Genomic DNA, 54,220 nt, shown 5'->3' on the forward strand with positions numbered 1-54,220 from the left:
CGGACCACGCGGCTTGCGTTAAGGTTCGTGCCATTCGCCGACTCCGGAGCTCCCCATGACCCCTCCCCCCGCTGCACCGGTCCGCAGGCATTTCTCGATGATCCGCGGCTTCCACCTGGCCGATGTCTTCACGCTCGGCAACGCAGCCTGCGGCGTGGGTGCAGTCTTCCTCGCGATGGCCTTCATGGCGAGCCAGTCGCTCACGCAGTTCTACTGGGCCGCCGCGCTGGCCCCGGCGGCCTTTGTTTTCGACGTGTTCGACGGCCGCATCGCGCGCTGGCGGCAGACCCATTCGGCGCTCGGTCGCGAACTCGACTCGCTGGCCGACGTGATCTCCTTCGGCGTGGCCCCCGCTGCGCTCGCTTTTGCCGCGGGCCTGGACGGCGTCTGGGACTGCCTGCTGCTGATCTACTTCGTCGGCTGCGGCGTGAGTCGCCTCGCGCGCTACAACGTCACGGCCGAGGCGCTCTCCGAAGGCGCGGACAAGGTCAAGTACTTCGAGGGCACGCCCATTCCCACCAGCGTGGTGCTGGTCGGCGTGCTCGCGCTGGCGGCCTGGCAGGGCCGCATCGGCGATGCAGTCTGGGGCGGCGCCTGGGTGCTGGGGCCGTGGCAACTGCATCCGCTCACGCTGCTGTTCGCGCTCTCGGGCACCTTGATGATCAGCAAGACCCTGAGGATTCCCAAGTTCTGACTTCCATCGGAGACGCCTTGTGACCATGAAGCTGTATTTCGATCCGCAAAGCCGCGCACAGATCGCCAAATGGATGCTCGACGAGGCCGGCGCCGCTTACGAGATCGTGCCCACGCTCATCCGTGACGGCGCGCACAAGAAACCCGACTACCTGAAGATCAACCCGGCGGGCAAGCTGCCGGCGCTCGTCGATGGCCGCACGCGCCTCTTCGAAAACGCGGCGATCTGCATGTACGTGGCCGAGAAGTTTCCGCACGCCCGGCTCGCACCGCCCGTGGGCTCGCCCGAGCGCGGCCGCTACCTGTCGCTGATGGCCTACTCGACCGCACAGCTCGAGCCCGCGATGGGGGATAGCCTGCTCGGCCTGCAACATCACGCTGCGCGCGGCTGGACCGATTTCGAGCAAGCCAAGGACGTGGTGGAGCGCGAGCTGGGCAACGGCCCCTACCTGTTCGGTGCGCAGTTCACCGCCGCCGACGTGATGATCGGCTCGATGTTCATCTGGCAGCGCGCCTTCGGCAGCCGTTCGAACCGGCCGAAGATCGACGCCTACGTCGCACGCCTGCAGGCGCGGCCCAAGGGCCTGTCATTTGGCTGAGCCAGAATCCTTTCATGCAGACCCACGCCTCTTCTTCGCCCCCTTCCACCACCCACGCCACGTCGCCCGGCCTCGAGCAGCTGGCCCGCATCGCGGCCGAACAGCCGCTCGCGCCGGCCTGCGACCATTTCTACTTCCTGCGCCACGGCCAGACCGGCCGCAATGCGCAGCGCATCTTCCAGGCGGTGGACGAGCCGCTCAGCGAACTCGGCCTGCAACAGGCGGCGCGCGCCGCGCAGTTGCTCGCGGGCGAACCGATCCGCACCATCGTCTGCAGCGATGCGCGGCGCGCGCACGACACGGCGCATGCCGTGGCGGCGGTGCTGCGGATCGAGCCCACCCTCCAGGAGGGGCTGCGCGAGCGGAACTTCGGCGCGCTGATCGGCACCTCGTCGGTCGACATCGACTGGGCCTGCGAACCCGCGGGCGGCGAAACCCTGGCGCAGTTCGTGGCGCGCAAGCGGCTCGCGCTCGATGCCGCGCTGGCGCAGCCGGCGCCGGTGCTGGTGGTGGCGCACGGCGGTTCGCTCTATGCGCTCGCGGCGCTGCTCGGGGTGCCGATGGACCTGGGCCTGCTCGGCAACGCGCAGCCATTGCGTTTTTCGAAGAGCGGCCCTACATGGACGATAACGCCGCTGTTGCGGCAGGCCGACGGGGATTCGGCCCTGGCCTGACGCGCCGGGCTGTGCACCGTCGGGCAACCCACCACAACCATGGAATTCAAGGACTACTACAGCGCCCTGGGCATCGAGCGCACCGCTTCCGACGAAGAGGTGCGCAAGGCCTACCGCAAGCTCGCGCGCAAGTACCACCCCGACGTCAGCAAGGAAGCCGACGCCGAGCAGCGCATGCGCGACATCAACGAGGCCAACGACGTGCTGCGCGACAAGGAAAAGCGCGCGGCCTACGACGCACTGGCCGACCGTGTGGCGCGCGGCGGACAGGCCGGGCCTGGCTTCCAGCCGCCGCCGGACTGGGACACCGGCTTCGAGTTCCACCGCGGCCCGAACGCCGGACCGGCCGACCACGCAGAATTCAGCGAGTTCTTCTCGTCGCTGTTCGGCGAGGCCGAACGCCGCGGCGCGGCCCGGCGCAACCACCGGGCACGAGGCGAAGACCACCATGCAGCGATCGAGATCGCGCTCGAGGACGCGATCCAGGGTGCCGAGCGCGAGATCACGCTGCGGTCGCAGAAGCTCGACGCCGCGGGCCGCCCCGTGTTCGACACGCGCACGCTGAGCGTGAAGATCCCGCCCGGCATGCGTCCCGGGCAGTTCATCCGGCTCGCGGGCCAGGGCATGCCAGGGCACGGCGGCGAGCCGGCGGGCGACCTGTACCTCGAAGTGCGCATTGCGCCGCATCCGCTCTACCGCGTCGAGGAGCGCGACATCTACATGACGCTGCCCGTCACGCCCACCGAGGCGGCGCTCGGCGCGCAGGTGAAGGTGCCGGTGCCCGCCGGGGGCGCGGTCGAGGTGACGGTGCCGCCCAACGCGCGCGGCGGCCTGAAGCTGCGGCTCAAGGGCCGCGGGCTCGGCGGCAAGCAGCCCGGCGACCTGTACCTGCTGCTCGACATCGCGCTGCCGCCGGCCGGCGAACCGGCCGTGCGCCGCGCCTACGAGCAGCTCGCGCAGGCCTCGGCAACGTTCAACCCACGCCAGCACCTGGGAGTTTGAGCATGGCGACAGTAACCGTGACCACGGCCGTGGGCACTTCGCATCCGCTCGCCGCGAGCGAGCTCGCGCATGCCTGTGGCGCCGACACCGAATGGGTGGTGCAACTCGTCGAAGTCGGCATCGTCCAGATCGCCGCGGCCGAGCCGCCCGAGCAGTGGCGCTTTTCGAGCAGCGACCTGCAATGCGCGCTCGAGGCGCGCCGGCTCGAGCGCGACTTCGGCGTGGGCCTCGATGCCGCCGCGCTGATCCTCGACCTGCAGCACGAAGTGCGGCGGCTCAAGGCGGTGCTGCGCGCGCACGGGGTGGGCTAGGACTTCGGGCGCTTCCTGGGGGTGGGCTTTGACGGAGGCTGGGCCTCGGCCTTCGCCGCGCTCGCGGCAGGCGGCGCCGCACGGCCCTGCAGTTGCTCGAGCCACAGCAGCCCATCGACATGCGCCATGAAGCGGTTGAGGTAGTCGGGCGAGAGTTCGTGCATGAGCACCAGCGCGCGGTGCACGAGTTGGTGCGAGTTGAGCGGGCCCGCGTTCTCGGGCACCCGCGCGAGCGACTGCGTGATGCGGCGTTCGGCACGCAGGCGCGTCCAGGTGCGGTTGAAGAAGCGCACGCCCTTGAGCTCGGGCGCGGAGCCCGACGCCGCCAGCGCCATGCCACCGGGCGCGGCGACATCGGGTGTCGGCGCATGGCGCGCGATGTGCTCGAGCAGTTCTGCGAGCCCGCTGCGCGCAGGCGGTGCAGCATCCGCCGCCGGTGCCGGCGCCTCGTCGAGCGCACGGCCATAGGCATCGATCAGCACGGCCAGCCGCGCATCGAGCAGCCGCCGCGCCTCGCCCTGGTGCCCGGCCGTGCGCCGCGCCATCGCCTCGATCAGGCGAAAGCGCACGGGGTCGCGCCGATGCGCACCACGCTCGCGCCAGGCCGCGAGCGTGGCCGCGGCGTCGATCGCTCCAGCGCTACTCACGGGGCCGGGCATCGGCATGGGCGGCAGCGCCGGGCTTGTGCCTCGGCGTCGGCGCCATCTCCACGCGCCGGTTCTTCGAGCGCCCTTCGGCATCGGCATTGGAGGCCACCGGCTGCTCCGCGCCGAACGCGGCCGCGAACACCGCATCCGAGGGCACGCCTTCGTCGATCAGCGCGCGCGTCACCGTGAGCGCGCGCTGCGCCGAGAGCTCCCAGTTGTCGGCGAACGGCCGGTTGCCGTCGCGCGGCGCGCGCATCTGCCGGTCGTCCGTGAAGCCGCTGACCATCAGCACTTCATCGCGCGCGCGCAGGTAGGCCGCCATCGGCCCGGCGAGGCTCTCGAGCACCTGCCGCCCCTCGGGCTGCAGCTCGGCGGAATTGAAGGCGAACAGCACGCTGCCGCTGATGCCGATGCGGCCGTCGCGCAGCGTCACGCGGCCGGCAGCCAGCGGCCCCGCGAGCGCCTGCTCGAGCGCCTCGCGGCGCTGGGTCTCGGCCTGGCGCTGCTGCACCTCGGCCTGCAGCTTCGCGGCCAGGTCGAGCTGCATGCCCAGCGCACCGACGAGGATCAGCACGAAGGCGCCGACCAGCCCAGCCATCAGGTCGCCGAACACCGCCCAGACCGGAACGCCCGGCTCCACGCCCGCGTCGATGTCGATCTCGTCGTTCACTGGTGCACCCTTGGCGCTGCGCGCCTTCCCGCCAAGCGGGAGCGAGCTTGCTTGGGGCGGCCCGGCGCGGCGCTCATCACGCTTCGCCTCCCACCGCCACCGCTGCCGCAGGCCGGCCCGCGATCTGCTGCAGGTCGTCGACGATCTGCTTCTGCGACATGATGCTCAAGTCGATGACCTCGCGCGCCTGTGCCACGTAATAGGCCAGTTGCTCGTCGCTGCGTTCGATCGACTTGCCGAGTGCGCCTTCGACGCGCTGCAGGTGCACCACCAGCTTCTCGTTCGATTCGCTGAACAGCTGCACCGCATGGCCGAAGGCCTCGCCGAGGCTCGCCACCTCGACCGCGCTGCCGGTGACCTGCGCGGCCACCTCGGCCAGCCGGCCGGTGTCGGCTTCGACCTGCTCGGTGAAGCGGCTGCCGACACGTTCGAGCACGTCGGCCGAGGCGCCGACCAGCGCATCGACGGCCGAGCGCTGCTCGGTCGAGGCATGGTTCACCGCATCGAGCAAGGTGCCCAGCGTTTCCATCAGGCGGCTGCGCTCCTCGAGCATCGCGTTGTCGCGCGCCATGCTGTCGGAGAGCTTCTGGCGCAGTTCGGCCACCACCTCGGCCGCGACGCGCGGCGCCTCGGATGCGGCCTCGAGCAACCGCGAGATCTCGGCCACGGTGTTCTTGGCATGGCCTTCGGCCTGGGCCGACATGCCGCGTGCGGACTCGGCCAGCGCGTCGAACAGTTGCTGCTGGCGGCGCTCTGACTCGGTGCCGGCTTGCTGCCATTCCTGCTGCAGCGAGGCGGCCACCGCGCCCAGGGCCTCGGTCCATGCCGCAAGACGCTCCGCATCGCGCGAGGCGATCTGCGCCTGCAGGCCGGCATGGGCCTCATCGACGCTGCGCAACAGCGCGGCCGCCTGCTGCCCGGCATCGGCCGCGGCCGCCGCGAGCGACTGCTTCGCCTCGGCGGCGAACTGCGCGCCGACGCGCTCGTGCTCGGCCAGCGCGCGGCCCCAGCTGCCCGCCACTTCGTCGGTCGTTTGGCCGAGGCGGGCCGAGACGCTCTCGACCAGCGTGGCCGAGCGTTGCTCGAAGGTTTCGGCGAAGCGCTCCTGCGTGCTGCGCAGGTCTGCGACCAGCGCCTGCGAGGTGCTGCGGTGCTCGGCCAGCGCGCCCTTCCAGGTGTCTGCGACACCGGCGGTCGCGGTCTCGAAACGGACCGTGAGGCCGTCGAGCTGCTGCTGAACCGTGCGCGCGACGCTGTCGTGCAACGAGGCGGTCTCGCGCGCGATGCCGGCCATGGTGGCCTCGACCACGGGCTGGATCGTCGCACCGGCGATGCGCGCGCTCTCGGTCAGGCTCTGCTTCAGCGAGCTGTCGACCGACGAAGCCAGGCCGGCATACACCGCCTCGGCCTGGCTGTGGAACTGCGCTTGGCCCGCGGCGAGGCGCTCGTTCAGCGCCAGGGCTTGCCGCTCCATGGTTTCCATCATGGCCTGCATGCGGTCGACCAGCTGCGGCATCAGGCGGGCCTGCTGCTCGAGCAACTGGAACGACGCCTCGCGCTGGTGGGCACGCGAGTAGGGGCGCAGGCGCGTGGCGATGAGGCTGTCCAGCCGCTGCCCGGCCTGCAGGCGGTCGCGCCGGCACAGCGCCGAGGCCAGCCCCAGCATCGCCGAGGCGGCCACACCGGCCACCGAGGTGCCGAAGGCCAGGCCCAGGCCCTTCACCGGTGCCGACAGCGAGTTGCGGATCGCCTGCAGGTCGGTCGCGCTGTCGAGCGCCAGGCCGGTGCCCTTGAGCGTGACCACCATGCCCATGAAGGTGCCGAGCATGCCGAGCAGCACCAGCAGGCCCGAGAGGTACGGCGCCAGCGCCGGGCCGGGCAGGCCCACGCGCTCGCCCTCGATGCGCAGCCGTACCGCGTTGCGCAGCGACGGATGCAGCTGTGCCAGCCAGGCGCCGAGATCGGCCGGCGGCTCGGACAGGCCGTCGACGGCGCGCGCGAGCGTGCCGCTCGCCTGCCGGAAGCGGTGCAGCTCCAGCCCGCCGATGACATAGAACACGCCGACGATCAGCGTGACGGCAAAGGCCAGCGCGTGCGAGCCGGCATACCCCGCGCCGACCCAGCACACCACGGCAAGGCCCGCGGCAAAGACGAAATAGGGAAGAAATCTATTCATGGGACTCTGGTTGCCTCATGCGAAGGGCGTCGAGCAGCCCTTCGACGGGTTGGAATCGGAAGTCCAGTTCGGCGAGCAGCACGTTCCGGATGTCCTTGTGGAAGGCATCGAGCCAGGGTCCGGGCGCAGCGGGTGCAGCGGGTGCAGCAGGCTCAGCGGCTCCGTCGGCCGGGTCCGCGGCGGCGGCAGGCCGCAGGCGGTCAAAGTGCTTCTCGAGCAGCGTGGGCACGGCTGCGAGAAAGCTGCGCTCGCGCGGCGCCAGCACCTGCTCCATCACCACGTCGACCGACGCGAGCCGAGCCATGGCGGGCGACCGCGCCGCCAGCATCGCGCGCAGCCGTGCGCGCAACGGGCCGACGGCCGCATCGAGCGCCTGTTGCTGGGCCAGGTAGCGCCGGCGGTACGGTGTGAAGTCGGGTGCGGCATCGTCGGCGTTCTTGCCGCGCCGCCAAGTGGCGTCTTCGGCAATGGCCTTGGTCAGTGCCGTGCGCACGCGGGTGCATTCGCGCTCCTCGGCGCCGGGTGCGGTACGGCCGGCCGACGGCATGCCGGAGGCGCCGCCGTCGAGCGCGGCCGAGAGCGAAATCGCCTCGGTCCAGCCGAACCACTGGCTCAGCTGGTCGGCCGTTGCCTGGCGCGGTTCGCGCACGTCGGATTGGGCGAGCCCGAGGAGCAAGCGAACGAGCGCCGAATCGCTGAAGGCCGTGCGCTGCTGCTGTGAAACTTGCCCCATGAACGCCAGAACGAAAAACCTGGCAGTCTACACCGGGGGGCCGCGCCGGCCTCCCGTGCATGGCGCGCCGAAGGAAACCGCCGGTAACGCTGGCGGGCCCGCTCGGATCAGGCCCCTTGGGAGTCAGAGTCCGTTGCTGTGGTAGCGCGGCCTTTGCTTGTAGAGGGGGACGGCCGAGATGGCGGCTGTCAGCGCGGCGACGTCGGCCTGCGGGATCGCATACATGCCGGCGTACACCTTGGCAGCGATCGGCTTGGCAATCACGCGGATGGGGTGCGAGGGAACGTCGCGCCCCTTCGCCGCCAGCGTATAGAGCGCCTCGGCGATGTAGCCCATGGCTTCGTTCTCGTAGCCCGAATGCTCGCCGAACGCCAGCATATCGAGGTGGGCGTGCGTCGCTTCGTGAAACACCACAGCGCGATGGCGCTCGTCGAGCACGTTGAGGTCTTCCGACACGTCCATCACGGCAAAGGTCATGTCGTACTGAGCGGCATTGCCGGCACTCAGGTTGGACCCGACGCGAATCTTGCCTGCTGTGATCGCGTCGGCCACGTCGTGGTAGGCGCGCGGCCAGATCCGCAGCGCACCAATGGCGAAGTTGTGGCGCGCGATGAATTTGTCATGCCTCAGGATGTTGACCACCTGTGCGGTGAGCGTCTCGGGATCGGACATGGGAGCGACTTTCAGTGATGGAGTGAAGTCGCGAATTCTGTCGGGCGGACGCGCGGCCGACCATATGCTGTTGGTCGTGTCCGCAAGGCTGTCGGCTCTGGCGAACGGCCGGCCCGGTTTTCAAAGCGCCCAAGGACAAAAGCCGGACGGTGCTGTCGCACCGTCCGGCTCTGGCTGTCTTTGCTTGCCGAAGCGCCGGCCGCCCAGGGCCGCCGGCGTTCTGCCTGCCTGTTCGATTACAGGCCGGCTTGGCGGGTGAAGCCGCGTGCCTGCTCGGGGATCACGCTGCCTGCGAAGGCTTCGCGGCGCAGGTTCTGGCCGGGAGCGTGGGCAGCGGCCACAGCTTCGCTGCGAACGATCGCACGGTCGGTGGCGCTGGCGAGCACCGGGGCCACGCCGGCCGAGGCGACTTCGCTGTAGGCATTGCCTTCACGGGCGGCAGCAACGGCTTGCGGCGCGACGTCGGCGCGGCTGTAGCCGGAGGTCAGGGGCTGCACGCCTTCGTAGGTTTCTGCATGGGCGCCAGCGGCGGCGAGCAGGGAGAGAGCGGCGGCGGCGAGGATGTTCGAGGTCTTCATTTCAGGTTCCTTCTTGGTTTCTTGGTTTGGACTTTGGATGCCTTGAAGTTTGCACCACAAACCAAGGGAAAACCCTCGACGAATTGAACCGCAGTGTTCATGAAACTGAAACAATGACGCGGAACTTTCTTGCGTCCGCCTAAAAGTTGCGGTTCGATTAAGAAGTTTGCCTCACTCGGCGGCCATTTGCCCGCGATGTAAGCCAGTTGGCCGATGCGGGCGGCGAGTATCGCGCATCCGGTTCATACCTGTCGCGTCCCGGCCAATTTCCCCGGCGCGGGCGTTCAGGAGCGCGGCGGCCAGCCGCGCAGCAGCGTCCGGATCGCGACCGCGCCGCTCGCCTTCACCTCGGCACGGTAGGTGCCCACGAGCGCTTCGCGCTCGGCCGCGGCTTGCGGATCGCTGCGCCAGGCGAGCAGCGCCGCCGCATCCGCATCGGGCAGCGCCGCGAGCAACGCCTGCGCGAGCTGCCGCTCGAACTCGCGCGCCACGATGAGCAGGTTGCGCGGGCGCGGCGAGGTGACGCCGCGCGACCACAGCGTGTCGAGCGCCATGTCGAGCGTGGCATCGGGCAGCGCGGTGTACTGGCCCGCATTGCCGCGCGCGAGCTGCTTGACGACGGCGCTCAGCAGCAGCTGGCTCGAGAAGTCGACCTCGCGCAGGTCGGCCACGGCCATGCGCTCGAGCAGCTCGGTGCGCACCGCGTCGGCGGGCTTCGCGCGCTCGCGATGGAAGAAGGCCACCCTGGCCGGCTCGTCCATCGCGGCATAGTCGGCGCGCAGCTTCGCGAGGCGGGCCACTGCCGCCTGCACCTGCGGGCCCGGCGCCGCGGCGCCCTGCCCCGCCGCTGCCACCTCCTGCCGCACGGCCGCCACCGATGAGGCCACATCGAAGGCACGGGCCGCGGCCTGGTCGAGCGCTTCGAGCGCCTTGCCGGCAATGGCCTGGTCGGGCGCCTCGAGCAGCTGGCGCGCCTCGCGCGAGACGGCGCCGGGCGCATAGGCCGCCTGGTAGCGCGCCTGCACGCCTTCGAACAGCATCAGCGCCTCGGCCCGGTCCTGCGCGCGCGCCGGGGCCGGCAGCAGCAAGACAATGGCCGCGGCCAAGAGCAACGGCAGCGCGGAAAGAAGAACAACGGATCGCGAACGAACGGCGTGAAAGGGCATGGCGCCATTATTGGCGCCACGCTGGTCAGGCCGGCGCGAGCTCCGCGCGCAGCAGTTTCGCGGCCGCAACCATGTTCGCGAGCGCCGCCTCGGTCTCGGGCCAGCCGCGGGTCTTGAGGCCGCAGTCGGGATTGATCCAGAGGTTCGCGGGCGGCACCACGGCGGCGGCCTTGCGCATCAGGCGCACGATCTCGTCGACCGATGGCACGCGCGGCGAGTGGATGTCGTAGACGCCGGGGCCGATCTCGTTCGGGTAGCGAAAGCCGCCGCCGGCTGCGTCACCGCCGAACCCGCGAAGCAGCGCCATGTCGGAGCGGCTGGTCTCGATGGTGATCACGTCGGCGTCCATCGCCGCGATCTCGGGCAGGATGTCGTTGAATTCCGAATAGCACATGTGCGTGTGGACCTGGGTCTCGTCGCGCACGCCCGCGGCACTGATGCGGAACGCGCGCGTCGCCCACTTCAGGTACGCCGGCCAGCCGGCGCGCCGCAGCGGCAGGCCCTCGCGGATCGCGGGCTCGTCGATCTGGACGATGCCGATGCCGGCGCCTTCGAGGTCGGCCACTTCGTCGCGGATCGCCCAGGCGATCTGCTCGCAGGTGACGCTGCGCGGCTGGTCGTCGCGCACGAAGGACCACTGCAGGATGGTGACCGGCCCCGTCAGCATGCCCTTCATCGGCCGCTCCGTGAGGCTCTGCGCGTAGGCGGTCCATTCGACCGTCATGGCCGCCGGGCGCGACACGTCGCCGAAGATCACCGGCGGCTTCACGCAGCGCGAGCCGTACGACTGCACCCAACCATTGGCGGTGAACGCGAAGCCGTCGAGCTGCTCGCCGAAATATTCGACCATGTCGTTGCGCTCGGCCTCGCCGTGCACCAGCACGTCGAGGTCCAGTTCTTCCTGCTTTTGCACTGCCAGCGCGATCTCGGCGCGCATCTTCTCGCGGTAGCCGGCGGCATCGAGCTCGCCGCGCTTGAAGGCGGCGCGCGCGGCACGGATCTGCGGCGTCTGGGGGAACGAGCCGATGGTGGTGGTCGGCAACGCGGGCAATGCAAAGCGCGCACGCTGCAGCGCCTGGCGCTGTGCGAAGGCGGAGGCACGGCGGTCGTCGCCCGCCACGCTGCGCGCGAGCCGCAGCGCCACGTCGGCGCGGTGCACGCGCGGGCTCGCGCGGCGTGCCGCCACCGCCGAGCGTGCGCTCCGCAGCGCATCGGCCACGCTGTCTTCGCGCCCGTCGAGCACGGCACGCAGCACGCGCAACTCGCCGAGCTTCTCGACGGCAAAGGCCAGCCACGAGCGGAGTTCGCCATCGAGCTTGTGTTCGGCTTCGAGGCTGAACGGCACATGCAGCAGCGAGCACGACGGCGCCAGCCAGAACTCGCTGCGCGGCTTTGCCGTCGCGGGCTGCAGCGCGGCGAGCGCCGCATCGGGATCGGTGCGCCAGATGTTGCGTCCATCGACGATGCCGACCGACAGCACCTTGTGCGCCGGGAGCCAATCGGCCACGCCGATCAGCTCTTGCGGCGCGCGCACCGCGTCCACATGCAGCCCCGCCACCGGAAGCTGGCAGGCCAGGCGCAGGTTTTCCGCGAGCGGCGAGAAATACGTGGCCAACAGCAGCCGCGGCGCGCTGCGCGCGAGCTGCCAGTAGGCGCGCTCGAACGCGTTGCGCCAGGCGTCGGGCAGGTCGAGGCCGAGGATCGGTTCGTCCACCTGCACCCATTCCAGGCCCTGCTGCTTGAGGCGGGCGAGCACCTGTTCGTACACCGGCAGCAGCGCGTCGAGCAGCGAGAAGCGGTCGAACCCGGGCTCTTTTTCCTTGCCGAGGTAGAGAAAGCTCAGCGGCCCGAGCAGCACGGCCTTGACCGGATGCCCGGCCTGCTGCGCCTCGGCCACCTCGTCGAAGAGCCGCGTCGACGAGAGCGCGAACTGCGTGGCCGCGCTGAACTCGGGGACGAGATAGTGGTAGTTGGTGTCGAACCACTTGGTCATCTCGAGCGGGAAGCTGCCGGCGGCGCCGTGGCTGCATCCTTCTTCGTGCGCATGCGCATGCCCATGGCCCGGCTCCTGCGCCACGCCGCGCGCCATCGTGAAGTAGCGCGACAGCGCGGGCTCGGCGCTCTCGAAGCCGAAGCGCGCCGGTTCGCAGCCGAGCAGCTGGATGTGGTTGGCGACATGGTCGTAGAACGCGAAATCGCCGACCGTCACGAAGTCGAGGCCCGCGTCGCGCTGCAGCTGCCAGTGGCGCGCGCGCAGTTGCCGGCCGGTGGCTTCGAGCGCCTCGCTATCGATCTCGCCGCGCCAGTGCTGCTCGAGCGCGAACTTGAGTTCGCGCTGCGCGCCCATGCGTGGAAAGCCGAGGGTGTGGGTACGGGTGGTCATGGCGGGGGTCCGGTCGGAAATCTTGATGGGAGCCGGCAATGCTCGGGCTTTGGGCTCTATGATTCAAACGAAACCTTTTGCCCTTTCGCTTGAATTTCATTCATGTTGCAGTCCATCCTCGAAATCCGCCACCTGCGCACCCTGGCGGCGCTGCGCGACACCGGCAGCCTGGTGCGCGCGGCGCAGCTGCTCAACCTCACGCAGTCGGCGCTGTCGCACCAGATCAAGCTGCTCGAGGACCGCTACGGCGCGCAGCTCTTCGAGCGCAAGTCGGTGCCGCCGCAGTTCAGCACCACGGGGCTGCGGCTGTTGCAGCTGGCCGACGCGGCGCTGCCGCTGGTCGAGGAAGCCGAGCGCGACGTGGCGCGGCTCGCGCTGGGGCGCAGCGGGCAATTGCGCATCGTGGTCGAGTGCCACACCTGCTTCGACTGGCTGATGCCGGCGATGGACGCCTTCCGGCAGCGCTGGCCCGAGGTCGAGCTCGACATCGTCTCGGGCTTCCATCCCGACCCGATCGCGCTCGTGATGCAGAACCGCGCCGAGGTCGCGATCGTGTCCGAGGCCGACCCCGACGAGACGGTCGACTACCACCCGCTGTTCCGCTTCGAGATCATGGCGCTCGTCGCGAACGACCATCCGCTCGCGGCGCGCAGCCATCTGACGGCGCGGCACTTTGCCGACCAGACGCTCATCACCTACCCCGTGCCCGACGACATGCTCGACCTGGTGCGCCAGGTGCTTGCGCCGGCCGGCGTGCAGCCGGCGCACCGCCGCACCACGGAACTCACGGTGGCGATGCTGCAACTGGTGGCGAGCGGGCGCGGCGTGGCGGCCCTGCCGCTGTGGGCGGTGCAGAACTACCTCGACCGCGGCTACGTCACGGCCCGGCGCGTGGGCAAGAAAGGCTTGACGGGGCGGCTCTACATGGCCTCGGCGGCACGCACCTCGGCCCAGCCCTGGCTCGCGGACTTCGTGCGCGTCACGCGCGAGAGCTGCTTCAAGAGCCTGCCGGGGATCGAGCTGCTGTAGCGCGCCTGCCGCGCGGCTTTGGAACGGGGCGATTCGCCTCGCCGACGATCCAGTCGCGAAAAGCCGCGACCTTGGGCCGTGCCTCGCTGCCTTCGGGGCACACGAGGTAATAGGCGAAGTCTTCGAGCCGGTGCGCGCCAGCGAGTTGCACGAGCCGGCCCGCCGCGAGGTCGTCGGCCACCACCGTGGCGGGCAGGAGCGCCGCGCCCTGCCCCGCAAGCACCGCCTGCAGCAATAGCCCCGCGTCGTCGAAGGACGGGCCGCGCGCCCGGCCCGGGTCGTCGACGCCCTGCGCCTCGAACCAGCGCTGCCAGGCCTTGCGCTCGGCGTCGTTCACGCGCGGCCAGCGCCGCAGGTCGGGCGGTGCCGCCGGCAGGCCGTGCCGCGCGACCAGCGAGGGCGCGGCGACCGGAACCACCTCGACCGTGAGCACGCGCCGGCTGCTGAGCCCCGGGTAGCGGCCGAGGCCATGGCGGATCGCGACATCGACGCCGTCGCGCGAGAAGTCGGCGAGCGCGCCGGTGCTGCGCAGCTGCAGGTCGATGTCCGGGTGCGCCTCCTGGAAGCGCTGCAGGCGCGGCACCAGCCATGCCGACGCGAAGAACGGTGTGGCGCTCACGGTGAGCAGTCCGCTGTCGGCCGGCGCGGCCACGCGGCGGGTGGCGTCACTGATCTGGCGGAATGCGTTGCGCACGGGCGGCAGGTAGGCCTGGCCCGCGTCGGTCAAAAAGATGCCCCGGTTCGCGCGCCGAAAGAGCGCAATGCCGAGGTGCAGCTCGAGCGCCTTGACCAGCTGGCTCACGGCGCCCGGCGTCACGCACAGCTCGTCGGCCGCGTTCGTCACCGAGAGGTGGCGCGCGGTGGCCTCGAAGGCCCGCAAGGCGTGGAATGGCGGAAGCTGGTGCTCTTTCATCAGTAAATCTAAATCGAATGGCTCAGAAGATCTGGATTGCAGGATCGCACGGTGCAACCGATATTCGCACGATCAATGCAGAAAGAGAACCGTCTTGCCGACCACGACTGAAGATCATCCAGTTAGGTATTCTGATTCATCCAGTAACGCACTCCATCGCCTGGAGATTGCCGAGCTCGCCGCGTGCATCCGCAGCCGCGAGGTCTCGTCCATCGACGCGACACGCGCCCAACTCGAGCGCATCGCCGCGCTCGACGGCAGGCTGCACAGCTACGCGTTGGTCATGGGGGACGAAGCGATGGCGCAGGCCGGACGCGCCGACGCCGAGATCGCGGCCGACCGGTACCGCGGGCCGCTGCACGGCGTGCCCGTTGCCGTGAAGGACTTGTGCGCTACCGCGGGTTTCGCGACCGCGGCCGGCATGGCGATCCACCGCGACCGCATTCCGCACGAGGACGCGACCGTGGTGCGCCGCCTCAAGGAAGCCGGCGCCGTGCTGCTCGGCAAGCTGCAGCTCACCGAAGGCGCGTACTCCGACCATCATCCCGGCATCACGCCGCCACGCAACCCATGGCATGCAGGCCATTGGCCCGGCATGTCGTCGAGCGGCTCGGGCGTGGCGACGGCGGCGGGCCTTTGCCACGGCGCGCTGGGCTCGGACACCGGCGGATCGATCCGCTTTCCGTGTGCCGCCAACGGGCTCACGGGCATCAAGCCGAGCTGGGGCCGCGTGAGCCGCCACGGCGTGTTCGCGCTGGCGCCCTCGCTCGACCACGTCGGGCCGATGGCACGCAGCGCGGTCGATTGCGGCCTGCTGCTCGGCGCGATTGCGGGCGCCGATGCGAACGACCCGGGCGCCGCGCACGCGCCGGTGCCCGACTACCTCGCGGCAGTTGGCGAAGGCATGCACGGCCTGCGCATCGGCATCGACGCCGATTGGAACGCCGACGGCGTGCACCCCGCGACGCAGGCGATGCTCGCGGACGCCACCGCGACCCTGCGCTCGCTTGGCGCGCGCATCGTCGACGTGCGCGTTCCCGACATGGCGCAGGCGGTGGCCGACTGGTTTCCGCTTTGTGCGGACGAGGCGGCCGTGGTGCATGCAGCGACCTTTCCGTCGCAGCGCGGCGCGTACGGGCCGGTGCTGTCATCGGTGCTCGATGCCGGCCTGGCGGTGCGTGGCCCGGCAGTGCAGGCGATCCACGCGCGGCGCGCGCGCCTGCGCGGCCAGGTCGATGCGCTGCTCGGCGGCGTCGACCTGCTGCTCGCGCCGGTGCATCCGTTCGCATCGCCCACGGTTGCCGAGATGCAGGTGCTCGGCGAGACGCCGGCGCTGGTGTCGGCGCTGCTGCGCTACACCGCGCCCTTCGACATGACCGGCCATCCGACGATCACGCTGCCGGGCGGCTTCACCGCGACGGGCCTGCCGCTGGCGTTCCAGCTGGTCGCCACGCGCATGGACGAGGCGACACTGGTGCGCGCGGGCGCCGCCTTCCAGCGCGCCACCCGCTGGCACCGCGGCCATCCGCTCGACTGACGGGAACGAAGACCATGCAGACAACACCTTCCAGCGTTTCCCCCGCGCCGCCGCGCGCACGGCTCTTCCACGGCTGGCTCGTGGTGGCCGGCGCCTTCGCCGTGATGCTCGTGGGCTTCGGCAGCGCCTACACATTCAGCGCCTTTCTCGAGCCGCTGCAGCGCGACTTCGGCGCCTCGCGCGGCTCGGTGTCGCTGGTGTTCTCGCTCGCAGGCTTCCTGTACTTCGGCCTCGGCGTGCTCAGCGGGCCGCTGGCCGATCGCTGGGGATCGCGCCGGCTCGCGGTTGCGGGCATGGTGCTGGTCGGCGCCGGGCTGGCCGCCGCGGGCCGGGCAGAGACGCTGACCCAGGTCTACCTGGCGTACGGGCTCGGCGTCGGGCTCGGCGTGGGTGCGTCCTACGTGCCGGTGCTGGGCGCGGTGCAGCGCTGGTTCGTGCGGCGCCGCGGCTTCGCTTCGGGCTTGGCGGTGAGCGGCATCGGCGTGGGCACGCTGCTGATGCCGCCGCTGGCGGCGCTGCTGATCGACAGTCTTGGTTGGCGCAACGCGTACCTGGCGCTGGGCGCCCTGGCGGTGGTGGTGGGCGTGGGCATGGCACTGCTGGTCGAGGACGATCCGCGCCACCGCGGCCTCGGCCCCGACGGCGACCCGCCGCCGCCCGAGGCCGCAAGCGCCCATGCCGCAGCGGCCGGTGCCTCGGTGCGCGCTGCGGTGGCATCGCGGCGTTTCGCGGGGCTGTATGCGGCGTGCCTGATCAGCTCGTTCGGGCTCTTCGTGCCCTTCGTCCACCTGGTGCCCTATGCGCTCGACCATGGCGTGGCGCCCGGCTCCGCCGTGCTGCTGCTGGGCGCGATCGGCGTCGGCAGCACGGCGGGCCGGTTCTTCCTCGGCGGGCTGGCCGACCGCATCGGCCGCCGGTTCGCGCTGCCCCTGATGTCGGCGGGCATGGCGTGCTCGCTCGTGCTGTGGGCGGTGTCGGGCAATTTCTGGGGATTGGCCTTGTTCGCGTTCGGCTACGGCGTGTTCTACGGCGGCTTCGTCGCGCTGCTGCCGGCGCTGGTGATGGACCATTTCGGCGGCCGCAACATCGGCGCGATCATCGGCGTGCTCTACACGAGCGTGGCGGTCGGCACGCTGGTCGGGCCGACCGCGGCAGGCTACGCCTTCGACCTGAGCCGCAGCTACCTGCTGCCGATCTTGGCGAGCATCGGCGCGAACCTCGTTGCCGCCGGGCTCCTGCTGGCGATGGCCCGGGGCGATGCGGCCACCGGCCGTGCAGCGGACTGAGCCGCCCGGCCGATCAGGACGCCTTCTTCTGCACCAGCTTCAGCACGCTCGAAAAATCGAGCGCGCCGTGCCCCGCGAGGCTGTGCGCCGCATAGAGGCTGCGCGCCAGGCCGCCGAGCGGCGTGGCGGCGCGAACGGCCGTGGCGTTCTCCTGCGCGAGGCCCAGGTCCTTGAGCATCAGGTCGGTGCCGAAGCCGCCCGCATAGTTCTTCGACGCGGGCGCGGTGTCCATCACGCCCGGCATCGGGTTGTACTTCTCGAGCGCCCAGTTGCCGCCCGAGCTGCGGCGCATGATCTCGGACAGCACCTTCGGGTCGAGCCCGTTCGCCACGCCGAGCGCCAGCGCCTCGGAGGTGCCGATCATCAAGATGCCGAGCAGCATGTTGTTGCAGATCTTCGCGGTCTGCCCCGCACCCGCGGCGCCGGCGTGGAAGATGTTGGCGCCCATCTTCTCGAGCACGGGCCGCGCGCGTTCCAGGTCTTGCGCGTCGCCGCCGACCATGAAGGTCAGCGTGCCGGCGATGGCGCCGCCGGTGCCGCCGGAGACCGGCGCATCGATCATCGCGATGCCCTTCGCAGCCGCCGCGGCGGCCACTTTCTGCGACGTGGCCGCGGCGATGGTGCTGCTGTCGATCACGAGCGTGCCAGGCTCGATCTTTTCGAGCAGGCCGGGCTTGCCCTGGGCGCCGAGGAACAGCCCTTCGACATGCGCGCTGGCCGGCAGCATGCTGACCACGACCTCGGCGCCGGCCACCGCATCGGCGGCCGAGGCGGCAATGGCGAGGCCCTCGGCCGCGAACTTGCTGCAGGCATCGGTCGACAGGTCGAAGGCGCTGAGCACGTGGCCCGCCTTCATCAGGTTGAGGGCCATCGGGCCGCCCATGTTGCCCAGGCCGATGAAAGCGATCTTCATTGTCTGTCTCCGTTCGTTGTTCGCGTTGTTTACTTCAGCGCCGCCAGTTCGGCCGGCATCTCGCCGCGCGGGCGCAGGTGGTCCTCGATGAACTCGGGCGTGATTTCCTCGATGCTGGCCGGCGACCACTTCGGGTTGCGGTCCTTGTCGATCAGCACCGCGCGAATGCCCTCGGCAAAGTCCTTGTGCGCGCAGAAGCCGAGCGAGGCCCAGTATTCGAGCCGGAACACCTCGGCCAGCGACATGCGGTGCACGCGCTGCCAGAGCTCGAAGCTCAGCGCGGCCGAGCTCGGCGCGCCCTTCATGAAGCTCTTGGCGGCCGTCTGCAGCCAGGGGTCGTCGCTTTGCAGTGCGCGCAGGCGCTTCGCGATGTCGAGCAGGTCGTCGCCGGCCATCAGCGCGTTGATCGTGTCGTAGTGCTCGCGCACCTTCGAAGGCGGCAGCGCGGCGCCCTCGCCGGCCCCGGCCAGGATGCGCGAGAGCGTCGCGCGGTCGGCCTTGCCGTTGCCGGCCCATGCGGCGGCGGCGATGGCCTCGACCACGGCGGCCTTGCGCCCATGCGGCACCAGCACGTCGGCCAGGCCGCAGAAGATCGCATCGGCCGCATTGAGGTTGGCGGCCGTGAGCGCGAGGAACAGGCCGGTGCGCCCGGGCGTGCGGCGCAGGAACCAACTGCCGCCCACGTCGGGGTACAGGCCGATGGCGATCTCGGGCATGGCGATGCGGCTTTGCTCGGTGACCACGCGGTGCGAGCAGCCCGCCATCAGGCCCACGCCGCCGCCCATGACGATGCCGTGGCCCCAGCACAGGAACGGCTTCGGAAAGGTGTGGATCAGGTGGTCGAGCTCGTACTCCTCGCGGAAGAAGTCTTCGGCGTAGGTGTTGCGCGCGGGGCCGCATTCGCCGAGCGTCTGGTAGAGCTGGCGCAGATCGCCGCCGGCGCAGAAGGCTTTTTCGCCCGCGGCCTGGAGCACGACGCCCACCACGCCGCCGTCGGCGGCCCATTCGCGCAGCCTGGGCGTGAGCAGGCGCACCATGTCCACCGAAAGCGCATTGAGCGAAGCAGGGGCGTTGAGCGTGGCGGTGGCAAAGCGCTTGCCGCCGGCGGTCTTGATTTCGTCGAAGAGAACTACGGAGTCGGTCATTGTCTTGAGGGTTTCCGGATGCGGGGCGTCAGCGGATGTCGCTGTCCCCTTCCAGCAATTTTCGCGCAACGATCACGCGCATGATCTCGTTGGTGCCTTCGAGGATCTGGTGCACGCGCGCATCGCGCACCAGGCGCTCGAGCGGGAACTCGGCCAGGTAGCCGTAGCCGCCGTGCAGCTGCAGCGCGTCGTTGCACACGTTGAAGCCCGCATCGGTCGCGAAGCGCTTGGCCATGGCGCAATAGGTGCTTGCATCGGCATGGCCCGCATCGAGCTTGCTGGCGGCCAGCCGCACCATCTGCCGTGCGGCCACGAGCTCGGTCGCCATGTCGGCGAGCTTGAACTGCAGCGCCTGGAAGCTCGCGAGCGGCTTGCCGAACTGCTGGCGCTCGTGCAGGTAGCGGCGCGCCGCGTCGAGCGCGCCCTGCGCCGCGCCGACCGAGCAGGTCGCGATGTTGATGCGGCCGCCGTCGAGGCCCTTCATCGCGATGCGGAAGCCCTCGCCCTCGCTGCCCAGCAGGTTCGCGGCCGGGATGCGCACGTTGTCGAAGCTGATGGTGCGCGTGGGCTGGCTGTTCCAGCCCATCTTGTGCTCCTTCTTGCCGTAGCTCACGCCCGGCGCATCGGCCGGCACCGCGAAGGCCGAGATGCCGCCCGCGCCGCCGCCGCCCGTGCGCGCCATGAGCACCAGCACGTCGGTCGCGCCCGCGCCCGAGATGAAGGCCTTGCCGCCGTTGATGACGTAGTCGTTGCCCTGCAGCTCGGCGCGCGTCTTGAGCGAGCCGGCGTCCGAGCCGGCACCGGGTTCGGTCAGGCAGTACGAGGCGAGCTTGCGCCCGCTGGTGAGGTCTTCGCCCCACTCGGCGGCGACCGCGTCGGTGCCCCAGGTGCCGAGCATCCACGTCGCCATGTTGTGGATCGTGATGAAGGCCGTGGTCGAGGGGTCGACCGCGGCCATCTCCTCGAACACCAGCGCCGCATCGAGCCGCGGCAGCCCGAGGCCGCCGATGCGCTCGGGCGCGTAGAGGCCACAGAAACCCAGCTCGCCCGCCTTGGCGATGGCTTCCTTCGGGAAGATCGCCTCGGCGTCCCAGCGGGCCGCATGCGGCGCGAACTCGGCCTGGGCGAATTCGCGCGCCGAATCCGCGAAGGCGCGCTGCTCTTCGGAAAGCTCGAAGTCCATTCGCTCGACTTCTTACTTGAGACTGATCGTTGTGTTGACGCCTTGCGACACCGTGCTGTCGTCGAACCAGCGCGCGGTCACCGTCTTGGTCTGCGTGTAGAACATGATGACCTGCTTGCCGTACGGCCCGAGATCGCCGAGCTTCGAGGCGCGCGAACCGGTGAACGAGAACATCGGCACCGGCACCGGGATCGGCACGTTGATGCCGACCTGGCCCACGTCGATGTCTTCCTGGAACTTGCGCGCGGCGGCACCCGACTGCGTGAAGATCGCGGTGCCGTTGCCGTTCGGGTTGCTGTTGATCAGCGCGATGGCCTCGTCGATGGTCTCGGCATCGGCCACGCACAGCACCGGCCCGAACACCTCCTGGTCATAGATCGTCATGCCGGGCTTCACGCCCGAGAAGACCGTCGGTCCGACGAAGTTGCCCTTCTCGTAGCCCGGCACGGTCGGCTTGCGGCCGTCGAGCGCGAGCGTGGCGCCGTCGGCCACACCGCGTTCGATGAGGCTGTTGACGCGCTCGTAGGCGGCGCACGAGACCAGTGGGCCCACGTCCACGCCCTTCTCGGTGCCGGCGCCGATCTTCAGCGTCTTGGCCTTGGCGATGAGGTCGGGCACCCAGTTGCGCGCCTCGCCCACGAGCACCGCCACCGACACCGCCATGCAGCGCTGGCCCGCAGCGCCGAAGCTCGCGCCGGCCAGTGCGTTGAGCGTCTGCTCCTTGTTGGCGTCGGGCATGACGATGGCGTGGTTCTTCGCCCCCATCATGCATTGCACGCGCTTGCCGGCCAGCGTGGCGCGGTTGTAGACGTGCGTGCCGACCTTGGTCGAGCCGACGAAGCTGATCGCCTTGATGTCCTTGTGGTCGCAGATGCCGTTGACCACCGCCTCGCCGCCATGCACTACGTTGAGCACGCCGGGCGGAATGCCGGCCTGGAGCGCGAGTTCACACAGGCGCATGGTCACCATCGGGTCCTGCTCGGAGGGCTTCAGCACGAAGGTGTTGCCCGTGACGATCGCCATCGGGAACATCCACAGCGGGATCATGGCCGGAAAGTTGAACGGCGTGATGCCCGCGCACACGCCCAGCGGCTGCAGCAGCGTGTAGGTGTCGACGCCATTGGCCACGTTGTTGGCCATCTCGCCGAGCTGCAGGTTGCCGATGGCCGCCGCATGCTCGACCACCTCGAGGCCGCGGAACACGTCGCCTTCGGCATCGGGCAGCGTCTTGCCCTGCTCGGCCGTAAGGATCGCGGCCAGCTCGGCCATGTTCTCGCGGATGAGCTGCTGGTACTTGAGGAAGATGCGCGCGCGGGCGCCGATCGGCGTCTTGCGCCAGGTCTTGAATGCGTCCTTGGCGGAAGCGACGGCGGCATCGAGTTCGGCCTGCGTGGCGAAGGGCACGCGCGCCAGCACTTCCTGCGTGGCCGGGTTGACGATGTCGCGCCATTCGGTGGTCTTCGACTCGACGAACTGGCCGCCGATCAAGAGCTTGACGGTGGCGACCTGGGTCTTGGATGTGGTGGTGGCGTCCATGGGGTTTGTCTCCTGTGAATACGGGGCCTGAATGGCGGGTTCGACACGCATCGTAGCTTTGCAGATTTGCCATGACAATAGACAAAATTGCGCCAGCGCTTTGCAAAAATGCAGATCACCACGGGGAGAACGCGCACATGGACTGGGACAACCTTCGCTACTTTCTCGAACTGGCCCGCTCGGGCACGCTGATGAGCGCCGCGCGCCGGCTCGAGGTCGACCACACCACGGTGGCGCGGCGCATCCAGGCGCTCGAAAAGGAAGTGGGTGCCCCGCTCTTCTCGCGCGAGTCGGGCGGCCACCGGCTCACCGAGGCCGGCCGCAGGCTGCAGCCGCAGGTCGAGGCGATGGAGAGCGCGTTCCAGGCGGTCGAAAGCACCGCGCCCGCGTCGCAGGAGGGCCTCTCGGGGCTGGTACGCATCGGCGCGACCGAGGGCTTCGGCACGGTGGTGCTGGCGCCGCAGCTCGCGCGCTTCGCGCAGCAGCACCCAAAGCTCACCATCGACCTGCTCGCCATGCCGCGGCTGGTACACCTCTCGCGGCGCGAGGCCGACATCGTGATCTCGCTCGAACGGCCCGCGCGCGGGCCGGTGGTGGTGACCAAGCTCACCGACTACACGCTGCGGCTCTATGCCTCGAAGAAGTACCTGGCCGCGCACAAGCCCATCAAGACGCGCGAAGACCTGCGCGGCCACACGTTCATCAGCTACGTGGACGACCTGCTGTTCAGCAAGGAGCTGCAATACCTCGACGAGCTGCACCGTCCCGACGCGTTCGCGCTGCGCAGCACCAGCGTGCTCGCGCAGCACCGCGCGGTGGCGGCGGACGCGGGTATCGCCGTGCTGCCGGCCTTCGTGGCCGACGAGGACCGGTCGCTGCGCCCGGTGCTCGAGGACCAGGCGAACTTCACGCGCACGTTCTGGATGTCGATGCCCGCGGAGACCAAGCACCTTGCGCGGATGCAGGCGGTGTGGGCCTTCCTGCGCGAGACGGCCGAGGCGCAGAAGGCCGTGCTGCTGCCGCGCACCCGAAAGCAGGCCGCTTAGCGCACGCCGGATGCCTCAAGAAAAGAGGCGCTTCCACAGGCTCTTGCCGGCCGCCGGCCCGCCCGCAGCCGCCTCGGAGCTCTCGAGCAGCTCGATCAGCCCCGGCACCCGCGGCTTCGTGAGCCACCGGGCATAGGCAAGGTAGTTCTCGGCCTTTCCCTCGATGCGGAGTTGCTCCGGCATGGCGGGGCACGGCCGGTCGCCCAGCAGCAGGCGCAGGGCTTCGAGCTGGTTCATGCGGATCGCACTGGCGATCGCGGTTTCGCCGAGCGACGGAATGATCTCGTTGGCCCCCGCAAGCCCGGCGCCGAGCAGCGACCCGACCGCTGCCGTATCGCCGCCGATGGCTGCGGCGCCGAGCGCTTCGAGTGCCTCGCGCTTTTCGGGGGAAAGGCTCGCGGCGTAATCGTCGTCGCGCTTGTCGTCCTCGCTGCGCGGATCGCCGCCCTGCATCGTCATGAAGTCGGTCACCAGCGCCACAGGTTCGTCCGACGTATCGAGCGCCCAGTAGCTCGGGTAGCTGCCGTCGCCCCATCCCGAGGTGAAGATCAGCACGTTGTTCGCATTGCCCTCGCCGAGCGGGTAGTGGTCGGCCACGTCCTTGTCGCCCAGTTCGGTGCCGAGCACGTCGTCGTAGTAGCTGATGTAGCCGGGCTCGGCCGATTCGCGCGCGTCGCGCTCGGCGAGGGCCGCTGCGCAGTCGGCGTCCATGAAGCAGCCCACGCCAGCATCGACGGGATAGCCGTAGAACTCGTCGTCGCCCAGGTCTTCGGGCGACTGGCCGTCGATCAATGCCGGCGTCCAGTGCAAGTCGGCGGCCTGCAGGCCTTCGCGCCCGCGCAGCCAGAGCACCGCCAGTGCGTGACGCCCGCCGTGCTGCACTACGTCGACAGGGAAGGTGCCGCGCACGCCGACGCTGCGGGCAAAGGCGGCGCGCTCGGGCTGCACCAGCGGATCGCAGGCCACGATGCGCCCGCTCGTGATGCGAAGCATCCCGCAAGGCTGCCGCTGCAGGCGCCGCCATTGCAGCGCCTCGTCGTCCAGAAGGATGCTCTGCAGGTTGTCCGGGTCGAGATAGGCCATGGGTACCGTGCGGCCTGCCTTACTGGATCAGCTTGGCCCCCGTCTTCGCCTGCAGCGCATCGAAGCTCACGCCGGGCGCGAGCTCGACGACCTTCAGGCCCTCGGGCACCACGTCCATCACGGCCAGGTCGGTGATGACGCGGTCGACCACGCCCACGCCGGTCAGCGGCAGCGTGCACTCCTCGAGGATCTTCAGGTCCTCGGTGCCGTCCTTCTTCCTGGCGACGTGTTCCATCAGCACGATCACGCGCTTCACGCCGGCCACGAGGTCCATGGCGCCGCCCATGCCCTTGACCATCTTGCCGGGAATCATCCAGTTGGCGAGGTCGCCCTTCACGCTGACCTGCATCGCGCCGAGGATCGACAGGTTGATCTTGCCGCCGCGGATCATCGCGAAGCTGTCGTGGCTGCCGAAGATGGCCGAGCCCGGCAGCGTGGTGACGGTCTGCTTGCCGGCATTGATCAGGTCGGCGTCGACCTGGTCCTCGGTCGGGAACGGGCCGATGCCGAGCATGCCGTTCTCGCTCTGCAGCCACACTTCCTTGTCGCCGACGAAGTTGGCCACCAGCGTGGGAATGCCGATGCCCAGGTTCACGTAGAAGCCGTCTTCGAGTTCTTGCGCCGCGCGTGCAGCCATCTGATCTTGGGTCCAGGGCATCTCAGGCTCCTTCTTTGTTGTTGTTGTTGACGACCTTGGCGGGCGCGGGCACCTCGCTGCCGGCGGCGGCCTGGGCGATCGCGGCCTGGGCCTCGACCTTCGCGGCGGCGGCATCGACCGCGGCGCTCAGGGTGCGCTTCTCGATGCGCTTCTCAGGGTTGGCGTTGAGCACGATGCGGTGCACGTAGATGCCCGGCAGATGGATGTCGTCGGGCGCCAGTTCGCCGATCTCGACGATCTTCTCGACTTCGACGATGCAGACCTTGCCGGCCATCGCGGCGGCCGGGTTGAAGTTGCGCGCCGTGAGGCGGAAGCGCAGGTTGCCGGCCTTGTCGGCCACGTCGGCTTTCACCAGGGCCACGTCGGGCACCAGCGAGCGCTCCATCACGTAGGTCTCGCCGTCGAACTCGCGCAGCTCCTTGCCCTCTGCCACCTGCGTGCCGACACCGGTCTTGGTGAAGAAGGCCGGAATGCCCGCGCCGCCTGCCCGCAGCTTCTCGGCCAGTGTGCCCTGCGGCGTGAATTCGAGTTGCAGTTCGCCCGCCAGGTACTGGCGCTCGAACTCCTTGTTCTCGCCCACGTACGACGCGATCATCTTCTGGATCTGGCGCGTCTCGAGCAGCTTGCCGAGGCCGAAGCCGTCGACGCCCGCGTTGTTCGAGATCACGGTGAGGTTCTGCACGCCCGTGTCCTTGAGCGCCTCGATCAGCGCCTCGGGAATGCCGCACAGGCCGAAGCCGCCGACCGCGAGCATCTGCCCGTCGGCCACGACCCCCTTGAGTGCCGCGTCGGCGGAGGGATAAATCTTGTTCACTCGAACTCCTTGGTGGATGAATGGAGAGTGGCTGGAAGGAAGGAAAGAATGCCCTGAACGATACTACGTACCCGCATACGTAGTATTTCGTAATGGTGACTCCCGATGCCCGACCGCGCGCCGCCTGAGATCGACTACCGGCTCGCCTTCGAGCAGGCGCCCGTCGGCATGGTGGTGTCGCGCAACCGCACCATCGTGGCCTGCAACCGGCGGGTGTGCGAGATTTTCGGCGCAACCCCCTCGGCCCTGGTGGGGCATTCGTTCAGCATCCTGTACCCGAGCGTGGCCGAGTTCGAGCGCATCGGCAAGCGCATGGAGCCGTTCCTGAACGCCAGCGGCCACTATGCCGACAACCGCATGATGAAGCGGCTCGGCGCCCTGCACGGCGCCATGGCGGGCGAGACCTTCTGGTGCCACGTCACGGGCCAGGCGCTCAACCGCGAGGCGCCGCACGAAGCCGGCATCTGGACCTTCGAGGACCTGGGCGCGCGCCGCGCCGACAAGGCCGAGCTCACGCCGCGCGAGCGCGAGGTGGCCGCGCAGGTGATGCGCGGGCTCACCTCCAAGGAGATCGGCCGTGCGCTCGGCATCAGTCACCGCACGGTCGAGCTGCACCGGGCCCGGCTGATGCGCAAGTACGCGGCGGCCACCACGGCGGAGCTGGTGCAGAAGCTCATCGCGGGCTGACCCATGCGCCGGCGATCGTTGCAGAAACGGAAACGCGGTGTCGCCGAAAGCCCCGCGCCGGGCTGCGGGCCGAGGCCTATCGTGGAGGCATGCGGGCAACCCGCCCGCAGCCACTCAAAGGAGTCTCGCCATGTCCACCGCTCTTCATTCCGAACAAAGCCAGTTGCGCGCCCAGAAGCTGCCCGCTGCCCGCCTGCATGCGCTGGCCGCGCACCAGCTGCCGGTCGCGCTGACGCTCGGTGCCGTGATCCTGTCGGTGCTCGGGGTCAATCGGCCTTGATCTGCGCCCTCAGGGCAGCGGAAACCCTTCGCCGAGCGTCTCGCGCAGGTGGCCCACGAACAGGTCGACCGCGCGCGGGATGTGCAGCGAATAGGGCCGTATCGCATAGATGCGGTCGGCGAACGCGCCCGTGGGCTGCCAGTCGGGCAGCACCTCGACCAGCTTGCCGGCCTGCAGGCCCGATTGCGCGCTGAAGTCGGGCAAGAGCGCGATGCCCAGGCCCGCCTGCGCAGCATCGCGCAGCGCTTCGCTGTTGTTGGCGGCCAGCGGCCCGGCGATGGGCACCGTCACGCGGCCGGCCTGGCGCGTGCGGGCGTTCCGCCGCTCGAAGGACCACACGTTGGTTTCCTGCCCGCGCGGGTAGTGCAGGCAGTCGTGCTCGGCCAGCATGGCCGGCGCCAGCGGCGTGCCCTTGCGGCGCAGGTAGGCACCGCTGGCCACCAGCACCGAGCGCGTGTCGCACAGGCGCCAGGCCACGTGCGTGTCGGGCGGCGAGGCCGCATGCCGCACCGCGAGGTCGAAGCCCTCGGTGGCGAGCGAACTGAGGCGGTCCGACAGCTCCATCTCGATGCGGATCGCCGGATGTGCGAGCAGGAAATCGGCCAGCCTGGGCAGCAGTTGCTGCCGGCCGAGCGCCACCGGCGCCGTCACGCGCACCGGGCCGCGCGGCTCGCCCCCATGGTCCTGCGCCTTCAGGAAGCTATGCGCGATCTGCTCGAAGGGCTCGCGGGTCTGGTCGACCAGCTGCTGGCCGGCCTCGGTGAGCCGCATGCTGCGCGTGGTGCGGCGCACCAGCGGCACGCCCGCGGCGCGCTCGAGCTCGGCGATGCGCTGGCTCATGGCGGCCTTGCTCACGCCCAGGCGCGCCGCGGCGGCGGTGTAGCTGCCCTGCTGGCCGAGCACGATGAGCCAGTGCAGGTGGGTCCAGAGCGACTCGGCTTTTTGCGATTCCATGGCTCCATTGTTCACCATGGCGAACAAACAGTTCAATCCTGGCACCTAGGCAAGCAGCGCCCGCTTTCCTAGACTGGCAACATCACTCCACCATCGTCGGGACCTCCATGACCACACAGATCGCGCATTTCATCGGCGGCCAGCGCACCGCCGGCGGCAACTCCGACCGCACGCAAGACGTCACCAACCCCGCTTCGGGCAAGGTCACCGGCAAGGTGGTGCTGGCCGGTGCGGCCGATGTCGACGCGGCCGTGGCCGCCGCCCAGGCCGCGTTTCCGAAGTGGTCCGACACGCCGCCGATCCGGCGCGCGCGCGTGATGTTCAAGTTCCTGGAGCTCTTGAACCTGCACAAGGACGAGCTCGCCCACATGATCACGGCCGAGCACGGCAAGGTGTTCACCGACGCGCAGGGCGAGGTCTCGCGCGGCATCGACATCGTCGAGTTCGCCTGCGGCATCCCGCAGCTGCTCAAGGGCGACTTCACCGACCAGGTCTCCACCGGCATCGACAACTGGACGCTGCGCCAGCCGCTGGGCGTGGTGGCGGGCATCACGCCGTTCAACTTCCCGGTGATGGTGCCGATGTGGATGTTCCCGGTGGCCATTGCCGCGGGCAATACCTTCATCCTCAAGCCCAGCCCGACCGATCCGACGCCGTCGCTGCGCATGGCCGAGCTGCTGAAGGAAGCGGGCCTGCCCGACGGCGTGTTCAACGTGGTGCAGGGCGACAAGGTCGCGGTCGATGCGCTGCTCGAGCACCCCGACGTCAAGGCTGTGAGCTTCGTGGGTTCGACGCCCATCGCCAACTACATCTACGAAACCGGCGCGCGCCACGGCAAGCGCGTGCAGGCGCTCGGCGGCGCGAAGAACCACATGGTGGTGATGCCCGACGCCGACATCGACCAGACGGTGGACGCGCTGATCGGCGCGGGCTACGGCTCGGCCGGCGAGCGCTGCATGGCGATCAGCGTTGCGGTGCTCGTGGGCGATGCGGCCGACAAGATCATGCCCAAGCTCATCGAGCGCACGAAGGCGCTCAAGGTGCTCGACGGCGAGAACCTGGCCGCCGAGATGGGCCCGATCGTCACGCGCGCGGCGCACGAACGCATCACCGGCTACATCGCCCAGGGCGAGAAGGAAGGCGCGAAGCTGCTGGTCGACGGCCGTCAGTTCGACGGCAACCAGGCGGGCGCGGGCTGCGGCGACGGCTTCTGGATGGGCGGCACGCTGTTCGACCACGTCACGCCCGAGATGCGCATCTACAAGGAAGAGATCTTCGGCCCCGTGCTCTCGTGCGTGCGCGTGGCGAACTTCCAGGACGCCATCGACCTGGTCAACGCCCACGAGTTCGGCAATGGCGTGAGCTGCTTCACGCGCGACGGCAACGTGGCGCGCGAGTTCGGCCGCCGGATCCAGGTGGGCATGGTCGGCATCAATGTGCCGATTCCGGTGCCGATGGCCTGGCACGGCTTCGGCGGCTGGAAGCGCTCGCTGTTCGGCGACATGCATGCCTACGGCGAGGAAGGCGTGCGCTTCTACACCAAGCAGAAGTCGATCATGCAACGCTGGCCCGAAAGCACGCCCAAGGGCGCCGAGTTCGTGATGCCCACGGCCAAGTAGGCGCCGCACGCCCCCTCAGCCGCAGAGGGGGCACAACCTAAAGTCTGACTTGCCGCTCGCGGCCGCAGCGGCCAGACTGGGGCATGTTCTCGTTCGACCGACCATGACCCACGGCAAGGCCGCGCGCCGCCTTGCGGCGGTGCCCTCCACCTTGCGCATTCCGCTGGCGGCGCGCGCATCCGGCGACACGATGTTTCCGCAGCTCGCCGTGCGCGACGCCTATGCCGCCTCGATCCTCGAAAGGATCCGCGACGACGGCGACGCGCTGCCCGAGGACCGGACCACGATCTACGGCATCCTGAAGCGCACGCGCCACCTGCGCAGCCTGGCGCAGCAGTTCCTTCAGCGGCATCCGGGGGCCAGGGTGGTGAACATGGGCTGCGGGCTGAGCCACTACTTCCAGTGGCTCGACGACGGGGCGTGCCGGCTCACCGATGCCGACCTGCCCGAAGTGCTCGACCTGCGCCGCGAGCTGATTCCCAAGCTCGGCCCGCGTCACGACGAGCGCGCACTCGATCTGGCGCTGCCCGACTGGTGGGAGCAGCTTGGGCTGCCGACGCGCCGGCGCCGCGGTGCGCAGCCGGTGTTCCTCTTCACCGAAGGCGTGCTGATGTACCTGACGCCGGCACAGGTGCGCGCAGTGCTCGCCACTTTCGGCGAACGTGCGCCTGCGGGATCGGTGCTGGCCTTCGACGCCATCTGCTGGCTCGGCGTGGGCCATGCGGCGCGGCATCCTTCGGTGCGCGCCACCGGCGCGGAATTTCTCTGGGGCGTGCGCCGCCCCGCCGAGCTTGCCCAGGCCCATTCGCGCCTTCGGCTGGCCACCACCCACCGTTTGCTCGAAGGTGCGGGCCTGCCCTATGCGCTGTTCGGGACGTTCTCGATGCTGCTGTTCGGCGTACCGGCGTATGCCGTGTACGCGCTCGAGGCGATGGACGCACAAGAAACATAAATCTACAAACTTTGCAAATTCGGCGCCTGTCTGGCCCGAAAAACGCGGGTTGGCTGACGCGGCGGGTGCGCTGCAGCAGGCATGCTCGCTGCTTCACTGCGTGTGCTGCCTCAGCCTGCCACACTCCCCACTTTTCCAACCTGCACGAAACGACGCCTATCTACATGCTCGATCGCCGATCCTTCCTTGCCGCTGGTGGTGCCGCCGCCGCACTCGCCGCCCTTGGACTGCCCGAAGAGGCACTGGCCGCCAATGGCCTGCAACTGAGCCAGCCCGCGCCTTTTTCGTTCGATGGTCTCGTGGCCCACGCCAGGCGCCTTGCCGGCCAGGCCTACACCGGCCCCAAGCCGCTAGCGCCCGAAGTGCTCGAGAAGATCGACTACGACGCACACGGCAAGATCCGGTTCGATCCCGCCAACGCCCTCTTCCGCGACGGGCCCGGCGCCTTTCCCGTCACCTTCTTCCACCTGGGCCGCTTTTTCCAGGCGCCAGTGCGCATGCACGTGCTCGAGAACGCCGGCGGCGACATGTTCGCGCGCGAGGTGCGCTACAGCCCTTCATATTTCTCGATGCCGCCCGACAGCCCCGCGCGCGCGCTGCCCGCGGGCGCCGGCTTCGCGGGTTTCCGGCTGCAGGAGAGCCGCTTCGGCGACCAAACCAAGCTCGACTGGCAGAAGAACGACTGGGTGGCGTTCCTGGGCGCCTCGTACTTCCGCGCGATCGGCGAGCTCTACCAGTACGGCCTCTCGGCCCGCGGCATAGCGCTCGACGTGGCGGTGCCGGAAAAGTCGGAGGAATTCCCCAATTTCACGCGCTTCTATTTCGAGGCGCCGGCCGCGGACAACGCCACCTCGATGACCGTCTACGCGCTGCTCGAGGGGCCGAGCATCACGGGCGTCTTCAAGTTCGTCATGCAGCGCGGCAAGGCGGTCATCATGGACATCGATTCGCGCCTGTTCCTGCGCCGCGACGTCGCGCGCCTCGGGCTGGTGCCGCTCACGTCGATGTACTGGTATTCGGAGACCGTGAAGCCCACCGCCATCGACTGGCGGCCCGAAGTGCACGACTCCGACGGCCTCGCGATCTGGAACGGCGCGGGCGAGCGCATCTGGCGCCCGCTCAACAACCCCACGCAGACGCGCGCCTCGGCCTTCGCCGACACGCGCCCGCGCGGCTTCGGCCTGCTGCAGCGCGACCGCGTCTTCGACAACTACCAGGACGGCGTCAACTACGAGAAGCGCCCGAGCCTCTGGATCGAGCCGCTCGGCGACTGGGGCGAAGGCTCGGTGCAGCTGATCGAGATTCCGACCGACGACGAGATCCACGACAACGTGGTCGCCTTCTGGGTGCCCAAGGCCGAAGCCAAGGCCGGTTCGAGCTACAGCCTCAAGTACCGGCTGCACTGGACCGACCAGGAGCCCTTTCCGTCGCCGCTCGCGCGCTGCGTGGCGACCCGCATCGGCCGCGGCGGCCAGCCGGGCCAGCCGCGCCCGGCTGGCGTGCGCAAGTTCATGGTCGAGTTCGTCGGCCAGCCGCTGACCACCGTGCCCTTCGGCGTCAAGCCCGAACTCGTGCTGACCGCGCCGCGCGGCAAGTTCTCGTACGTCTTTGCCGAGGCCGTGCCCAACGGCGTGCCGGGCCACTGGCGCGCGCAGTTCGACTTCACGCCCGAAGGCACCGAGCCGATCGACATGCGGCTCTACCTGAAGAACGGCGACCAGACGCTGACCGAGACCTGGCTCTACCAGTTTCAGCCAGGTTGAGTGGCTTGGGGCGAGGCTTCGTGCCTCAGCCGACGAAGTCGTCCACGCACTTCCACATGACATCGGCGTAGCTGACGCCAGCCAGCATGCGCGCGGGATCGGGAAACCGGTCGCCGCGCGTGACCCTGGCCGTTCGGCCCCAGACGTTGAACCGGCTGGCCAGCGGATGGTCGTCGGCGACGCGCGCGAGCCACAGCCCCGAGCGCGGGCACGGCGCGACGCCGTGAACCCATTCGGTGCTGCCGTTCGCCGTGGTGGTCGAGAAGTCGGAGAGGCTGTCTTCGGGGCTGCCGGCCACCGCGACGAACGCCGCGCCCAGGCCGCCGACCACGAAACCGATCGCGCCGCCTGCTGCTGCAAACAAGAGCCCGAGCGCGGCGCCGGCGGCATCGGCCGCGTCGTGGCAACCGCACATCGAATGGCCGATGAATGCGCCGATCACAGTGCCAGCGATCGAGAAAGCCAGCCAGATCATCCGGCGCATTATGGGAGGGCGAAAAACGACAACGTCCTTCGCACGCCACCCAGGCGCCATTCCGAGGCGCCAAACGTGACGGACTGCACACTCTTTTTTCGCGCAGTCGGGCCGATTGCCGCCGCGCGCGCGCCGGTCAGCGCTTCTTGACCGACACCAGCTCGACTTCGAAGTTGAGCGTCGCGTTCGGCGGAATCACGCCGCCTGCGCCGCGCGCACCGTAGGCGATCGCGGGCGGGCAGGTCAGCTTGGCCTTGCCGCCGGGCTTCATCTTCTGCACGCCTTCGGTCCAGCAGGGGATCACGCCATTGAGCGGAAATTCGGTCGGCTCGCCGCGGCTGTAGGAACTGTCGAACTCCTTGCCGCTGTCGGGGAAGGTGCCGCGGTAGTGCACCTTGACCACATCGGTCGCGGCGGGCGATGCGCCACTGCCTTCCTTGAGCGACTGGTAGACCAGGCCGCTCGACGTGGTGACGGGCGCGGACTGGGCCCACGCGGTGGAGACCGCGCACAGCGAGACCAGGGCGGTACAAAGGAGCGACGACGGGGAGGAAGACTTCACTGAACACCTCGGGGAATGAAGAAACACCGATTATGGCGAGCGGCAGATCGCCCCTTGCCTTGGGGGTGGCGCACTGTCAACATCCGCCGATCGAAGGACATCGAGATGCGCTACCGCACCACCATCGCCGGCCAGGTCTTCGCGTTCGACGCGCTGCGTCAGGTCATGGCCGCGGCCAGCCCCGCGCGTTCGGGCGACTACCTCGCGGGCATCGGCGCGGCCACCGCGCAGCAGCGCATGGCGGCGCGCCACGTGCTTGCGGAGACACCGCTCAGCCAGTTCCTGAACGAGGCGCTGATTCCCTACGAGAGCGACAACATCACCCGGCTCATCGTCGACGGCCATGATGCGGCGGCCTTTGCGCCGGTGTCCCACCTCACGGTCGGCGACTTCCGCAACTGGCTGCTATCGGCGCAGGCCACCACCGAGGCGCTCACCGCCCTCGCGCCGGGGCTTACGCCCGAGATGGTCGCGGCCGTGTCCAAGCTCATGCGCAACCAGGACCTGATCTCGGTGGCCAGCAAGTGCCGCGTCGTCACGCGCTTTCGCAACACCCTCGGCCTGCCGGGCCACCTTGCGGTGCGGCTGCAGCCCAACCACCCCACCGACGACCTGCACGGCGTGGCCGCCTCCACGCTCGACGGCCTGCTCTATGGCGCGGGCGACGCGGTGATCGGCATCAATCCGGTGTCGGACAGCCTGCCGGTGCTCGAGCGCCTGCTGCGCATGCTCGACGAAGTGATCCAGCGCTTCGACATCCCGACCCAGAGCTGCGTCCTCACGCATGTGACCAACACGCTCCGGCTCGCCGAAGCCGGCGCACCCGTCGACCTGGTGTTCCAGTCGATCGCAGGCACCGAGAAGGCGAACCTGTCGTTCGGCGTGACCCCCGCGCTGCTCGACGAGGCCCACGCCGCCGCGCAGGCGCTGAACCGCGGCACCGTCGGCAACAACCTCATGTACTTCGAGACCGGCCAGGGCAGCGCCCTGTCGGCCGACGCGAACTTCGGCGTCGACCAGCAGACCTGCGAGGTGCGCGCCTATGCGCTGGCGCGTCGCTACCAGCCGCTGCTGATCAACACCGTCGTCGGCTTCATCGGCCCCGAGTACCTGTACGACGGCAAGCAGATCATCCGCGCCGGCCTCGAGGACCACTGCTGCGGCAAGCTGCTCGGCCTGCCGATCGGCTGCGACATCTGCTACACCAACCATGCGGAGGCCGACCAGGACGACATGGACAACCTGCTGGTGCTGCTCGGCACCGCGGGCGTCAACTTCATCATGGGCGTTCCGGGCGCCGACGACGTGATGCTCAACTACCAGAGCACTTCGTTCCACGATGCACTGTTCCTGCGCCAGACCCTCGGCCTGAAGCGCGCGCCCGAGTTCGAGGCCTGGCTGCAGCGCATGCAGATCACGGACGGCGCCGGACGGCTCGCAGCGCCCTCTTCCAACCGCCTGCTGGCCGACATGGGCGGGCTGGCCGCACTCGCGCCATGAACGACGAGCCCGTCACCCCCAGCCCCTGGTCGGCATGGCGTTCGGCCACGCCCGCGCGGCTCGCGCTGGGCCGCGCCGGTGCCGGCATGCCGACGGACGAGATACTGCGCTTCGGCTGGGCCCATGCGATGGCGCGGGATGCGATCCACGCGCCGCTCGATGTCGATGCGCTCGAAGCCGCGCTGTGCGCCGAGCACGGGGCGGTGCTTCGCGCGCGCAGCCGCGCCGAAGACCGCACCGCCTACCTGCGCCGCCCCGACCTGGGCCGCCAGCTCGACCCCGCGGATGCCGAACGCCTGCGCGCCGCCGCTGCCGCCATCGGGCCGTGCGAGGTCTGCGTCGTGGTGGGCGACGGCCTTTCGTCGCTCGCCGTCGCACGCCATGCCGCGCCGCTGCTCGCCACGCTGCGCCCGCTGCTGCCGCCCGGCGTTCGCTTCGCGCCCGTGGTGATCGCCACGCAGGCGCGCGTGGCGCTGGCCGACGAGGCCGGCGAACTGTTCGGCGCCGCGCTCTCCGTCATGCTCATCGGCGAAAGGCCCGGGCTCAGCTCGCCCGACAGCCTCGGCATCTACCTGACCCATTCGCCGAAGCGCGGCCGCAACGACGCCGAGCGCAACTGCATCTCGAACGTGCGCCCCGAAGGCCTGCCGTACGACACCGCGGCGTTCAAGCTGGCCTGGCTGATGCGCGAGGCGCTGCGCCGCGGGCTGACGGGCGTGGCGCTCAAGGACGAGAGCGAGCGCGCGGTGATCGACACAGAACGCAACGCCCGGCTCGCCCCTTCAGCGGGGTAGCTCTTTGGCACGCTGACCCCGGAGCCGCCGGTCTTCGAGCGGCAAATCACATTTCATCCTTGAAGCACGAAAGCCTGCAGCTCGGCCATCTTTCCATCACGGAACCGCCAGACGTCGCAGTAGGCGCAGGGTCGTGTGTTTCCCACCTCGTCCCTCAACGTGATCTCGCCGAGCGCGGCAACGAAGTCACCGTCGCCGATCATGTGGTGAACCTGAAAACGGGGCGGCTCCTTGTAGGTGGCGGCCATCCACTCGCGAACCGCCTGCTTGCCTCGCAGGACGGTATCCCCCACGAAGGTCCATACGGTGTCCTCGGTGCAGAACTTCAGGAATCCCTCGAAGTCGCCATCCTTGATGGCGGCGTTGGCGGCAACGAGGATGGTCTTGTGGTCTTCCGGCATGTCGAAATCTCCTACATCGAATGGCGCTGGTGTGTGTCCGCGCAATGGGCGCTCACGCCCGGTCGGGCCTGATGTCGGGCGCCGGCGTCGCCGAAACGCCCTGCGTTTCGGCTGCGCGCGACTGTGCAGCCATCGCGGCCTCGAAGCCGGGCCGCGTTCGAAGGCGCTCCCAGTACGCCGCCACGGCGGGTGTGAAGCGTTCGCAAAACCCCAGGTGCTCGGCCAGCAACAGCGCATAGCCGACCGACACGTCCGCGGCAGTGAAGCGCCCCGCACAGAAATGGTCGCGCTCGGCCAGCAACGGCTCCAGCGTTCGCAGCCGCGCCAGAAACCACTTGCCGTAGTCGTCGGCGACCTGCGGCTGCTTTCGCTCTGGCGATTCGAAGTGCACATAGCGCAGCACCAGCGTTTGCGGAAAGGTCAGGGTCGCCTCGCCGAAATGGAGATAGTTGAGGTAGGGACCAAAGTCAGCTTCGTCAGGGCCCACGTCCAATTGGCCCGGGGAGAACCGCGCGGCCAGGTACTGGCAGATCGCGGCCGATTCGGTCATGCGCACCGCGCCGTCGGCGATCAGCGGCACCGTGCCGAGCGAATTGACCTCGAGGTACGGCCGCGACAGCACGCGCGGCGGAAAGGGCAGCATCCTGAGCTCATAGGCGATGCCGATCTCCTCGAGCATCCAGAGGGGCCGGAACGAGCGTGCGCTGACGCAATGGTGAAGGGTAATCATGTGTCGCTGGGCAGGGGTCCGCCGTGATCTTGCACCAGATGGCCGATTCGCGGTGCCTATGATCGTGGCATCACATCCAGGAGACGACCATGCCCGTTCGCTATCCCCTCGCCAAACTCGAGAACCTGCCCGACGACATCCGCACCGCCATCCTCGCGGTGCAGGAAAAGGCGGGCTTCGTGCCCAATGTGTTTCTCGGCCTTGCGCGCCGCCCGGCCGAGTGGCGTGCTTTCTTCGCCTACCACGACGCGCTGATGCTGAAGGAGGAAGGCTCGCTCACCAAGGGCGACCGCGAGATGATCGTCACCACCACCAGCGCCGCCAACAAGTGCCTCTACTGCGTGGTGGCGCATGGTGCGCTGCTGCGCATCTACGAGAAGAAGCCGCTGGTGGCGGACCAGGTGGCGGTGAACTACCGCAAGGCCGACATCACGCCGCGCCAGCGCGCGATGCTCGACTTTGCGATGAAGGTCTGCGAGCGCTCGCACGAGATCGAGGAAGCCGACTTCGCGGCGCTGCATGCCCACGGCTTCGACGACGAGGACATCTGGGACATCGCGTCGATCACCGCCTTCTTCGGCCTGAGCAACCGGATTGCGAGCTTCAGCGGGATGCCGCCGAACCCCGAGTTCTTCCTGATGGGCCGGGTGCCGCGCGAGAAGAAATAACTCACGCACGACTGCGGCACGAGGCCAGCGCGTCGAGCGACCGCCGATAGGTGGGATTGCCCACGTCCATGAGCCCGAGCACCGTGTGAAAGAGGTTGTCGTGCGTGAGCGGCGCGTCGAGCCCCGCCTCGAGGCAGGCGCGCGAAAGTCCGCGGCGCGCGCTCATGCCCTGGCCGAACCACGCGACCATCGGCACATGCTTCTGCACCTCGGGTGCAAAGCCGTACGGCAGACCGTGCAGGAACAGACCGTACTCGCCGAGCGATTCGCCGTGGTCGCTCAGGTAGAGCAGCGCCGTGTCGTAACGCCCCGACTGGTCCCTGAGCCAGTCGATGGTCCGGGCCAGGAAACGGTCGGTCTGGGCGATCGAGTTGTCGTAGGCATTCAGCAGTTCGGCATGGCCGCATTCGGCCAGCGCGTTGGTCCGGCACTCCGGCAGAAAGCGTTTCACATCGGACGCCGAACGCCTGTAGTAGGCCGGGCCGTGGCTTCCCATCTGGTGCATCACCAGCACCACGCCCCTCGCCCGGCGCTCGGTAGGCAGCGCGGCGATGCGCGCATCGAGGCCCTTCAGCATCACGTCGTCCAGGCATTCCTCGCCATCGCACAGCGCTGCCTTGTCGGCGGGCGCCAGGCCATCGTAGGCCGAGGCGCTCGGGATGCGCGCGCAGACATCCTTGCACCCCGCCTGGTTGTCGAGCCACAGCACGGCAAGGCCGGCCGCCTGCAGCACGTCGACGAGGTTCTCGTGGTCGTCCGTGCGCGATTCGTAGCCCTGCTTGCCGAGGTGCGAGAACATGCAGGGCACCGATGCCAGCGTGTTGGTGCCGCAGGAATGCACGTCGCGCCAGCTCAGCGCGCCGCGCGCGGCGAGCTCGGGCGTGGTGTCGCGCGCATAGCCATCGAGCCCGAAGTGGTCGGCCCGCGCGGTCTCGCCCACCACCAGCACGAAGAGCGGTGGCCGTGCCTGCCCCGCATAGCTGGCGCCAAGCGTGGTGCCGGCGGTGATCGGAACCAGCTTGCGGTGGCGCTTGAACATCGGCTTAAGCAGCACCGACCCGGCCGAATACATGCTGGCAACGGGATTCATCATGTAGCGCAAGTGCACGTTGTTGCGCATCAGCGGTGCGAGCTGGCGGTTCATCGACACGGCGGCCAGCAGCGCCACCGCCACCGACAGCAGCAGCAGCGCCGCATTGCGCCAGAGCCCCGACGCCGCACGCACCGGCGCAACGCGCAGCCGCCAGAGCGCGAGCGCCGGCAGCAGCGCCACCACCAGCACATGGAAGGCCATGCGCCAGCCCAGCAGGTCGCGCACCTCGTTGAGGTCGGTCTGCAGCACGTTGGCGATCATGGTCGGGTCCATCACCACGCGGTATTCGAGCGTGTAGTGCTGCGCGAAGGCGGCCAGCAGCACCACCGCCAGCCACAGCGGCTTCATCCCCCGCGGCCAGGCGGTGAACGACAGCAGCGCCACCGTGGCGCAGACCAGCAGCACCGCCATCGCGGCGATCGTCGACAGGTAGATGGCGGGCGCGCCGCCGATGCGCGCGAGCTCGCTCCACAGCGGCCAGTTGGCGGCCGCCGCGAGATAGATGGCAAGCCATGCGACGACCTGCTGCGGCGAGCGCGGCCGCGCCAGCACGCGGTCGACATGCGCCCGCAATGCATCGGCGCGGACCCACCACGACGGCGCAGCGGGCAGCGCGGTGACCCGCACGGGCGCGGGTTCGATTCGGGAGAAAGACATGCGCCCACTGTAGGAAGCGCAACTGAAGGAAGCCTGAACCGCGCGTTCAGGCGGCGTTCAGGTGGCCCGGGCCTTTCGTGCCCGCAACCGCGGCCGCATCCAGGCGCGCAGCGCGACATTGAGCGGCCGCGAGACGCGCCGCTCGACCGCGATCGACACCAGCGCCGCGAGCATCGCGCCCACCACCACGTCGGTCGGAAAGTGCAGACCCAGGAACACGCGGCTCCATCCGACCACCGCCGCGATCGCGAGCGCCGCGAACATCGGTCCGCGCCGGGGCAGGCACCAGAGCGCAAACGCCGCCGCGAAGGTGCCCGCGGCATGCAGGCTCGGAAAGCCGGGCCGCATGCCCTGCGGCTCCCATTGCACACCGAGGCCGAAGAACGCCGGCCGCGGAAACGGCAGCACCGAGCGGAACACGTTCACCAGCAGCCAGACGGCCAGCACGCTGACCACGGCGGTGAAACAGGCATAGCGCAGCCGGCGATCGAACAGCGCGCCGCAGAGGATGCCGGCAGCCAGCAGCGTCGGCAGCACGTCGGAGGCGAAGCGCGCGAACGCGATGCTCCATGCGGGCGCGGCGACGCCCGCGTTCACCAGCTCGAAGAGCGCGACGTCAAGGGCTCGCATGCAGCGCATCCGGTTTGGCTTGCGGCAGGGAGCGAACGGCGCGCGCCGAGGCGAGCAGTTCGATGGCGAAGCCGACCACCCAGCAGATCCAGCCGGTCCAGAGCGTGTGGCTCATGAAATGAGCGCCGCGCCACTGCTGCGACAGCCCCAGCGCCAGGCCGGCCGCGAGCGACACGCCGAGCCAGCGCGCGGCGGCGCGCGGCGACACCCTGCGCAGCACGAAGAAGCCGCCCGCATAGGCCAACGCCGCCGATGCATGCCCGGCGGGAAAGCAGCCGCCCGGGCCGCCGTCGTGAACACGCCAGGCCCAGTGCGACACATGGCGGGCCACGCCGCTGAATTCCTGCAGGTCCCAGGGGCAGCTCGTGTGGCTCGCATGCTTGATCGCGCTGATCGCGGCCACCGAAAGCAGCACCGTCAAGGCGAGCTGCGCACGCGCAGCGGCAGGCAGGCGCCGCAGCAAGCCCACCGGCCAGCGGATCGCGGCGAACAGCGCGATCAACAGCAGCCAGCTCAGGTCCTTCGCGCCCTCGTGCATCACCTGCACGAGAAAGGCGTTGTCGCGCCAGGGGAAGCCCATGGGCGTGCCCGCGAGGCGCGCCAGCGCCAGGTCGCCGCCCGTGGCGTCCCACGCCAGCAGCACCGCCAGGGCAGCCAGCGTCAGCCACGCAAGGCGGCGGTTCGACGGGTTCATCGGGCGATAGGGGGCAACAACACGCGTCATGGACATGAAAAGCAGCAAGCCAGGAAAATTCGCGCGAGGCTACGTGGGCGAGATGAACCCAGCCTGAAGCGGTGGTGGGCACGCCCGGCGCTAGACTCCCGCTTCTTTTTTCCCCCTTCCTCCTGAAGAAAGTCGGTCCGGCGTGCGCATATTGCTTGTCGAAGATGACAGCGCGTTGTCAGACGCGGTCTGCGGCTATCTGCGCGCCAAGGCTTTCGTGGTCGACGTGGCACCCAGCCTCGCCGACGCGCGCGGCGCGCTGCTGTCGGTGCAGTACGCCGCGGTGCTGCTCGACCTTCACCTGGGCGACGGCGACGGCCTCTCGCTGCTGCCCCAGGTGCGCGCGCTGCGCGAGCCGCCGATCGTGATCGTGCTGACCGCGCGCGACCAGGTCACCGACCGCATCCGCGGCCTAGACGCCGGCGCCGACGACTACCTCGTCAAGCCCTACGACCCGGCCGAGCTGCTGGCGCGGCTGCGCGCCGTGGAACGGCGGCGCAATGCGGGCAGCGCGCCGGTGCTGCACCTCGGCACGCTGGAGATCGACCTGGCACAGGACCGGGTGCGCAAGGACGGCAGCCCGGTCGTGCTGACGCAAAAGGAATGGGCGCTGCTGCGCGTGATGGCCACGCGGCCCGAGCGCATCCACACGCGCGAGAACCTGGCCGATGCGCTCTACGGTTTCGGCGACGAAGCCGACAGCAACACGCTCGAGGTGTTCATCAGCCGGCTGCGGCGCAAGCTCGGCAAGCGCCACATCCAGACGCTGCGCGGCCTCGGCTACCGCCTGTCGACCTCGGCCGGCGACGACAACGAATGACGCTGTCCACCCACCGCCGCGGCGGGCGCGACACGCTGGCCGGCCGACTGGCCCGCACGCTGATCGTCTGGGTCGGCGGCGTGTGGCTCGTCTGCGTGCTAGCGGTGGTCTGGTATGTGGACCGCGAGATCAACCACAACTTCGACAACGAGCTCGCCGAGGTGTCGCACCGCATGTTCGACATGGCGGTGCAGGAGCTCGAAAAGCTGCAGCCGGCAGGTGCCGCGTCCGCCGCACCGCTGATCGCGCCGAAGCAGCTGTTCGCGCAAGATGCCGTGATGTACCAGGTGGTCGACATCCACGAGCGCGTGCTGCTGCGCTCGGCCGAGGCGCCCACCGGCGCCTTCGATGTGCCGCTGGCGGCGGGCTTCGCGAACAACCACGCGTGGCGCGTCTACACGGTGCGGCATCCCACGCTCGGGCTGTACTTCCAGGTGGCCGATCCGCTCGACGAGCGGCGCACGGCGCTCAACCGCACGCTCGTCGGCCTCATCATCCCGCTCGGTGCGGTGCTGCCGCTGCTGGCGCTGGTACTGCGCAAGGTGGCGCGCACCGAGCTGCGCGTGCTGGAGCAGCTCGCGGGCGAGATCGAGAAGCGCAGCGGCGCCGACCTGCGGCCGATCGCCCTGCCCGGCCTGCCGATCGAGCTGCGCGCGGTCGGCGACCATGTCAACAGCCTGCTCGAGCGCCTGTCGCAGTCGCTCGATGTCGAGCGCGCGCTGGCCGCGAACGCCGCGCACGAACTGCGCACCCCGCTGGCCGCGGCGCGGCTGCGGCTGCAGACCGCGCTCGAGCACGAACTGCGACGCGACGACGTGCAGGCCGCGCTCGATGCGCTGCAGATGCTCAGCCACCGCACCGAGAAGCTGCTGCAGCTCTCGCGCGCCGAATCGGGCGCATCGCTCGCGCGCGCGCGGGTAGACCTGGTGCAGCTCGCCGGCGCGGTGGCGCAAGAATTCTGGGACGACCCGCAGACCGTCGAGCGTCTTGGGCTCAAGGTGCCCGACAAGGTGGCACCGGTGGCATCGGGCGACGTCGATGCGCTCGCGATCGCGCTGCGCAACCTGGTGGAGAACGCGCTGCGCTACGCCGGCGCGGGCCGTGTGGTGATCGAAGTGATGGCGCCCTGCACGCTCGCGGTGCGCGACTTCGGCGCGGGCGTGAGTGCCGAACAGCTGCGCACGCTGCAGCAGCGCCATGTGCGGCACAGCGCCGACCGCGCCGGCTATGGCTTGGGGCTGTCGATCGTGGGCACCATCGTCGAGAAGCACGGCGCTGCGCTCGAACTCGCGTCGCCGCCGCCCGGTGCGTCGAGCGGCTTCGAGGCACGCATCGTGCTGCCGCCGGGGTAGCGGCGCGACTCCTACCCGCCCCTTACCCGCCCACCAGCGCCCGCAGCCAGTCCGGCAGCGGCATGGCCTTCTGCTTCGGAAAGTCGACCCAGATCATGGTCGCGCCGCCGGCTGCGCAGACCACCTCGGGCGCATCGGCGCGCGCCATCGTGGCCCAGCTCTCGAAGGTGGTGCGCGCGGGGTCGCTGACGTACATCTTCACCTGCACGTCGCCCGGGTATTCGATCTGGCGGTAGAAGTTGCAGAACGCGTTGACGATCACCATGCCCTCGCCGCCGGGCTCGGGCTCGAAGCCGATGGAGCGCATCCAGTCGATGCGCGCGGTCTCCATGTAGCGAAAGTAGGTGCCGTTGTTCAGGTGGCCCATGGCGTCCATGTCGCCCCAGCGGATCGGGATCGACATTTCATAGACGAGCTTCTTCTGTTCGGGAATTTCGATTTTCATGGGTCTTTTTCAGAGCGCGAAGCCGTCGTCGGCGGCAATCACCGCACCGTTCACAAAATGGCTCTGGCCGCTCGCGAGCAGCACGATCAGACCGTCGAGGTCCTCGGGCTTGCCCACGCGCTTGCGCGGCAGCATGTTCACCAGCTTGGCGCCGCCTTCGGTGGTCCAGTGCTCCTCGTTGAGCTCGGTCGCGATGTAGCCAGGGCACAGCGCGTTCACGTTGATGCCGAAGCGGCCCCATTCGAGCGCCATGGCCTTGGTCATCTGCACCACGGCGGCCTTGCTCATGCAATAGGTGCCGATCTGCGGCATGACCTTGAGCGCGGCCACCGACGCGATGTTGATGATCCGCCCGCCGATATAGGTGCCCGGCGCCGCGCCCCTGGCGCGCGCGAGCATGCGCTTGCCGACCTCCTGCGCAACGAAGAACGAGCCCCTCACGTTGGTGTCGAAGATGTAGTCGAAGTCGTCGGGCGCGACGTCCTGCAGGCGCTGCGTGGTACTCACGCCCGAATTGTTGACGAGGATGTCGATGGGCCCGACCTCGGTCTCGGCGCGCGCCACGGCAGCCCGGATGCTCGCGATGTCGGTCACGTCGAGCTCGACCACGTGGGCGTCGCCGCCCTCGCCCTCGATGCGCGCGCGCAGTTGCTTGAGCTTTTCGACGCGGCGGCTCGCGAGCACCACCGCGGCGCCGGCACGCGCAAGCGTCTTGGCGAACTGGGCGCCGAGGCCGCTCGAAGCGCCGGTGACGAAGGCCACGCGGCCCGAAAGATCGATCGTGTACGCCATGAAAGAGGGTCCTTTTGAGTCGCCGAGGTGACGCCTCGCACTCCACATAAAATGTTTCGCGCCCCCGAAGCGTCCGAGCCTCAATCATTATCGACGAGACCCCCACAATGACCCCCGACGAAATCCTCGCCCAATTCGGCCCCCGCGAATCCATGGAATACGACGTGGTCGTGGTCGGCGGCGGCCCGGCCGGCCTCGCGACCGCGATCCGCCTCAAGCAGCTTGCCGCGCAGCACGACAAGGAGATCTCGGTCGTGGTGCTCGAGAAGGGTTCCGAGCCCGGCGCGCACATCCTGTCGGGCGCCATCATGGACCCGCGCGCGCTCAACGAACTGCTGCCCGACTGGAAGGAACTCGGCGCGCCGCTGAACCAGCCGGTGACCGACGACGCGATGGTGTTCCTGGGCGAGAACTCGGGCCTGCGCACGCCGGGCTTCCTGCTGCCCGAGTGCTTCCAGAACCACGGCAACTACATCATCAGCCTCGGCGCGTTCACCAAGTGGCTCGCGCAGCAGGCCGAGAACCTCGGCGTCGAGATCTTCCCGGGCTTTCCGGCCGCCGAGGTGCTCTACAACGAGAACGGTTCGGTGCGCGGCGTGGCCACCGGCAACATGGGCGTGGGCAAGGACGGCGAGCCGACCGAGAACTTCCAGCTCGGCATGGAACTGCTCGGCAAGTACACCGTGTTCGCCGAAGGCTCGCGCGGCCACCTGGGCCGCCAGCTCATCAGCCGCTTCAAGCTCGACGAGGGCAAGGACCCGCAGACCTACGGCCTGGGCGTGAAGGAAGTCTGGGAGATCGATCCCAAGCGCCACCAGCCCGGCTTCGTGCTGCACACGGCCGGCTGGCCGATGAAGAGCGACACCTATGGCGGCGCCTTCCTCTATCACATGGAGGACAACAAGGTCACGATGGGCTTCATCACGGGCCTGGACTACAGCAACCCGTACCTGAGCCCGTTCGAGGAAATGCAGCGCTGGAAGCTGCACCCCAACATCCGCTGGTACCTCGAAGGCGACGAAGCCAAGGGCATCAAGCCCGCCAAGCGCATCGGCTACGGCGCGCGCGCCATCACCGCGGGCGGCCTGATGTCGCTGCCCAAGACGGTGTTCCCGGGCGGCGCGCTGGTGGGCTGCGAGGCCGGCTACCTCAACGTGAGCCGCATCAAGGGCAGCCATGCGGCCATCAAGACCGGCATGCTGGCCGCCGAAGCCGCGTTCGAAGCGGTGACCGCCGGGCGCCAGCACGACGAGCTCACGGCCTATCCGGCCGCGTTCGAGAAGAGCTGGCTCCACACCGAGCTCAACAAGGCGCGCAACTTCAAGGCCTGGTTCAAGAAGGGCCTGGGCATCGCCACCGTGATGAACGGCGTCGAGCAGTGGCTGCTGAAGGGCCGTATTCCATGGACCCTGCACCGCGACAAGCCCGACCACCTCTACCTGAAGCCCGCGGCCGAGTGCAAGCCCATCGCCTATCCGAAGCCGGACGGCAAGCTCACCTTCGACCGGCTTTCGAGCGTGTTCATCAGCAACACCAACCATGAAGAGCAACAGCCGGCGCACCTGACGCTGAAGGACGCCTCGGTGCCGGTGAACATCAACCTCTCGAAGTTCGCCGGACCCGAGAGCCGCTACTGTCCCGCGGGCGTGTACGAGTTCGTGCCCGACGAAGCCCATGCCGGCAAGGAGCGCCTGCAGATCAATGCGCAGAACTGCGTGCACTGCAAGACCTGCGACATCAAGGACCCGACGCAGAACATCGTCTGGGTCACGCCCGAAGGCGGCGGCGGCCCCAACTACGTGGGCATGTGAGCATGCAGGTCGTCATCACAGGAGGCGCGGGCTTCCTGGGCGCGCGCCTCGCACGCACGCTGCTCGCCACGGGGCGCCTGTCGCTCGCGGGGGCGCCGGCAGAACCCATCTCCCGCATCACGCTGGTCGACCGCGTCGCGCCGCCGGCTGACCTGGCGGGCGACCCGCGCATTGCCGTTGCGCTCGGCGACCTCAACGACCAGCTCGCCGCACCCGATGCGGCGCCCTGGCGCGAGGCGGCCGCCATCTTCCATCTGGCCGCCGCGGTCAGCGGCGAATGCGAGGCCGATTTCGACCTCGGCATGCGCAGCAACTTCGCGGCCACGCATGCGCTGCTCGAAAAGGCGCGCGCGCTGGGCACCCGGCCGCTGGTGGTGTTCGCGAGCTCGCTCGCGGTGTTCGGCGATTCGCCCGAGCAGCCGCTGCCGCCGGTCATCGAAGACCACACGCTGCCCACGCCGCAGACCAGCTACGGCATCCAGAAGTTCATCGGCGAGCAGTTGATGGCCGACTACACGCGCAAGGGTTTCGTGCGCGGGCGCAGCGTGCGGCTCATGACGGTGAGTGTGCGTCCGGGGCGCCCCAACGGCGCCGCCTCGGGCTTCTTCAGCGGCATGATCCGCGAGCCGCTCGCGGGCCTTCGCGCCGCGTGCCCGGTGCCCGACGAGACGCCGGTGGCCATCGCCTCGCCCGCGCGCACCATCGAGGGCATCATCCGCGCTGCCGAGGCGGGCGATGCCGAATGGGGACCGCGCACCGCGCTCAACCTGCCCTCGCTCGCGACCACCGTCGGCGACATGGCCGCCGCGCTCGAACGCGTGGCCGGTAAGGCTGCGACCGACCTGCTCGACCGCACGCCCGATCCGGCCATCCGGCGCATCGTCAAGACCTGGCCCGGCCACATCGAGGCCCGGCGCGCCCGCGGCCTGGGGCTGCTGCCCGATGCCGACTTCGAGGCGGTGATCCGCAACTACGTCCGTGAAAATCCCGACGCAGTCAAACTGCTTATTCGTGCATAGTCACCGCTTGCGTGAAACCGGTCTCAAGGCCGATTTCCACTCTTTTTTCCAACCGAGGAGACACACAATGAAGTTGACCCGACTGGCCGCCGGCCTGGTTCTGGGCCTGGGCATGGCATGCGCCGCTTTCGCGCAGACGACCATGAAGATCAGCATCTCGACCTCGCAGAACTCGCACCAGGGCGTCGCCATCGACACCTTCGCGAAAGAAGTGGCGAAGCGCACCAATGGCCGCTACAAGGTCGAGACCTTCTACAACGGCTCGCTCGGCGGCGAGCGCGAGTCGATCGAGGCGGTGCAGCTCGGCACCCAGGAACTCGCGTTCTCCTCGACCGGCCCGGTGCCGAACTTCGTGCCCGAGACCAAGATCCTCGACGTGCCCTTCCTGTTCCGCGACAAGGCGCATGCGCGCGCCGTGCTCGACGGTCCGATCGGCCAGGAGCTCTTGACCAAGTTCGAGGCCAAGGGCTTCAAGGCGCTGGCATGGGCCGAGAACGGCTTCCGCCACATGACCAACAGCAAGCGCGAGGTGAAGGCGCCGGAAGACCTCAAGGGCCTGAAGATGCGCACGATGGAAAACCCGGTGCACATCGCCGCCTATAAGGGCTTCGGCATCGTCACCACGCCGATGGCCTTCCCCGAAGTGTTCACGGCGCTGCAGCAAGGCACGGTCGACGGCCAGGAGAACCCGCTGCCGGTGATCATCTCGGCCAAGTTCGACCAGGTGCAAAAGCACCTCTCGCTCACCGGCCACGTGTATTCGCCCTGCATCTTCGTGATGAACAAGGCCAGCTTCGACAAGCTCAGCGCCGCCGACAAGCAGGCTTTCCTCGAAGCCGCCAAGGAAGGCACCAAGGCCAACCGCGCACGCGTGGACGAAGACGACGCCAAGGGCGTGGCCGACCTGCGCGCCAAGGGCATGACCGTGATCGAGAACCTCGACAAGGCCAAGTTCGTGGCGGCGCTGGCACCGGTGAACACGCAGTTCGAAAAGGACTTCGGCAAGGCCAACCTGGACAAGATCCGCAACTACAAGTGATCGTCGGCCCCCGACCGGCGCTTGCTTGAAGGCTGCGCCCGCCCGGCACCACGCCAGGCGGGCGTTCCTGTTTTTGTTTTACCGTCAGAGTTTTTTCAAATGAAAACCATGTTCCTCGGCGTGGAGCGATGGACCACCATGGTGTCCATGGCCCTGGCCTGCGTGATGCTCGTGGTGGCATCCTCGCTCGGCGTGTTCCAGATCGTCACCCGCTTCGTGCTCGAGCAGCCCGCCGAATGGAGCGAGATCATGATCCGCGTGAGCCTGATCTGGATGGTGTTCCTCGGCATTCCGATGGCGTTTCGCCAGGGCGCGATGGTGAGCGTCGACGTGCTGTACCGCTGGAGCTCGCCGCGCATGCGCCGCCTGCTCGATGCGGCGGTGAGCGTGGCCGCGCTCGCGCTCATGCTCATCATCCTGTGGTGGGGCTGGGACTACGCGATCCGCGGCCGCGTGCAGAGCATGGCCGGGCTCGAGAGCCTGTCGATGATCTGGGCCTACATGGCGTTGCCCGTGGGGGCGGTGTTCTCGCTCTTCGGCATCGTCGGCAACTACCTCGACCCGAAGCGGCTCGAACTGGAGACGGCGCAATGACTTCCGCAATGCTTGCCACGATGGTGCTGTGCTTCGCACTGTCGGTTTCCGTCGCCGTCTCGATCGGCCTGGCGTCGATCGTCGGCATCCAGGTGACGAACGCCCACATGCTGATCTCCGCCAAGGAGATCTTCAACTCGATCAACAAGTTTCCGCTCGCGGCCATCCCGTTCTTCATCCTCGCGGGCAACCTGATGGAAACGGGCGGCATCTCGCGCCGGCTGGTCGAGTTCGCCAAGAGCATCGTCGGCGGCGTGCAGGGCGGCCTGCCGATGACCTGCGTGCTGACCTGCATGATCTTCGCGGCGGTGTCGGGCTCGTCGGTGGCCACCACCTTCGCGATCGGCGCCATCCTGATCCCCGCGCTCATCAAGCACGGCTACCCCACGTCGTATGCGGCGGCGCTGCAGGCCACGAGCGCCGAGCTGGGCGTGATCATCCCGCCGTCGATTCCGCTGATCCTCTACGGCGTGAGCGCCGAAGTGTCGATCGGCGAGCTGTTCATCGCAGGCGTTGGTCCCGGCCTGCTCATCAGCGGCGCGCTGATGCTGTTCGTCTGGGCCTTCTGCAAGTGGAAGGGCTGGGGCAAGAGCGACGGCGAGGGCCGCATGCCCTTCGGCCGCGCGCTGCTGCAGGCCGGCTGGGCGCTCTTGATGCCGGTCATCATCCTGGGCGGCATCTACGGCGGCATCTTCACGCCCACCGAAGCCTCGGCGGTCGCCGTGTTCTATGCGCTCGTCGTGGGCGTGGTGATCTACCGCGAGATCAAGCCGAGCGACCTGTTCGGCATCCTGCGCAAGTCAGTGCTCTCGTCGGCGGTGATCATGTTCATCATCGCCAACGCGGGCCTGTTCGCGTTCCTGATCACGCGTGCGGGCGTGCCCGATGCGATCGGCCATTGGCTCGAGGAAGTGCTCAAGTCGCCGACGATGTTCCTGCTGGGCGTGAATGCGGCGCTGTTCCTCATCGGCATGTTCATCGAGACCAGCGCGGCGATCATCGTGCTCGCACCGATCCTTGCGCCGGTGGCGATGCACTTCGGGGTCGACCCGGTGCACTTCGGGCTCATCATGGTGGTGAACCTCGCACTCGGCATGATCACGCCGCCCTTTGGCGTGAACCTGTTCGCGGCCTGCACCGTGGCGCGCATCTCGCTCGACCGAATAGTGAAGCACCTGATTCCCTTCGTGCTGGTGATCATGGTGTGCCTGATGGTGATCACCTACGTGCCCTGGATCTCGCTGTCGGTGCGCGACCTGATGTACGCACGCTGACCTGCGCGCACACGTACAAGAAAACAGGGGGGAACGACACCATGCATCGCATCTCGACGCAGCTTCTCGCCGGCTGGGTTCTTGCAGCCGCCGCCCTTGGCGCCGCGGCGGCCGACAAGCTCCCTGCGGGCCGGTCGGCCGACGAACTGCTGCAAGGGGCGCACGCCACCCTGCGCCAGCTGGATGAAGACCGCTTCGGGCCGCTGTGGGACAACGCATCACGCGTGCTCAAGTCGCGCGTGCCGCGCGCCGCCTTCGTCGACACCACGCGCAAGGCGCGCCAGACGCTCGGCGCCGTGAAGCAGCGCGACTGGCAGAGCGTGACGCGCCGCACCACCAGCGCCGACGGCAGCCTGCAGGACCTGCCCGCCGGCACCTATGCCAACGTAGAGTTCGTCACGCTGCTGGCCGATGGCAAGGCGGGTTCCGAGAAGCTCAGCTTTTCGCTCGATGAGGGCAAGCGCTGGCGATTTACGGGGTACGTGGCGTTTCGGCCCGAGGCCTCGGCGGCGTCGGCCGCACCGGCACCGACTGCCAGGGCTGCTTCTGCAGCGGCGGAATCTCCCCCCACGACGGCCGGCACCGCCATCGCCGAAGTCGATGCCGCGGTGCGCGCCTGGGCCGCCGCCTGGGCCGCCAAGGACCTGGACCGCTACTTCGCCGTCTATGCGCCGGAGGCGGTGCCGAGCGGCAAGCTCGACCGCCGCGGCTGGGAAGCCGACCGGCGCAAGCGCATCGAGGGCAAGTCGCGCATCGAGGTGGGTGTCGACGACCTCGTCATCAGCATCCATGGCACCACCGCCACCGCGCACTTCAAGCAGACCTACCGCGCCGATGCGCTGAACGACACGAGCCGCAAGACGCTCGAGTTCCAGCGCGTGGACGACCGCTGGCTCATCCGCCGCGAAACCGCGGGCTGAGTCCGGGCGCCGCCGAAGCCTTCGCCATGTAAGGCAAAAGCTTCATCAAGATGTCACCGCGCGCCGCGATGCTTCAGCCCTCGAATTCCAGGGCTGTTGCGCCATGTTCCCCATCAAGACCGACAAGGCACGCGACGAACTCCGGGGCGGCCAGCGCACCCTGACGCAGCGCGAACGCGCGCTGCTGCTGATGGCCGACGGCCGTCGCTCGCTGAGCGACTTCGCCCCGCTGTTCGCGAGCCGCGGCGACGCCGAGCAGGCGCTGCAGGCGCTCGCGCACCGCGGCTACCTGCAGTTTCCCGCGCCTGCCGCCCTCATCGCACCGCCCGCCGCTGCGCCCGGCAACGCCGCCGACACCTTCGACGGCAAGCGCTCCCTCGCCACCACGCGGATGTTCCTGTTCGACATCTGCGAGCGCATGTTCGTGCGGCGCGATCCGGCGTTCGCGCTGCAGATGCGCGACGCGCTGCGCGAGGCGCGCGACCGCGAGGCGATGCTGGAGATCGCGGCATTGATGCTGGCCGAGGTCGAGAAGACCGCGGGCGCGGAGCGGGCCGAGTCGCTGCGCGAGCGCATTGAAAAATTGCTGCCGTCGGCAGCACAGGCCGTTCATTGAACCGGTCGTCGGCGGGCGTCGGAGACCCTGCTCAGTCGACCTGGATGTTGGCCTGCGCGGCCACGGCCCGCATCTTCGGGAGCTCGCGCTCGACGCGCTCGCGCACCGCACTGGCCGGGCCCCATGCCGGCGTGAGCCCCATCTCGACGAGCTTCTTCTGGAAGCCGGGCTCGCGCATGCTCGCGGCCAGCGCTGCCTCGAGCTTCGCCTGCACGGGCGCGGGCAGTCCCGCAGGCGCCAGCAGCGCGAACCAGGTGCTCATGTCGAACCCGGGATAGCCGCTCTCTGCCATCGTCGGCACGTCGGGCAGCAGCGCCAGGCGTTTCGCGCCGAGCGCGGCGATCGGCCGGATGCGCCCGGCCTTGACGAGCGGCGCCGACGCGACCACCGTGTCCACCGCCACCTGCACCTGTCCGCCCATCAGCGCCGTGAGGCTCGGTGAACTGCCGTTGTACGGCACATGGACCATCTGGATGCCGGTCGCCGACTTGAGCATCTCGCCGCCGAAATGCACCGACGAGCCGGTGCCGAAGCTACCGTACGAGAACTTGTCGGGCGCAGCCTTGGCCTGGGCCACGATGTCCTTGAGCGAACTGCCCGGCGTGTCGTTGCCGGCCACCAGCAGCAGCCCCATGTCGGCCACCAACCCGAGCGGCGTGAAGCTCGCGAGCGGGTCATACGGAAGGTTCGGGCGGATCGCCGGGTTCAGCGTGAGCGTGGTGCTGGCGCCCAGCAGCAGCGTGTAGCCGTCGGCGGGCGCCTTGGCCACCAGCGAGGCCGCGACGACCGTAGACGCACCGGGGCGGTTTTCGACCACGATCGGCTGCCCGAGCTTCTCGCCCATCGCGTTGGCCATCAGCCGGCCGAGGATGTCGGTCGCGCCGCCCGGCGAATAGGGCACCACCAGCTTGATCGGACGATCGGGAAAGCCCTGCTGGGCCAGCGCCATCGCGGGCACCGCGCATGCCGCGGCAGCGACGAACGCAAGGGAGAGGAAACGGGAACGACGGAGAGACATGGCGGTGCAAAGCTCCAGTTGGCAGGCAAGAAAAACGGAAGAGGCGAGACGGCGGTCAGCCGAGCAAGGGGCTTCGCACCCGTGCGTGACCGCTGGCCTCGTCGTAGGCATGGCCGATCTGCAGCACGGCCGCGTCGGCCTGCACCGGGCCGATGATCTGCAGGCCGGCAGGCAGGCCGCCGGCACCGAAGCCGGCGGGCGCCGCCAGTGCCGGCAGGCCGGCCATGGTGGCGGGAACCACTGCCTGCATCCAGCGGTGGTAGGTGTCCATCGCGCGGCCGCCCACCTCGTGCGGCCAGTCGAGCACCAGGTCGAAGGGGAACACCTGCGCCGATGGCATCACGAGGAAGTCGAACTGCGCGAACAGCCCGCGCAGTGCCTGGTACCAGGCCGAGCGCGTGCGCGCGGCGTCATACACCTGCATGCCGCTCAGCTGCAGGCCGCGCTCGATCTCCCACACCGCCTCGGGCTTGAGCAGCGCGCGCCGTGCCGGGTCATGGTAGAGCGCGGCATTGGCGCCCGCCACCGCAAAGCTGCGCAGGTCGATCCAGGCGCGCCACAACTGCTCGAGGTCGAAGGCCGGCAGCACCGCCTCGACGCTGCAGCCGGCCGCCTCGAAATGCCGCAGCGCCGCGGCGCAGGTGTCGAGCACGCCGGGCTCGGTGGGCAGATGGCCGCCCAGGTCGCCGAGCCAGCCGATGCGCGTGCCGCGGAAGTCGCGCGCCAGCGGTTGCAGGAAGTCGCTGCCCTTCGCCTGTCGGTGCGTGAGCGGCAGCCGGGCGTCGAAACCGGCCTGCACGGCCAGCAGCATGGCCAGGTCGGGGATGTTGCGCGCCATCGGACCGGCGACGCTGAATTGCTGGAAGAAGACCTCTTCGGTGGGACCGTGCGGCACGCAGCCGATCGAGGTGCGCAGGCCATACACGTTGTTGAAGGCCGCCGGCGTGCGCAGCGATCCCATCATGTCGGAGCCGTCGGCCACCGGCAGCATGCGCAGCGCCACCGCCACGCCGGCGCCGCCGCTGCTGCCGCCTGCCGAGCGGGCCGGGTCGAAGGCGTTGCGCGTGGCGCCGTACACCGGGTTGTAGGTGTGGCCGCCGAGCCCGAACTCGGGCGTGTTGGTGCGGCCGACGAACAGCGCGCCGCCGGCACGCATGCGTTCGAACACCACCGCGTCGGCCGGCGTGACCTGGCCACGGAAGATCGGCGAGCCGCGCGTGGTGACCATGCCGGCCACGGGCATGATGTCCTTCGGCGCCTGCGGGAAGCCATGCATCGGCCCCAGGCTGCGGCCCTGCCCCAGTTGGTCGTCGCGCTCGCGGGCCTGGGCGTGCAGCGCATCGCGGTCGGCGTGCGCCACGATGGCATTGACCACCGGATTGAGCCGGTCGATCTGCGCCAGGTAGGCATCGAGCACTTCGACGCACGAGACCTCGCGCGAATGGATGGCATGCGAAAGCGCTGTGGCGCTGAGTTCCACGATGGCCGAAGCCACCGGCGCCGGCGTGGCCGATCGGGGTTTGTGCATGCCTCTCCTGCGGAAAAATGACGGGACGAAGTCAGAATAAGCGCCCGCCAGCCATACGACAATCGCCGTTTGTTGCAAGAATCGTTGCGTTTTACGCAAACCTAGGAAGGTTTTCGATGCTGTCCGACCGACTGCAGGACACGGCGCTGCGCTACTTTCTCGAGGTGGTTCGCAGCGGCTCCGTGAGCGAGGCCGCCTCGCGGCTCAGCGTGTCGCCCTCGGCCGTAAGCCGGCAGGTGGCGGCATTGGAAGAACTGCTCGGCGTGCCGCTGTTCGAGCGGCACGCGCGCGGCATGGCGCCCAGCGCCGCCGGCGAACTGCTGGCCGCGCATGCGCGCCGCGGCGCGATGGAGGCCGACCGCGTGGTGTCCGACATCCAGGCGCTGCAGGGTCTGCGCCGGGGCCTGGTGCGCCTGGCCAGTTCGTCCGGCTTCGCCATCGAGTTCCTGCCCGGCGCGATGGCCGAATTCCGTGCCCGCCACCCTGGCATCCTGTTCCACCTCCGCGTGGTGGCGCCGGCCCAGGTAACCGCGGCGGTGCGCAATGGCGACGTGGACATCGGCCTCACCTACAGCCGGGCTGCCGAGCGCGACATCCAGGTGCAGCACATGCAGGCGGCGCCCGTCCACGCGATCATGCGGCCCGACCATCCGCTCGCGCGCTTTTCCACCGTCACGCTGGCGCAGATGCATCCGCATCCGATCGCCCTGCCAGAGCGCGACAACACGGTGCGCCAGTTGTTCGACATCGGCTGCAGCCAGCGGCGGCTGGTGTTCGACCCGGTGCTGGTCAGCAACCATTTCGAGTCGCTCACCAACTTCGTGCTGCACGGCGGCGGCCTGTCGATTTCGGGCGAGGTGACGGTGCGCGACCGTGCGCGGCGCGGCGAGCTGCATGCCGCACCGATCCGCGAGCGCGGCATGAACGGCCGCGCCGTCGAGGTCCAGACCCTCGCCGGACGCACGCTGCCACAGGGCGTCAGCGCCTTTCTCGACCATCTGCGTGCGGAACTGCCGCCGTCCCGCGCGGCCGGCCCGCAGCGCGATCCACTACACT

Annotated in this window: 54 protein-coding genes, 1 pseudogene and 1 riboswitch (1 of these 56 running past the window's edge); of the genes and pseudogenes, 27 read left to right on the plus strand and 28 right to left on the minus strand. The window is 69.2% G+C overall.

Annotated features, from left to right (window positions below):
• Positions 1 to 55: 55 nt before the first annotated feature.
• Genes AC3A6J_RS19300 through AC3A6J_RS19320 form a run of 5 tightly spaced genes read left to right on the plus strand, consistent with a single transcriptional unit; the run spans position 56 to position 3,279 of the window.
• Positions 56 to 694 (plus strand): CDP-alcohol phosphatidyltransferase family protein, encoded by a 639-nt coding sequence (locus tag AC3A6J_RS19300; RefSeq protein ID WP_487861589.1) that lies wholly within the window; start codon positions 56 to 58, stop codon positions 692 to 694.
• Positions 695 to 719: 25 nt separating this feature from the next.
• Positions 720 to 1,292: a glutathione S-transferase family protein gene (locus tag AC3A6J_RS19305; protein ID WP_487861660.1), complete on the plus strand. Its 573-nt coding sequence runs from the start codon at positions 720 to 722 to the stop codon at positions 1,290 to 1,292.
• A gap of 14 nt (positions 1,293 to 1,306) precedes the next feature.
• A complete protein-coding gene (locus AC3A6J_RS19310; RefSeq protein WP_487861590.1) occupies positions 1,307 to 1,966 on the plus strand; it encodes a histidine phosphatase family protein in 660 nt (219 codons plus the stop codon).
• 39 nt (positions 1,967 to 2,005) lie between these two features.
• Positions 2,006 to 2,968: a DnaJ C-terminal domain-containing protein gene (locus AC3A6J_RS19315; RefSeq protein WP_487861591.1), complete on the plus strand. Its 963-nt coding sequence runs from the start codon at positions 2,006 to 2,008 to the stop codon at positions 2,966 to 2,968.
• A gap of 2 nt (positions 2,969 to 2,970) precedes the next feature.
• The gene (locus AC3A6J_RS19320) at positions 2,971 to 3,279 is read left to right on the plus strand and encodes a chaperone modulator CbpM (protein ID WP_487861592.1); all 309 of its coding nucleotides are present in this window, start codon (positions 2,971 to 2,973) and stop codon (positions 3,277 to 3,279) included.
• Here AC3A6J_RS19320 and AC3A6J_RS19325 read toward each other — a convergent pair.
• The 8 genes from AC3A6J_RS19325 to metE all read right to left on the minus strand — a co-directional run bounded on the left by AC3A6J_RS19325 (position 3,276) and on the right by metE (position 12,304).
• On the minus strand, positions 3,276 to 3,926 hold the full coding sequence (locus AC3A6J_RS19325; RefSeq protein WP_487861593.1) for a DUF2894 domain-containing protein: 651 nt from the start codon (positions 3,924 to 3,926) through the stop codon (positions 3,276 to 3,278). The two genes, AC3A6J_RS19320 and AC3A6J_RS19325, sit on opposite strands and share 4 nt — an antisense overlap.
• Positions 3,919 to 4,596: an OmpA family protein gene (locus AC3A6J_RS19330; protein ID WP_487861594.1), complete on the minus strand. Its 678-nt coding sequence runs from the start codon at positions 4,594 to 4,596 to the stop codon at positions 3,919 to 3,921. Before AC3A6J_RS19330 ends, AC3A6J_RS19325 begins: the two co-directional genes overlap by 8 nt.
• Positions 4,597 to 4,672: 76 nt before the next feature.
• Complete coding sequence (locus tag AC3A6J_RS19335; RefSeq protein WP_487861595.1) at positions 4,673 to 6,772, minus strand: DUF802 domain-containing protein; 2,100 nt, start codon at positions 6,770 to 6,772, stop codon at positions 4,673 to 4,675.
• A complete protein-coding gene (locus tag AC3A6J_RS19340; RefSeq protein ID WP_487861596.1) occupies positions 6,765 to 7,505 on the minus strand; it encodes a DUF3348 domain-containing protein in 741 nt (246 codons plus the stop codon). The genes AC3A6J_RS19335 and AC3A6J_RS19340 overlap by 8 nt, the downstream gene beginning before the upstream one ends.
• A gap of 123 nt (positions 7,506 to 7,628) precedes the next feature.
• Positions 7,629 to 8,177 (minus strand): hypothetical protein, encoded by a 549-nt coding sequence (locus AC3A6J_RS19345; protein ID WP_487861597.1) that lies wholly within the window; start codon positions 8,175 to 8,177, stop codon positions 7,629 to 7,631.
• Positions 8,178 to 8,413: 236 nt separating this feature from the next.
• Positions 8,414 to 8,755: an alpha/beta hydrolase gene (locus AC3A6J_RS19350; RefSeq protein WP_487861598.1), complete on the minus strand. Its 342-nt coding sequence runs from the start codon at positions 8,753 to 8,755 to the stop codon at positions 8,414 to 8,416.
• Positions 8,756 to 9,039: 284 nt separating this feature from the next.
• Positions 9,040 to 9,921: a hypothetical protein gene (locus tag AC3A6J_RS19355; RefSeq protein WP_487861599.1), complete on the minus strand. Its 882-nt coding sequence runs from the start codon at positions 9,919 to 9,921 to the stop codon at positions 9,040 to 9,042.
• A gap of 25 nt (positions 9,922 to 9,946) precedes the next feature.
• The gene (metE, locus tag AC3A6J_RS19360; protein ID WP_487861600.1) at positions 9,947 to 12,304 is read right to left on the minus strand and encodes a 5-methyltetrahydropteroyltriglutamate--homocysteine S-methyltransferase; all 2,358 of its coding nucleotides are present in this window, start codon (positions 12,302 to 12,304) and stop codon (positions 9,947 to 9,949) included.
• A gap of 102 nt (positions 12,305 to 12,406) precedes the next feature.
• Here metE and AC3A6J_RS19365 point away from each other — a divergent pair, with 102 nt between their 5' ends.
• The gene (locus tag AC3A6J_RS19365; RefSeq protein ID WP_487861601.1) at positions 12,407 to 13,333 is read left to right on the plus strand and encodes a LysR family transcriptional regulator; all 927 of its coding nucleotides are present in this window, start codon (positions 12,407 to 12,409) and stop codon (positions 13,331 to 13,333) included.
• On the opposite strand, the gene gcvA is transcribed toward AC3A6J_RS19365, so the two are convergent.
• A complete protein-coding gene (gene gcvA / locus AC3A6J_RS19370) occupies positions 13,302 to 14,246 on the minus strand; it encodes a transcriptional regulator GcvA (protein ID WP_487861602.1) in 945 nt (314 codons plus the stop codon). The two genes, AC3A6J_RS19365 and gcvA, sit on opposite strands and share 32 nt — an antisense overlap.
• Before the next feature lie 94 nt (positions 14,247 to 14,340).
• On the opposite strand from gcvA, the gene AC3A6J_RS19375 reads away from it, so the two are divergent.
• Entirely contained in the window at positions 14,341 to 15,783 is a 1,443-nt protein-coding gene (locus AC3A6J_RS19375) for an amidase (protein WP_487861603.1), read from the plus strand.
• A gap of 14 nt (positions 15,784 to 15,797) precedes the next feature.
• Complete coding sequence (locus AC3A6J_RS19380) at positions 15,798 to 17,069, plus strand: MFS transporter (protein WP_487861604.1); 1,272 nt, start codon at positions 15,798 to 15,800, stop codon at positions 17,067 to 17,069.
• A gap of 13 nt (positions 17,070 to 17,082) precedes the next feature.
• Here AC3A6J_RS19380 and mmsB read toward each other — a convergent pair whose 3' ends face one another.
• Genes mmsB through AC3A6J_RS19400 form a run of 4 tightly spaced genes read right to left on the minus strand, consistent with a single transcriptional unit; the run spans position 17,083 to position 21,846 of the window.
• Positions 17,083 to 17,982, minus strand: a complete 900-nt coding sequence (gene mmsB / locus AC3A6J_RS19385; RefSeq protein ID WP_487861605.1) for a 3-hydroxyisobutyrate dehydrogenase — start codon at positions 17,980 to 17,982, stop codon at positions 17,083 to 17,085.
• A gap of 29 nt (positions 17,983 to 18,011) precedes the next feature.
• Positions 18,012 to 19,127, minus strand: a complete 1,116-nt coding sequence (locus AC3A6J_RS19390) for an enoyl-CoA hydratase/isomerase family protein (RefSeq protein WP_487861606.1) — start codon at positions 19,125 to 19,127, stop codon at positions 18,012 to 18,014.
• 28 nt (positions 19,128 to 19,155) lie between these two features.
• Entirely contained in the window at positions 19,156 to 20,310 is a 1,155-nt protein-coding gene (locus AC3A6J_RS19395) for an acyl-CoA dehydrogenase family protein (protein ID WP_487861607.1), read from the minus strand.
• Positions 20,311 to 20,322: 12 nt separating this feature from the next.
• A complete protein-coding gene (locus AC3A6J_RS19400; protein WP_487861608.1) occupies positions 20,323 to 21,846 on the minus strand; it encodes a CoA-acylating methylmalonate-semialdehyde dehydrogenase in 1,524 nt (507 codons plus the stop codon).
• A gap of 137 nt (positions 21,847 to 21,983) precedes the next feature.
• On the opposite strand from AC3A6J_RS19400, the gene AC3A6J_RS19405 reads away from it, so the two are divergent.
• On the plus strand, positions 21,984 to 22,892 hold the full coding sequence (locus AC3A6J_RS19405) for a LysR family transcriptional regulator (protein WP_487861609.1): 909 nt from the start codon (positions 21,984 to 21,986) through the stop codon (positions 22,890 to 22,892).
• 15 nt (positions 22,893 to 22,907) lie between these two features.
• Here AC3A6J_RS19405 and AC3A6J_RS19410 read toward each other — a convergent pair whose 3' ends face one another.
• The 3 genes from AC3A6J_RS19410 to AC3A6J_RS19420 are packed head-to-tail and all read right to left on the minus strand — an operon-like array spanning position 22,908 to position 25,447.
• Entirely contained in the window at positions 22,908 to 23,975 is a 1,068-nt protein-coding gene (locus AC3A6J_RS19410; protein ID WP_487861610.1) for a DUF4241 domain-containing protein, read from the minus strand.
• A gap of 19 nt (positions 23,976 to 23,994) precedes the next feature.
• Complete coding sequence (locus AC3A6J_RS19415) at positions 23,995 to 24,633, minus strand: 3-oxoacid CoA-transferase subunit B (protein ID WP_487861611.1); 639 nt, start codon at positions 24,631 to 24,633, stop codon at positions 23,995 to 23,997.
• Between the two features lies 1 nt (position 24,634).
• The gene (locus tag AC3A6J_RS19420) at positions 24,635 to 25,447 is read right to left on the minus strand and encodes a CoA transferase subunit A (protein WP_487861612.1); all 813 of its coding nucleotides are present in this window, start codon (positions 25,445 to 25,447) and stop codon (positions 24,635 to 24,637) included.
• A 105-nt stretch (positions 25,448 to 25,552) separates the two neighbouring features.
• Between AC3A6J_RS19420 and AC3A6J_RS19425 the strand changes: the two genes are divergently transcribed.
• Positions 25,553 to 26,134 (plus strand): LuxR C-terminal-related transcriptional regulator, encoded by a 582-nt coding sequence (locus AC3A6J_RS19425; protein WP_487861613.1) that lies wholly within the window; start codon positions 25,553 to 25,555, stop codon positions 26,132 to 26,134.
• 130 nt (positions 26,135 to 26,264) lie between these two features.
• Entirely contained in the window at positions 26,265 to 26,414 is a 150-nt protein-coding gene (locus AC3A6J_RS19430; protein ID WP_487861614.1) for a hypothetical protein, read from the plus strand.
• Positions 26,415 to 26,423: 9 nt separating this feature from the next.
• Here the strand turns inward: AC3A6J_RS19430 and AC3A6J_RS19435 are convergent, their stop codons facing one another.
• A complete protein-coding gene (locus AC3A6J_RS19435; RefSeq protein WP_487861615.1) occupies positions 26,424 to 27,368 on the minus strand; it encodes a LysR family transcriptional regulator in 945 nt (314 codons plus the stop codon).
• Between the two features lie 107 nt (positions 27,369 to 27,475).
• On the opposite strand from AC3A6J_RS19435, the gene AC3A6J_RS19440 reads away from it, so the two are divergent.
• From AC3A6J_RS19440 to AC3A6J_RS19450, 3 genes are all read left to right on the plus strand, one after another.
• Positions 27,476 to 28,987 (plus strand): CoA-acylating methylmalonate-semialdehyde dehydrogenase, encoded by a 1,512-nt coding sequence (locus AC3A6J_RS19440; RefSeq protein ID WP_487861616.1) that lies wholly within the window; start codon positions 27,476 to 27,478, stop codon positions 28,985 to 28,987.
• A 103-nt stretch (positions 28,988 to 29,090) separates the two neighbouring features.
• Entirely contained in the window at positions 29,091 to 29,939 is an 849-nt protein-coding gene (locus AC3A6J_RS19445) for a class I SAM-dependent methyltransferase (RefSeq protein WP_487861617.1), read from the plus strand.
• A gap of 164 nt (positions 29,940 to 30,103) precedes the next feature.
• Positions 30,104 to 31,702: an OpgD/OpgG family glucan biosynthesis protein gene (locus AC3A6J_RS19450; RefSeq protein ID WP_487861618.1), complete on the plus strand. Its 1,599-nt coding sequence runs from the start codon at positions 30,104 to 30,106 to the stop codon at positions 31,700 to 31,702.
• Between the two features lie 25 nt (positions 31,703 to 31,727).
• Here the strand turns inward: AC3A6J_RS19450 and AC3A6J_RS19455 are convergent, their stop codons facing one another.
• Entirely contained in the window at positions 31,728 to 32,177 is a 450-nt protein-coding gene (locus tag AC3A6J_RS19455) for a hypothetical protein (protein WP_487861619.1), read from the minus strand.
• A 136-nt stretch (positions 32,178 to 32,313) separates the two neighbouring features.
• Positions 32,314 to 32,739, minus strand: coding sequence for an FKBP-type peptidyl-prolyl cis-trans isomerase (locus tag AC3A6J_RS19460; RefSeq protein WP_487861620.1), 426 nt, complete (start codon positions 32,737 to 32,739; stop codon positions 32,314 to 32,316).
• A 105-nt stretch (positions 32,740 to 32,844) separates the two neighbouring features.
• On the opposite strand from AC3A6J_RS19460, the gene AC3A6J_RS19465 reads away from it, so the two are divergent.
• Both AC3A6J_RS19465 and eutC read left to right on the plus strand, forming a co-directional pair.
• Positions 32,845 to 34,239 carry an ethanolamine ammonia-lyase subunit EutB gene (locus tag AC3A6J_RS19465; RefSeq protein WP_487861621.1) on the plus strand — a complete coding sequence of 465 codons (1,395 nt, stop codon included), beginning with the start codon at positions 32,845 to 32,847 and terminating at the stop codon, positions 34,237 to 34,239.
• Entirely contained in the window at positions 34,236 to 35,033 is a 798-nt protein-coding gene (gene eutC / locus AC3A6J_RS19470; RefSeq protein WP_487861622.1) for an ethanolamine ammonia-lyase subunit EutC, read from the plus strand. The genes AC3A6J_RS19465 and eutC overlap by 4 nt, the downstream gene beginning before the upstream one ends.
• 53 nt (positions 35,034 to 35,086) lie before the next feature.
• On the opposite strand, the gene AC3A6J_RS19475 is transcribed toward eutC, so the two are convergent.
• On the minus strand, positions 35,087 to 35,434 hold the full coding sequence (locus tag AC3A6J_RS19475) for a nuclear transport factor 2 family protein (RefSeq protein WP_487861623.1): 348 nt from the start codon (positions 35,432 to 35,434) through the stop codon (positions 35,087 to 35,089).
• Between the two features lie 52 nt (positions 35,435 to 35,486).
• The gene (locus AC3A6J_RS19480; RefSeq protein ID WP_487861624.1) at positions 35,487 to 36,164 is read right to left on the minus strand and encodes a glutathione S-transferase family protein; all 678 of its coding nucleotides are present in this window, start codon (positions 36,162 to 36,164) and stop codon (positions 35,487 to 35,489) included.
• A gap of 89 nt (positions 36,165 to 36,253) precedes the next feature.
• Here AC3A6J_RS19480 and AC3A6J_RS19485 point away from each other — a divergent pair, with 89 nt between their 5' ends.
• Positions 36,254 to 36,832 (plus strand): peroxidase-related enzyme, encoded by a 579-nt coding sequence (locus tag AC3A6J_RS19485; protein WP_487861625.1) that lies wholly within the window; start codon positions 36,254 to 36,256, stop codon positions 36,830 to 36,832.
• Between the two features lies 1 nt (position 36,833).
• Here the strand turns inward: AC3A6J_RS19485 and AC3A6J_RS19490 are convergent, their stop codons facing one another.
• The 3 genes from AC3A6J_RS19490 to AC3A6J_RS19500 are packed head-to-tail and all read right to left on the minus strand — an operon-like array spanning position 36,834 to position 39,936.
• Complete coding sequence (locus AC3A6J_RS19490) at positions 36,834 to 38,582, minus strand: phosphoethanolamine transferase (protein WP_487861626.1); 1,749 nt, start codon at positions 38,580 to 38,582, stop codon at positions 36,834 to 36,836.
• Positions 38,583 to 38,639: 57 nt separating this feature from the next.
• Positions 38,640 to 39,212, minus strand: a complete 573-nt coding sequence (locus AC3A6J_RS19495; protein ID WP_487861627.1) for a phosphatase PAP2 family protein — start codon at positions 39,210 to 39,212, stop codon at positions 38,640 to 38,642.
• Entirely contained in the window at positions 39,199 to 39,936 is a 738-nt protein-coding gene (locus tag AC3A6J_RS19500) for a phosphatase PAP2 family protein (RefSeq protein WP_487861661.1), read from the minus strand. The genes AC3A6J_RS19495 and AC3A6J_RS19500 overlap by 14 nt, the downstream gene beginning before the upstream one ends.
• Positions 39,937 to 40,078: 142 nt before the next feature.
• Between AC3A6J_RS19500 and AC3A6J_RS19505 the strand changes: the two genes are divergently transcribed.
• Together AC3A6J_RS19505 and AC3A6J_RS19510 are read left to right on the plus strand one after the other, a co-directional pair.
• Positions 40,079 to 40,756 (plus strand): winged helix-turn-helix domain-containing protein, encoded by a 678-nt coding sequence (locus AC3A6J_RS19505; RefSeq protein ID WP_487861628.1) that lies wholly within the window; start codon positions 40,079 to 40,081, stop codon positions 40,754 to 40,756.
• The gene (locus AC3A6J_RS19510) at positions 40,753 to 42,108 is read left to right on the plus strand and encodes a sensor histidine kinase (RefSeq protein ID WP_487861629.1); all 1,356 of its coding nucleotides are present in this window, start codon (positions 40,753 to 40,755) and stop codon (positions 42,106 to 42,108) included. The genes AC3A6J_RS19505 and AC3A6J_RS19510 overlap by 4 nt, the downstream gene beginning before the upstream one ends.
• Positions 42,109 to 42,130: 22 nt before the next feature.
• Here AC3A6J_RS19510 and AC3A6J_RS19515 read toward each other — a convergent pair whose 3' ends face one another.
• Positions 42,131 to 42,553, minus strand: a complete 423-nt coding sequence (locus AC3A6J_RS19515; RefSeq protein WP_487861630.1) for an acyl-CoA thioesterase — start codon at positions 42,551 to 42,553, stop codon at positions 42,131 to 42,133.
• Positions 42,554 to 42,562: 9 nt separating this feature from the next.
• The gene (locus AC3A6J_RS19520; RefSeq protein WP_487861631.1) at positions 42,563 to 43,345 is read right to left on the minus strand and encodes an SDR family oxidoreductase; all 783 of its coding nucleotides are present in this window, start codon (positions 43,343 to 43,345) and stop codon (positions 42,563 to 42,565) included.
• Between the two features lie 107 nt (positions 43,346 to 43,452).
• On the opposite strand from AC3A6J_RS19520, the gene AC3A6J_RS19525 reads away from it, so the two are divergent.
• The 7 genes from AC3A6J_RS19525 (at position 43,453) to AC3A6J_RS19555 (ending at position 50,618) form a co-directional block, all read left to right on the plus strand.
• Positions 43,453 to 45,156 carry an electron transfer flavoprotein-ubiquinone oxidoreductase gene (locus AC3A6J_RS19525; RefSeq protein WP_487861632.1) on the plus strand — a complete coding sequence of 568 codons (1,704 nt, stop codon included), beginning with the start codon at positions 43,453 to 43,455 and terminating at the stop codon, positions 45,154 to 45,156.
• 2 nt (positions 45,157 to 45,158) lie between these two features.
• The gene (gene denD / locus AC3A6J_RS19530) at positions 45,159 to 46,175 is read left to right on the plus strand and encodes a D-erythronate dehydrogenase (protein ID WP_487861633.1); all 1,017 of its coding nucleotides are present in this window, start codon (positions 45,159 to 45,161) and stop codon (positions 46,173 to 46,175) included.
• 67 nt (positions 46,176 to 46,242) lie between these two features.
• On the plus strand, positions 46,243 to 47,214 hold the full coding sequence (locus tag AC3A6J_RS19535; RefSeq protein ID WP_487861634.1) for a TRAP transporter substrate-binding protein: 972 nt from the start codon (positions 46,243 to 46,245) through the stop codon (positions 47,212 to 47,214).
• A 99-nt stretch (positions 47,215 to 47,313) separates the two neighbouring features.
• Positions 47,314 to 47,808 carry a TRAP transporter small permease gene (locus AC3A6J_RS19540; RefSeq protein WP_487861635.1) on the plus strand — a complete coding sequence of 165 codons (495 nt, stop codon included), beginning with the start codon at positions 47,314 to 47,316 and terminating at the stop codon, positions 47,806 to 47,808.
• A complete protein-coding gene (locus tag AC3A6J_RS19545; RefSeq protein ID WP_487861636.1) occupies positions 47,805 to 49,082 on the plus strand; it encodes a TRAP transporter large permease in 1,278 nt (425 codons plus the stop codon). Before AC3A6J_RS19540 ends, AC3A6J_RS19545 begins: the two co-directional genes overlap by 4 nt.
• A 41-nt stretch (positions 49,083 to 49,123) precedes the next feature.
• The gene (locus AC3A6J_RS19550) at positions 49,124 to 50,002 is read left to right on the plus strand and encodes a DUF4019 domain-containing protein (protein WP_487861637.1); all 879 of its coding nucleotides are present in this window, start codon (positions 49,124 to 49,126) and stop codon (positions 50,000 to 50,002) included.
• 103 nt (positions 50,003 to 50,105) lie between these two features.
• Entirely contained in the window at positions 50,106 to 50,618 is a 513-nt protein-coding gene (locus AC3A6J_RS19555) for a hypothetical protein (protein ID WP_487861638.1), read from the plus strand.
• Positions 50,619 to 50,649: 31 nt separating this feature from the next.
• On the opposite strand, the gene AC3A6J_RS19560 is transcribed toward AC3A6J_RS19555, so the two are convergent.
• Both AC3A6J_RS19560 and AC3A6J_RS19565 read right to left on the minus strand, forming a co-directional pair.
• Positions 50,650 to 51,636, minus strand: coding sequence for a Bug family tripartite tricarboxylate transporter substrate binding protein (locus tag AC3A6J_RS19560; protein WP_487861639.1), 987 nt, complete (start codon positions 51,634 to 51,636; stop codon positions 50,650 to 50,652).
• Between the two features lie 55 nt (positions 51,637 to 51,691).
• The gene (locus AC3A6J_RS19565; RefSeq protein WP_487861640.1) at positions 51,692 to 53,164 is read right to left on the minus strand and encodes an amidase; all 1,473 of its coding nucleotides are present in this window, start codon (positions 53,162 to 53,164) and stop codon (positions 51,692 to 51,694) included.
• Positions 53,165 to 53,280: 116 nt separating this feature from the next.
• On the opposite strand from AC3A6J_RS19565, the pseudogene AC3A6J_RS19570 reads away from it, so the two are divergent.
• Positions 53,281 to 54,183 (plus strand): annotated as a pseudogene (locus tag AC3A6J_RS19570) (LysR family transcriptional regulator); the annotation flags it as partial.
• 35 nt (positions 54,184 to 54,218) lie between these two features.
• A riboswitch (glycine riboswitch) is annotated at positions 54,219 to 54,220 on the plus strand (it continues 89 nt past the right edge of the window).

It is taken from the genome of Variovorax sp. Soil_C_39 (genome assembly GCF_057656815.1).

Excerpts from the sequence above, each read along its gene's own strand:
- AC3A6J_RS19550 (WP_487861637.1), top strand. The coding sequence starts at position 49,124 with ATGCATCGCATCTCGACGCAGCTTCTCGCCGGCTGGGTTCTTGCAGCC.
- AC3A6J_RS19345 (WP_487861597.1), bottom strand. The coding sequence starts at position 8,177 with ATGTCCGATCCCGAGACGCTCACCGCACAGGTGGTCAACATCCTGAGG.
- AC3A6J_RS19455 (WP_487861619.1), bottom strand. The coding sequence starts at position 32,177 with ATGATCTGGCTGGCTTTCTCGATCGCTGGCACTGTGATCGGCGCATTC.
- AC3A6J_RS19300 (WP_487861589.1), top strand. The coding sequence starts at position 56 with ATGACCCCTCCCCCCGCTGCACCGGTCCGCAGGCATTTCTCGATGATC.
- AC3A6J_RS19565 (WP_487861640.1), bottom strand. The coding sequence starts at position 53,164 with ATGCACAAACCCCGATCGGCCACGCCGGCGCCGGTGGCTTCGGCCATC.
- metE (WP_487861600.1), bottom strand. The coding sequence starts at position 12,304 with ATGACCACCCGTACCCACACCCTCGGCTTTCCACGCATGGGCGCGCAG.
- AC3A6J_RS19515 (WP_487861630.1), bottom strand. The coding sequence starts at position 42,553 with ATGAAAATCGAAATTCCCGAACAGAAGAAGCTCGTCTATGAAATGTCG.
- AC3A6J_RS19500 (WP_487861661.1), bottom strand. The coding sequence starts at position 39,936 with ATGACGCGTGTTGTTGCCCCCTATCGCCCGATGAACCCGTCGAACCGC.
- AC3A6J_RS19310 (WP_487861590.1), top strand. The coding sequence starts at position 1,307 with ATGCAGACCCACGCCTCTTCTTCGCCCCCTTCCACCACCCACGCCACG.
- AC3A6J_RS19495 (WP_487861627.1), bottom strand. The coding sequence starts at position 39,212 with ATGCGAGCCCTTGACGTCGCGCTCTTCGAGCTGGTGAACGCGGGCGTC.
- AC3A6J_RS19395 (WP_487861607.1), bottom strand. The coding sequence starts at position 20,310 with ATGGACTTCGAGCTTTCCGAAGAGCAGCGCGCCTTCGCGGATTCGGCG.
- AC3A6J_RS19365 (WP_487861601.1), top strand. The coding sequence starts at position 12,407 with ATGTTGCAGTCCATCCTCGAAATCCGCCACCTGCGCACCCTGGCGGCG.
- AC3A6J_RS19410 (WP_487861610.1), bottom strand. The coding sequence starts at position 23,975 with ATGGCCTATCTCGACCCGGACAACCTGCAGAGCATCCTTCTGGACGAC.
- AC3A6J_RS19340 (WP_487861596.1), bottom strand. The coding sequence starts at position 7,505 with ATGGGGCAAGTTTCACAGCAGCAGCGCACGGCCTTCAGCGATTCGGCG.
- AC3A6J_RS19435 (WP_487861615.1), bottom strand. The coding sequence starts at position 27,368 with ATGGAATCGCAAAAAGCCGAGTCGCTCTGGACCCACCTGCACTGGCTC.
- AC3A6J_RS19305 (WP_487861660.1), top strand. The coding sequence starts at position 720 with ATGAAGCTGTATTTCGATCCGCAAAGCCGCGCACAGATCGCCAAATGG.
- AC3A6J_RS19430 (WP_487861614.1), top strand. The coding sequence starts at position 26,265 with ATGTCCACCGCTCTTCATTCCGAACAAAGCCAGTTGCGCGCCCAGAAG.
- AC3A6J_RS19425 (WP_487861613.1), top strand. The coding sequence starts at position 25,553 with ATGCCCGACCGCGCGCCGCCTGAGATCGACTACCGGCTCGCCTTCGAG.
- AC3A6J_RS19545 (WP_487861636.1), top strand. The coding sequence starts at position 47,805 with ATGACTTCCGCAATGCTTGCCACGATGGTGCTGTGCTTCGCACTGTCG.
- AC3A6J_RS19540 (WP_487861635.1), top strand. The coding sequence starts at position 47,314 with ATGAAAACCATGTTCCTCGGCGTGGAGCGATGGACCACCATGGTGTCC.
- AC3A6J_RS19440 (WP_487861616.1), top strand. The coding sequence starts at position 27,476 with ATGACCACACAGATCGCGCATTTCATCGGCGGCCAGCGCACCGCCGGC.
- AC3A6J_RS19475 (WP_487861623.1), bottom strand. The coding sequence starts at position 35,434 with ATGCCGGAAGACCACAAGACCATCCTCGTTGCCGCCAACGCCGCCATC.
- AC3A6J_RS19480 (WP_487861624.1), bottom strand. The coding sequence starts at position 36,164 with ATGATTACCCTTCACCATTGCGTCAGCGCACGCTCGTTCCGGCCCCTC.
- AC3A6J_RS19520 (WP_487861631.1), bottom strand. The coding sequence starts at position 43,345 with ATGGCGTACACGATCGATCTTTCGGGCCGCGTGGCCTTCGTCACCGGC.
- AC3A6J_RS19400 (WP_487861608.1), bottom strand. The coding sequence starts at position 21,846 with ATGGACGCCACCACCACATCCAAGACCCAGGTCGCCACCGTCAAGCTC.
- AC3A6J_RS19555 (WP_487861638.1), top strand. The coding sequence starts at position 50,106 with ATGTTCCCCATCAAGACCGACAAGGCACGCGACGAACTCCGGGGCGGC.
- AC3A6J_RS19445 (WP_487861617.1), top strand. The coding sequence starts at position 29,091 with ATGACCCACGGCAAGGCCGCGCGCCGCCTTGCGGCGGTGCCCTCCACC.
- AC3A6J_RS19355 (WP_487861599.1), bottom strand. The coding sequence starts at position 9,921 with ATGCCCTTTCACGCCGTTCGTTCGCGATCCGTTGTTCTTCTTTCCGCG.
- AC3A6J_RS19315 (WP_487861591.1), top strand. The coding sequence starts at position 2,006 with ATGGAATTCAAGGACTACTACAGCGCCCTGGGCATCGAGCGCACCGCT.
- AC3A6J_RS19525 (WP_487861632.1), top strand. The coding sequence starts at position 43,453 with ATGACCCCCGACGAAATCCTCGCCCAATTCGGCCCCCGCGAATCCATG.
- AC3A6J_RS19415 (WP_487861611.1), bottom strand. The coding sequence starts at position 24,633 with ATGCCCTGGACCCAAGATCAGATGGCTGCACGCGCGGCGCAAGAACTC.
- AC3A6J_RS19535 (WP_487861634.1), top strand. The coding sequence starts at position 46,243 with ATGAAGTTGACCCGACTGGCCGCCGGCCTGGTTCTGGGCCTGGGCATG.
- AC3A6J_RS19320 (WP_487861592.1), top strand. The coding sequence starts at position 2,971 with ATGGCGACAGTAACCGTGACCACGGCCGTGGGCACTTCGCATCCGCTC.
- AC3A6J_RS19560 (WP_487861639.1), bottom strand. The coding sequence starts at position 51,636 with ATGTCTCTCCGTCGTTCCCGTTTCCTCTCCCTTGCGTTCGTCGCTGCC.
- mmsB (WP_487861605.1), bottom strand. The coding sequence starts at position 17,982 with ATGAAGATCGCTTTCATCGGCCTGGGCAACATGGGCGGCCCGATGGCC.
- AC3A6J_RS19350 (WP_487861598.1), bottom strand. The coding sequence starts at position 8,755 with ATGAAGACCTCGAACATCCTCGCCGCCGCCGCTCTCTCCCTGCTCGCC.
- AC3A6J_RS19465 (WP_487861621.1), top strand. The coding sequence starts at position 32,845 with ATGCGCTACCGCACCACCATCGCCGGCCAGGTCTTCGCGTTCGACGCG.
- AC3A6J_RS19335 (WP_487861595.1), bottom strand. The coding sequence starts at position 6,772 with ATGAATAGATTTCTTCCCTATTTCGTCTTTGCCGCGGGCCTTGCCGTG.
- AC3A6J_RS19510 (WP_487861629.1), top strand. The coding sequence starts at position 40,753 with ATGACGCTGTCCACCCACCGCCGCGGCGGGCGCGACACGCTGGCCGGC.
- denD (WP_487861633.1), top strand. The coding sequence starts at position 45,159 with ATGCAGGTCGTCATCACAGGAGGCGCGGGCTTCCTGGGCGCGCGCCTC.
- gcvA (WP_487861602.1), bottom strand. The coding sequence starts at position 14,246 with ATGAAAGAGCACCAGCTTCCGCCATTCCACGCCTTGCGGGCCTTCGAG.
- AC3A6J_RS19380 (WP_487861604.1), top strand. The coding sequence starts at position 15,798 with ATGCAGACAACACCTTCCAGCGTTTCCCCCGCGCCGCCGCGCGCACGG.
- AC3A6J_RS19490 (WP_487861626.1), bottom strand. The coding sequence starts at position 38,582 with ATGTCTTTCTCCCGAATCGAACCCGCGCCCGTGCGGGTCACCGCGCTG.
- AC3A6J_RS19450 (WP_487861618.1), top strand. The coding sequence starts at position 30,104 with ATGCTCGATCGCCGATCCTTCCTTGCCGCTGGTGGTGCCGCCGCCGCA.
- AC3A6J_RS19485 (WP_487861625.1), top strand. The coding sequence starts at position 36,254 with ATGCCCGTTCGCTATCCCCTCGCCAAACTCGAGAACCTGCCCGACGAC.
- AC3A6J_RS19405 (WP_487861609.1), top strand. The coding sequence starts at position 21,984 with ATGGACTGGGACAACCTTCGCTACTTTCTCGAACTGGCCCGCTCGGGC.
- AC3A6J_RS19390 (WP_487861606.1), bottom strand. The coding sequence starts at position 19,127 with ATGACCGACTCCGTAGTTCTCTTCGACGAAATCAAGACCGCCGGCGGC.
- eutC (WP_487861622.1), top strand. The coding sequence starts at position 34,236 with ATGAACGACGAGCCCGTCACCCCCAGCCCCTGGTCGGCATGGCGTTCG.